This window comes from Phocaeicola coprocola DSM 17136 (assembly GCF_000154845.1).
GTDB classification, from domain to species: Bacteria; Bacteroidota; Bacteroidia; order Bacteroidales; family Bacteroidaceae; genus Phocaeicola; species Phocaeicola coprocola.
The window spans coordinates 57,672-115,342 of sequence record NZ_DS981512.1 but is presented as its reverse complement, the minus strand read 5'-3'; the positions used below and the strand labels follow the sequence as shown (position 1 = coordinate 115,342).

50 protein-coding genes and 2 pseudogenes (2 of these 52 cut by a window edge) are annotated in these 57,671 nt (G+C 41.4%); 29 read left to right on the top strand and 23 right to left on the bottom strand.

Annotation, left to right across the window (positions count from 1 at the left end):
* From BACCOP_RS18805 to BACCOP_RS18775, 7 genes are all read right to left on the bottom strand, one after another.
* A protein-coding gene (locus BACCOP_RS18805; protein ID WP_007571956.1) for an OmpA family protein crosses the window boundary here: on the bottom strand, positions 1-12 show its 5' end (the start). Its footprint begins 1,395 nt before the window's first position; only the first 12 of its 1,407 coding nucleotides appear in the window; it begins with the start codon at positions 10-12; the stop codon falls past the left edge of the window.
* A gap of 52 nt (positions 13-64) precedes the next feature.
* Entirely contained in the window at positions 65-1,522 is a 1,458-nt protein-coding gene (mobV, locus tag BACCOP_RS18800; protein WP_007571955.1) for a MobV family relaxase, read from the bottom strand.
* Between the two features lie 222 nt (positions 1,523-1,744).
* Positions 1,745-2,587 carry a hypothetical protein gene (locus BACCOP_RS18795; protein ID WP_007571952.1) on the bottom strand — a complete coding sequence of 281 codons (843 nt, stop codon included), beginning with the start codon at positions 2,585-2,587 and terminating at the stop codon, positions 1,745-1,747.
* Positions 2,577-3,167, bottom strand: a complete 591-nt coding sequence (locus BACCOP_RS18790) for a hypothetical protein (protein ID WP_007571950.1) — start codon at positions 3,165-3,167, stop codon at positions 2,577-2,579. The genes BACCOP_RS18795 and BACCOP_RS18790 overlap by 11 nt, the downstream gene beginning before the upstream one ends.
* Complete coding sequence (locus tag BACCOP_RS18785; RefSeq protein WP_171059043.1) at positions 3,164-3,562, bottom strand: hypothetical protein; 399 nt, start codon at positions 3,560-3,562, stop codon at positions 3,164-3,166. The genes BACCOP_RS18790 and BACCOP_RS18785 overlap by 4 nt, the downstream gene beginning before the upstream one ends.
* Positions 3,563-3,572: 10 nt before the next feature.
* On the bottom strand, positions 3,573-4,025 hold the full coding sequence (locus tag BACCOP_RS18780; protein WP_007571948.1) for a hypothetical protein: 453 nt from the start codon (positions 4,023-4,025) through the stop codon (positions 3,573-3,575).
* A gap of 26 nt (positions 4,026-4,051) precedes the next feature.
* Positions 4,052-5,101, bottom strand: a complete 1,050-nt coding sequence (locus BACCOP_RS18775; protein ID WP_007571947.1) for a hypothetical protein — start codon at positions 5,099-5,101, stop codon at positions 4,052-4,054.
* 234 nt (positions 5,102-5,335) lie between these two features.
* Here BACCOP_RS18775 and BACCOP_RS18770 point away from each other — a divergent pair, with 234 nt between their 5' ends.
* Complete coding sequence (locus BACCOP_RS18770) at positions 5,336-5,983, top strand: recombinase family protein (RefSeq protein WP_007571946.1); 648 nt, start codon at positions 5,336-5,338, stop codon at positions 5,981-5,983.
* Positions 5,984-6,318: 335 nt separating this feature from the next.
* Positions 6,319-6,651: a DMT family transporter gene (locus BACCOP_RS20150; RefSeq protein WP_008654963.1), complete on the top strand. Its 333-nt coding sequence runs from the start codon at positions 6,319-6,321 to the stop codon at positions 6,649-6,651.
* A 100-nt stretch (positions 6,652-6,751) separates the two neighbouring features.
* On the opposite strand, the gene BACCOP_RS18760 is transcribed toward BACCOP_RS20150, so the two are convergent.
* Positions 6,752-6,988 (bottom strand): winged helix-turn-helix domain-containing protein, encoded by a 237-nt coding sequence (locus BACCOP_RS18760; protein WP_007571944.1) that lies wholly within the window; start codon positions 6,986-6,988, stop codon positions 6,752-6,754.
* A gap of 210 nt (positions 6,989-7,198) precedes the next feature.
* Positions 7,199-8,563 carry an MATE family efflux transporter gene (locus tag BACCOP_RS18755; protein WP_007571943.1) on the bottom strand — a complete coding sequence of 455 codons (1,365 nt, stop codon included), beginning with the start codon at positions 8,561-8,563 and terminating at the stop codon, positions 7,199-7,201.
* 217 nt (positions 8,564-8,780) lie between these two features.
* On the opposite strand from BACCOP_RS18755, the gene BACCOP_RS18750 reads away from it, so the two are divergent.
* The gene (locus BACCOP_RS18750; RefSeq protein ID WP_007571941.1) at positions 8,781-9,062 is read left to right on the top strand and encodes an HU family DNA-binding protein; all 282 of its coding nucleotides are present in this window, start codon (positions 8,781-8,783) and stop codon (positions 9,060-9,062) included.
* 97 nt (positions 9,063-9,159) lie between these two features.
* A complete protein-coding gene (locus BACCOP_RS18745; RefSeq protein WP_007571940.1) occupies positions 9,160-9,552 on the top strand; it encodes a hypothetical protein in 393 nt (130 codons plus the stop codon).
* Between the two features lie 59 nt (positions 9,553-9,611).
* Here BACCOP_RS18745 and BACCOP_RS18740 read toward each other — a convergent pair whose 3' ends face one another.
* The 4 genes from BACCOP_RS18740 to BACCOP_RS18720 form a co-directional block, all read right to left on the bottom strand.
* Positions 9,612-9,926 (bottom strand): hypothetical protein, encoded by a 315-nt coding sequence (locus tag BACCOP_RS18740; protein WP_007571936.1) that lies wholly within the window; start codon positions 9,924-9,926, stop codon positions 9,612-9,614.
* Positions 9,927-10,395: 469 nt separating this feature from the next.
* On the bottom strand, positions 10,396-11,085 hold the full coding sequence (locus BACCOP_RS18730) for a DUF1281 family ferredoxin-like fold protein (protein WP_007571930.1): 690 nt from the start codon (positions 11,083-11,085) through the stop codon (positions 10,396-10,398).
* A 426-nt stretch (positions 11,086-11,511) separates the two neighbouring features.
* Entirely contained in the window at positions 11,512-12,039 is a 528-nt protein-coding gene (locus tag BACCOP_RS18725) for a hypothetical protein (protein ID WP_007571928.1), read from the bottom strand.
* A gap of 380 nt (positions 12,040-12,419) precedes the next feature.
* Positions 12,420-12,803, bottom strand: a complete 384-nt coding sequence (locus tag BACCOP_RS18720; RefSeq protein WP_007571923.1) for a single-stranded DNA-binding protein — start codon at positions 12,801-12,803, stop codon at positions 12,420-12,422.
* 213 nt (positions 12,804-13,016) lie between these two features.
* On the opposite strand from BACCOP_RS18720, the gene BACCOP_RS20140 reads away from it, so the two are divergent.
* On the top strand, positions 13,017-13,211 hold the full coding sequence (locus BACCOP_RS20140; protein ID WP_080715528.1) for a hypothetical protein: 195 nt from the start codon (positions 13,017-13,019) through the stop codon (positions 13,209-13,211).
* 349 nt (positions 13,212-13,560) lie between these two features.
* On the opposite strand, the gene BACCOP_RS18715 is transcribed toward BACCOP_RS20140, so the two are convergent.
* The 7 genes from BACCOP_RS18715 to BACCOP_RS18680 form a co-directional block, all read right to left on the bottom strand.
* Positions 13,561-13,776, bottom strand: coding sequence for a thioredoxin domain-containing protein (locus tag BACCOP_RS18715; RefSeq protein ID WP_007571920.1), 216 nt, complete (start codon positions 13,774-13,776; stop codon positions 13,561-13,563).
* Positions 13,777-13,812: 36 nt separating this feature from the next.
* Positions 13,813-14,100, bottom strand: a complete 288-nt coding sequence (locus BACCOP_RS18710) for an LPD11 domain-containing protein (protein WP_007571918.1) — start codon at positions 14,098-14,100, stop codon at positions 13,813-13,815.
* A 472-nt stretch (positions 14,101-14,572) separates the two neighbouring features.
* The gene (locus tag BACCOP_RS18700; protein WP_007571911.1) at positions 14,573-14,830 is read right to left on the bottom strand and encodes a hypothetical protein; all 258 of its coding nucleotides are present in this window, start codon (positions 14,828-14,830) and stop codon (positions 14,573-14,575) included.
* Positions 14,831-14,834: 4 nt separating this feature from the next.
* A complete protein-coding gene (locus BACCOP_RS18695) occupies positions 14,835-15,131 on the bottom strand; it encodes a hypothetical protein (protein WP_007571910.1) in 297 nt (98 codons plus the stop codon).
* A 12-nt stretch (positions 15,132-15,143) separates the two neighbouring features.
* Positions 15,144-15,476 carry a hypothetical protein gene (locus BACCOP_RS18690; RefSeq protein ID WP_007571909.1) on the bottom strand — a complete coding sequence of 111 codons (333 nt, stop codon included), beginning with the start codon at positions 15,474-15,476 and terminating at the stop codon, positions 15,144-15,146.
* A 14-nt stretch (positions 15,477-15,490) separates the two neighbouring features.
* Positions 15,491-15,667 carry a hypothetical protein gene (locus BACCOP_RS18685; protein WP_007571908.1) on the bottom strand — a complete coding sequence of 59 codons (177 nt, stop codon included), beginning with the start codon at positions 15,665-15,667 and terminating at the stop codon, positions 15,491-15,493.
* A gap of 18 nt (positions 15,668-15,685) precedes the next feature.
* Positions 15,686-15,982: a hypothetical protein gene (locus BACCOP_RS18680; RefSeq protein WP_007571905.1), complete on the bottom strand. Its 297-nt coding sequence runs from the start codon at positions 15,980-15,982 to the stop codon at positions 15,686-15,688.
* Between the two features lie 924 nt (positions 15,983-16,906).
* Between BACCOP_RS18680 and frr the strand changes: the two genes are divergently transcribed.
* From frr to BACCOP_RS18610, 14 genes are all read left to right on the top strand, one after another.
* Positions 16,907-17,467, top strand: a complete 561-nt coding sequence (gene frr, locus BACCOP_RS18675) for a ribosome recycling factor (RefSeq protein ID WP_007571899.1) — start codon at positions 16,907-16,909, stop codon at positions 17,465-17,467.
* Between the two features lie 52 nt (positions 17,468-17,519).
* Positions 17,520-18,500: a ribosome small subunit-dependent GTPase A gene (gene rsgA, locus BACCOP_RS18670; protein WP_007571896.1), complete on the top strand. Its 981-nt coding sequence runs from the start codon at positions 17,520-17,522 to the stop codon at positions 18,498-18,500.
* 55 nt (positions 18,501-18,555) lie between these two features.
* Complete coding sequence (locus BACCOP_RS18665; RefSeq protein WP_227994758.1) at positions 18,556-19,542, top strand: M28 family metallopeptidase; 987 nt, start codon at positions 18,556-18,558, stop codon at positions 19,540-19,542.
* A 210-nt stretch (positions 19,543-19,752) separates the two neighbouring features.
* Complete coding sequence (locus BACCOP_RS18660) at positions 19,753-20,829, top strand: efflux RND transporter periplasmic adaptor subunit (protein ID WP_007571890.1); 1,077 nt, start codon at positions 19,753-19,755, stop codon at positions 20,827-20,829.
* Between the two features lie 14 nt (positions 20,830-20,843).
* On the top strand, positions 20,844-23,879 hold the full coding sequence (locus BACCOP_RS18655; protein ID WP_007571889.1) for an efflux RND transporter permease subunit: 3,036 nt from the start codon (positions 20,844-20,846) through the stop codon (positions 23,877-23,879).
* The gene (locus tag BACCOP_RS18650) at positions 23,876-25,198 is read left to right on the top strand and encodes a TolC family protein (protein WP_007571887.1); all 1,323 of its coding nucleotides are present in this window, start codon (positions 23,876-23,878) and stop codon (positions 25,196-25,198) included. The genes BACCOP_RS18655 and BACCOP_RS18650 overlap by 4 nt, the downstream gene beginning before the upstream one ends.
* A gap of 230 nt (positions 25,199-25,428) precedes the next feature.
* Positions 25,429-27,093, top strand: a complete 1,665-nt coding sequence (locus BACCOP_RS18645) for an amino acid permease (RefSeq protein ID WP_007571885.1) — start codon at positions 25,429-25,431, stop codon at positions 27,091-27,093.
* A 112-nt stretch (positions 27,094-27,205) separates the two neighbouring features.
* Positions 27,206-28,018 carry a 3'(2'),5'-bisphosphate nucleotidase CysQ gene (gene cysQ / locus BACCOP_RS18640; protein ID WP_040312266.1) on the top strand — a complete coding sequence of 271 codons (813 nt, stop codon included), beginning with the start codon at positions 27,206-27,208 and terminating at the stop codon, positions 28,016-28,018.
* Positions 28,019-28,025: 7 nt separating this feature from the next.
* The gene (locus BACCOP_RS18635; RefSeq protein ID WP_007571881.1) at positions 28,026-29,573 is read left to right on the top strand and encodes an SLC13 family permease; all 1,548 of its coding nucleotides are present in this window, start codon (positions 28,026-28,028) and stop codon (positions 29,571-29,573) included.
* A 16-nt stretch (positions 29,574-29,589) separates the two neighbouring features.
* Entirely contained in the window at positions 29,590-30,192 is a 603-nt protein-coding gene (gene cysC, locus BACCOP_RS18630) for an adenylyl-sulfate kinase (protein WP_007571879.1), read from the top strand.
* Between the two features lie 122 nt (positions 30,193-30,314).
* On the top strand, positions 30,315-31,226 hold the full coding sequence (cysD, locus tag BACCOP_RS18625) for a sulfate adenylyltransferase subunit CysD (RefSeq protein ID WP_007571877.1): 912 nt from the start codon (positions 30,315-30,317) through the stop codon (positions 31,224-31,226).
* Positions 31,227-31,240: 14 nt separating this feature from the next.
* Positions 31,241-32,746 (top strand): sulfate adenylyltransferase subunit CysN, encoded by a 1,506-nt coding sequence (gene cysN, locus BACCOP_RS18620; protein WP_007571875.1) that lies wholly within the window; start codon positions 31,241-31,243, stop codon positions 32,744-32,746.
* Between the two features lie 30 nt (positions 32,747-32,776).
* Positions 32,777-33,883 carry a sulfotransferase family protein gene (locus BACCOP_RS18615; RefSeq protein WP_007571873.1) on the top strand — a complete coding sequence of 369 codons (1,107 nt, stop codon included), beginning with the start codon at positions 32,777-32,779 and terminating at the stop codon, positions 33,881-33,883.
* 233 nt (positions 33,884-34,116) lie between these two features.
* Positions 34,117-35,544, top strand: a complete 1,428-nt coding sequence (locus BACCOP_RS18610; protein WP_085960440.1) for a Na+/H+ antiporter NhaC family protein — start codon at positions 34,117-34,119, stop codon at positions 35,542-35,544.
* 425 nt (positions 35,545-35,969) lie between these two features.
* Here the strand turns inward: BACCOP_RS18610 and BACCOP_RS18605 are convergent, their stop codons facing one another.
* On the bottom strand, positions 35,970-37,178 hold the full coding sequence (locus tag BACCOP_RS18605) for an ROK family transcriptional regulator (protein ID WP_007571868.1): 1,209 nt from the start codon (positions 37,176-37,178) through the stop codon (positions 35,970-35,972).
* Positions 37,179-37,426: 248 nt separating this feature from the next.
* On the opposite strand from BACCOP_RS18605, the gene BACCOP_RS18600 reads away from it, so the two are divergent.
* From BACCOP_RS18600 to BACCOP_RS18580, 5 genes and pseudogenes are all read left to right on the top strand, one after another.
* On the top strand, positions 37,427-39,769 hold the full coding sequence (locus BACCOP_RS18600; protein WP_007571867.1) for a glycoside hydrolase family 20 protein: 2,343 nt from the start codon (positions 37,427-37,429) through the stop codon (positions 39,767-39,769).
* Between the two features lie 301 nt (positions 39,770-40,070).
* Positions 40,071-41,237: a n-acyl-d-glucosamine 2-epimerase gene (locus BACCOP_RS18595; RefSeq protein WP_007571866.1), complete on the top strand. Its 1,167-nt coding sequence runs from the start codon at positions 40,071-40,073 to the stop codon at positions 41,235-41,237.
* Positions 41,238-41,279: 42 nt separating this feature from the next.
* On the top strand, positions 41,280-44,423 hold the full coding sequence (locus tag BACCOP_RS18590; protein WP_007571865.1) for a SusC/RagA family TonB-linked outer membrane protein: 3,144 nt from the start codon (positions 41,280-41,282) through the stop codon (positions 44,421-44,423).
* A 10-nt stretch (positions 44,424-44,433) separates the two neighbouring features.
* Positions 44,434-46,074: a SusD/RagB family nutrient-binding outer membrane lipoprotein gene (locus BACCOP_RS18585; protein WP_040312258.1), complete on the top strand. Its 1,641-nt coding sequence runs from the start codon at positions 44,434-44,436 to the stop codon at positions 46,072-46,074.
* Between the two features lie 78 nt (positions 46,075-46,152).
* Positions 46,153-46,377 (top strand): annotated as a pseudogene (locus BACCOP_RS18580) (heparan-alpha-glucosaminide N-acetyltransferase domain-containing protein); the annotation flags it as partial.
* 37 nt (positions 46,378-46,414) lie between these two features.
* On the opposite strand, the pseudogene BACCOP_RS18575 reads toward BACCOP_RS18580, so the two are convergent.
* Positions 46,415-47,631, bottom strand: a pseudogene (locus BACCOP_RS18575) (transposase).
* An 881-nt stretch (positions 47,632-48,512) separates the two neighbouring features.
* A complete protein-coding gene (locus BACCOP_RS18565; protein WP_007564783.1) occupies positions 48,513-49,676 on the bottom strand; it encodes an IS4 family transposase in 1,164 nt (387 codons plus the stop codon).
* Between the two features lie 402 nt (positions 49,677-50,078).
* Between BACCOP_RS18565 and BACCOP_RS18560 the strand changes: the two genes are divergently transcribed.
* The 5 genes from BACCOP_RS18560 to BACCOP_RS18540 form a co-directional block, all read left to right on the top strand.
* Positions 50,079-51,185 carry a DUF4434 domain-containing protein gene (locus BACCOP_RS18560; RefSeq protein WP_007571857.1) on the top strand — a complete coding sequence of 369 codons (1,107 nt, stop codon included), beginning with the start codon at positions 50,079-50,081 and terminating at the stop codon, positions 51,183-51,185.
* Positions 51,186-51,200: 15 nt separating this feature from the next.
* Positions 51,201-52,616: a sugar porter family MFS transporter gene (locus BACCOP_RS18555; protein ID WP_007571854.1), complete on the top strand. Its 1,416-nt coding sequence runs from the start codon at positions 51,201-51,203 to the stop codon at positions 52,614-52,616.
* 14 nt (positions 52,617-52,630) lie between these two features.
* On the top strand, positions 52,631-54,094 hold the full coding sequence (locus tag BACCOP_RS18550) for a calcineurin-like phosphoesterase C-terminal domain-containing protein (RefSeq protein ID WP_227994669.1): 1,464 nt from the start codon (positions 52,631-52,633) through the stop codon (positions 54,092-54,094).
* A gap of 164 nt (positions 54,095-54,258) precedes the next feature.
* Positions 54,259-55,662 (top strand): DUF5009 domain-containing protein, encoded by a 1,404-nt coding sequence (locus BACCOP_RS18545; RefSeq protein ID WP_007571851.1) that lies wholly within the window; start codon positions 54,259-54,261, stop codon positions 55,660-55,662.
* 125 nt (positions 55,663-55,787) lie between these two features.
* Positions 55,788-57,671, top strand: the 5' portion of a protein-coding gene (locus tag BACCOP_RS18540) for a beta-N-acetylglucosaminidase domain-containing protein (protein ID WP_007571849.1). It continues 684 nt past the right edge of the window; only the first 1,884 of its 2,568 coding nucleotides appear in the window; it begins with the start codon at positions 55,788-55,790; its stop codon lies beyond the right edge, outside the window.

Here is a 57,671-nt window from a genome sequence, read left to right as displayed (position 1 = left end):
ATTCTTTGTCATAATTCCAATTTTTTAATTGTAATCTATTCAGTTTTCAGGCAATCTTTGCCATTTATCGTTTGGGCTTTTTGCCGATGGCCGGACGCATCATGCGGCTCGCCATTCTCATGCAGCGGAGCGCCCATGCCCGGTTGTCCTCGTCGTCATCGCGTCCCCATTTGAGGTCACTGCCGCCACCACCTCCGCCACGTGTTTCGGCAAATGTAGTGGCATCATCGACCATGCCGAGGAACAACAGTGTGGCGCAGTGCATGACTTCCGTGCCTTGTTCTGCCACGGAGCGCACGAGGGTGCCATCGAACAGTTGCCGTTCGGAGGGCTTCATACGTGCCGACAGTTCCCGCCACTCATCGACCATGTTTTCCAGCATGGCATCCTTGAGCAGGCTGTCCACTTTGGAATGTACATCACGGGTGTATTCGTAGGCTTCTTCCTTAAGCTGTTCCGTGCGTTCCTGAATGGCATCCATATTCTCTTTGAGGTCGGAAAGCTGTCGGTCGGCAGTCTGTAACTTCTCCTGTTTGTCTGCCAGTTTCCCTTGGATAGCGACCAGTTCTTTTTCGAGTTTCTCTTTCTCGGCGGATATGGCCAAGGCATCGTCTTTTCGGGAGTTCATGTCATTTTCGAGTGCTGCCAGTTGGGCCTCCTTTTCGGATTTCTCTCGTCGCAGGTTTTCCACCATTGAAGTGAGACCCTTTACCCTGCGCTCTGCCAGCCGTATATCCGAATGAAGATCGGAAAGCACTTTTTGGTGGCGGTCAATATTCTCCTCGATAGTTGTACACTCTTCCGAGAGCATACGGCGGTATTCTTCCGTCGTCCTGTGCCGTGCGCCGGTCTCGGCGACGCTCCGGCCTCTCGCCATTCCCCATTTCGTGTTGACCTCGGCGAAAAAGTCCGTATGGAGCTGTTTCATTCTCGCACTATATTCGAACTTGTCCTTTCCGGCGAATATCTCCTTGTACGCAAACTTCCCGTCTTTGATTGGCAGAAGCGTGCAATGCACGTGCGGATTCAACTCGTCGAGGTGTACAATGAAGGCGGCAACATTCTGCTCTCCGTATCTGCCACAAACGAATGAATAGACATCCTTTGCCCAACGTTCGATGTCGCTCTTCCTTTTGATGCTGGTATTGTCCGCACCTTTTTCAAAATCCACCTTCTGCGTACCGAATGCGAGTTCGTGCATCCGCTCCCGCGAACCTCCAAAGATGATGTTTACCACCGTGCGGTATTTCGGTTCGATCAGTCCCTCGTTGGGGTCCTTTATTCCGCGACGGCCCAATATGTCCGCCATCCGTTCCGGGATATTACGGCTCGTGTCAATAGGGCGTATCTTGCCTCCGGACGCAATCTCGAAGTTCAGATGTTTGCGAGTGGGATCGTAGTTGCCCTTACTCATGGCGTACTTCTCTGCCTCTTTGCTGCGATTGCGCAGATGTTCGTTGCCTTGGGCGGCGGTGATTCCTTTCGACACTTGAACGTCAAGAACCTGTTTTGCATTTGCCATACTGCTTCCGTGTTATTTCGGACAATCCCCCGTGTCCCCAGCTTGCTGCTTGTACGGACACCCTTCCCACCGACGAATGTCGGTCGGGGTATTAGGCTCCCCCTTCCCTTTGTTCAGTGGCAGACGGGCAAGCCCGGATGCCTGCTATAACTGGAAGGATATTTGAACCTGAACCGGGGAGAATTGCCCGTGGTTATACAATCTTTGTCTGCGAATCCCTGTTCAACTTTCTTCCTGCGCCTTCGCTAAAAGCGATAGAAAGGGTTTACGAAGCGATTCGAGGCGTTCCGTCTCTTCGTCCGTACCGAAATCCGTTCCATCCGGCTTTCCGTCGATAACAAGCTCTGCAAGCTCTTTCGAGGCTTCGATGAACGCCGCCCATTCCCCACCGAGATCGGACCGGAAGAACTGCACGAGCGGTGAGCCGTCGTCGAATCTCGACTTGCGCAGAACCCGCCATAGGGCGGCATGGGCGATACACTCCAAAACGGTCTCACGCAATTGTTCTTCTGATCGGAGGGTATGCACGGATGTCGTGCCGGAATGGTTGTCCGGATAGGCCCGGCTGTCCTGTCCGGTTATCTCCGCCAAGGTCTGACGCATGATTTGTCCGCATGATTTGCCGACATCGAAAGAAGTTGCTTTGCCAATCACCCAATCGTACAATATTCCTTGTATTCTTGTGGCAAAGTCCGTTTCTTTCTGCCCACTGTCCGGCATGTCAGGCGTGCCGATTCGCAGGTGCATGGTAATGATGACGCTTTTCGCCAGCCGGATACGTTCCAACTGCCCGAATGCTTCGAGCGTGTCCAGAAACGAGCGGACGGTGGCGCGGTGCCAATGCCACTCGGATGCAAGGTCGGAAACGGTCACATGGCACTGGCAGGGACCGAGGTCGTAGTCTTGTTTCCTTAAAAACGGGGAGACGAAACCTGCCAGCGATTTATCCAACAGGTCGCAGTAGGCTTCTGTTCTTGTTTTCCGCTCGCCGACTTTTTCTTTCAGATAGTCGAACACTTCCGTGTTGGCCAGTATGGTGGCGGGTGCTTCATTTCTATTTCTCATTTTCGTTCTGTTTTTGATGATTCATATCGTGCGGATTGTATGGACTGCCATTATCCGCATTATCATGGCAGTCTTGCGTGATGATACTATGATAACTGTCGGCTAATGCTCCGGGATATTCCAGCCATTCGAGGAATTTGCGCATGTCTGTCCTTTCGGACATGACCCTTGCCGACGGGTAGAACAGGGCAGCCAAAAGAATAAAGGCGATGGTTACGGACATCGTGTACAGATGCGGCACGAAGCCGATGACCAATGCCAAGAGCGCAAACCAGACGAAACGTTTCGGCCGGTCGAGCAAACAGCGCATCCATCGGTCCGCCCGCCGGAAAGAGGCCCATGCGGCACACACAATGGTGGATGGCACAACACCGAACTCGCCGGGGTGTCCGCTCGTATAGACATAATGGAAGAGGAGCAATACGATAAGCAGCACATGGGTGTACAACCTGCGGGCCTTTTCGCTCCATATCATTTTATCGTAGAATTTTGCCATGAAGTAACGTCTGCTCCTGTACAACAGTGCCGGAAGGACGACAGGCATTGCAAGAAACACAAACTGTAATATAATCCAAGTCATAACAGGTAATAGGGTTTTGAAGGTATGTGAACGGGCCGTACCACGAGTTCCAAGCGGACAATCCCGTGGGTGGCCAAGCGGATAATGTTCTCGGTGTCTTCAGCTGTCAGGGACGATGCGCCTTTCTTCATCCGGGACTTGAATATGCCGTTCTGCTTGCGGTATGTAGCCAGTGCCGCGTCCAGATCATGCTCCGGAATCGTCCACGTCATGCCCCGGTCGTATGTGCCATGCGGTTTGCAAGCACGCAGTACCAGCGTGCGGGAAACCAGGAAATCGGTCCGGTTGTTCCTCGGAATGACGTGCTCCTTGTAGAGGTTGTCATCGGCCACCTCTATCCATGTGCGGTATGTGTCGATGCAGAAAATCATCTGGCGATATATCGTGTTTCGCATAGGAACTGTTTTACATGAAATCCAACAGCACGTCTTCCAGCTCCTTCTTGTACTTGAAGCTGCCGTTTCCGGTGTGGAGTTTCAAGTCGAGAGACAGGTCGCCGTACATCAGTTCCAACGAATCGTAAACGGTCGCGATGACGCGGTTTACCTTACCGTCCGCGTCTGTCCGGGCGTTCATCTTGAACATTTGTCCGAAAGCGGGATTGGAGTAGGCACAGGTGCTATGACCGGATTTTTCCAATCCGACCGGCACATGGTGGTAGAGCGTGATCAGCTCCATGTCGTCCTCGAATATGTCCATGACCTCCTCCAAATCATAGGGGTCCCGCAACGGGAACGTGAGCAGAACGTAGTCGCCGTAAAACTGCGGCTCCTCCATTGTCGCCACATTGAGAAGCTGCGGCATTTGCAGGGGTACGAACGACATGAAGTCATCCAGAAAGTGTCGTAACATAATCATATATCGTTTATTTTATGAATAGGCTTTTACAAAGAGGCGATGAATATCTCCATGAGCATACCGGGCAGCTCGTCCAACCGGTTGTTCTCTGACGACAGGATTTTACGCAGTGTCTCGAAAGCGCCGGGTGTTTCGGTCGCAATCCGGTCGAGGGCTTTCTTATCCTCTGGGGAAAGAAGCGTCATACAGAGGCCGTCCAAGGAAGCGTAGGGCTGGAGTATCATCCAGATGTAGGCGTGCGCCTGTTCGGGTGTCGCGATTTCGCCCCGATGTATGTCGTCGAGACAGGTACGCACGTTCTGTATCAGTCGGCGGTCGGCACGCAGGGCCATGTATATCAGGGCCTCCTTGTAGGTAATCTCTTTGCGTCCGGCAGCGAGAAACACCTCGGAACAGCACTTCTCCGTGTCGCGGGTAATGTCGGCCATGTTTGCACTGCCGGAATCGTGCAGACCGGACAGAAAAGCGCGAAAAACGGCGTCTTCTTTCTCGATGAATCTCTTGAGGTCACGACTGTCGTGTATGCCGTTGTTCAGGGTTCCGGCAAGCAACTTACGATATGCCGACAGCGTTTGCTCCTTGTTGCCACGGTAGGCAGGCCGTTTATCCAGCGCTGCGAAAAACGGGCGGATCTCCTCGGCGGAACGGTGTAGTTCCACGTCTCCGGCATAGGGAGAGAACCGCTCTTTTAAGCTCAACACTTCCTTGTAGGTGCGCGGTTTCGACAGGGCCAACCGGGAAAGTTCCGAGCAAATGGAGTCGTGTAACAGACGACATTCTTCCCGTGTGCCGGAATGGGCCTGACGGGCCGTGTCCTGCCGAATGGCTGCAGCCACGGAATCTTTCAAGGTTTGCCATTCCCCGATACATACAGTCAGCTCTTCAAAGGAAAGTTCTTGGGACTTGCGTATCTCGGAGAGGTACTCTCTGTACAGACCGGCAGGCGTGTCTTGGGGTTCCGCCAGTGATTTGCCGTTCGGACTGTCGCATGACGGGAATGTGAAAACGGCAATCGAAGCGGCAGAAAGTCCAGCAATGGGAAGTATGATTTTTAAGTATGATTTTCTACTATTCATTGTTCAATTTTGAATTTTACAGCGCAAATCTAAGTATTATTTTCAAGATGGCAAGTGTTGAAATTTGTTTTATAAGCTATTTTTAACATTACACTTAATAGTTTGATTTTCAATGAAAACAAGTGAAAAAAACGGGAGATTTAAGTGCTTTATTCGATTTTCCGTTCAAAGTATGGTTTAGTTTAAAATAAAACTGTTATATTTGTACTTGTTATCATAGAAGTGTACAATGAGATGGCAAAAGTAGGTTACATATTTAAGGCGGATCGTTACGACGGGTTCGAGGCTGACAAAGAATGGATGCAGAAGTACGGCTGTGTACAAGTGATAGAGGAACCGGTCGAAAGCGAGGCGCTACGGCCTAAATGGAAACAGCTTGTGGCGAGCCTCGAAAGGGGTGACGAGGTAGTGGTGGCCAAATTCAGCAATGCCCTCCGAGGGTCGCGCGAACTGTCGGCTTTCATTGAGTTGTGCCGTATCAAGGTGGTACGCATCATATCCATCCATGACCGGATCGACTCACGGGGTAAACTGTTTCCCGAAACGACGGTTGCCGATGTGCTGGAGATGTTCGGGGCGCTTCCCGAAGAGGTGGCGATACTGCGATATTCGTCCGCACGTGTCTTGAACCTGCAACAGAACGCGAAGATTCCGAAGAAAACGATGAAGGCTATGGATAAGGCCGACAAGGAAAATACTATTGTTGACATGTATGTCAACGGCCATTCATTCGAGGACATCATGGCGGTAAGCGGGTACAGCAGTCGGAGTTCGGTATTCAGCGTGCTCCACAGGCATGGGGTAAAACTCAACAGGGGGAAATTCAGCGGCCCCTTGGGAACCCGGAAAAAGAAAAAGGACGACAGTCCGGCGGAAGAATAACCCGTAAAACGAAAAGGGCGGCGGCAACTACCGCTTATAAACGGTTTAACTGTCGGAAAACAAGATTGAAAGGGATTCGCACTCTTGGTAACAAACAGCAGATGTTTAATTTATTAATACAGGTTAAATAAAAACGTAGTATGGAAGTAATATTGATAATCGTTGTGTTCTGGGTAGTGGGTAAACTTCTGAAAGCGGTGTTCGGCGGTTTTAGCAAGAGCGACTACCGGCGTGACCAGTAACACGTATGAGGCAACGGCGGCATTGTCTTGCCGGTTCTTTCGTGTCAGGAGTCGGAATATGATTCGTATAAATCAAAAGATGAATGTAGATAAATGAAAACTTACCTTATCTTGTTTTTGGCTATCGTTTTTGAAACTGTAGCCACTTCTTTCTTGAAACAGAGCGAACAGTTTACCAAACTCGTTCCGTCCGTATTGACCGTTCTGGGGTACGCGGCGGCTTTCTATTGCTTGAGTGTCGTACTGAAGAGCATTCCGGTAGGCATAGCTTACGCCATTTGGTCGGGAGTGGGTATCATTCTTATCGCGCTTATCGGCTTTTTCGTTTTCAAACAGCACCTCGACCTGGCTGCCATCATCGGGCTGGTCCTGATTATTGCCGGAGTGGTCGTCATCAATGTCTTCTCCAACTCGGTCTCTCATTGATGGAAGTGTCCCGTCATTGTGTTCTATACCAAACGAAAAGAAAGAAATCATGTTTTTCATCAGCATGGTTTCTTTCTTTTTTCAGCATTATAGGAAGGAGTCAAATATATACATTCAACATAAGATACAAGTATGCCTTTTCGTCCTTACTGTTATGATGTTCAAGTTCGAATTGTACCTTATCTTCACGGGCCAACCAGCCAATAGCACTACCCAACTCGGCATCATCCATCCCTGTAATTTTCTTTATCTCTGAAAATTCCCATTTACGGAGATGGTCACTATTCAATAAACGCCAAACTTTACCAGCGTTCTCGCCAATGATGTATTTATCCATAAATTATAATATATTTATTGTTATATGTATATAATATGCTATGCAAATGTACAGTTTTGATAACGAATTATTGCTTACGACCCATTAATGTTTATTAATACATCATGCATTTGGCGGAATTTTTATTCCGGATAACTGCTCAGAATGCCGCTACCAATCTTTAAACTTTTTTGATAGCGGCATTTTACATGGAACCTAAATCCGAAAAAATTACCTGCAAATTATGGCACGTTGCCGGGAATATATCCAAAATGTAACGACAATCACTAAAGTCGTCAGAATTTCAGACAACGGTAAGGCGAGCCAAATTCCTTTTACTCCCATTATGGCAGGTAATGCCATGAAGCACGGAACCAGAAAAACAAGTCCGCGCAAGACAGCAAATGTGATGGCCGGCTTTACTTGTTCCATGCTCTGATAATATCCGATAATGGAGAGGTTCAAAATAAAGAAGATGAACCCCGTGCCATAATAAGGGAATCCTTCTATCGCTATGCGTGCGGCAGTATTGTCAATGCGCAAGAATAGTCCGACAAGCAATTCAGGAAACAGGATAAAGGCGGCAGTAGAAATGACTCCGCAAACTAATGCCGCAAACACGGAAACGCGTAAGGCGGAACGAACTCTTTCCGTGCTTCCTGTGCCGAAATTGTAACTGATAATAGGCTGGGCAGATTGGGCAATGGCGTTACCTATCATGAAGACGAACGGGAGATAATAACAGCTTACTCCGAAAGCACCTACTCCGTCATCTCCCAAATGGCGCATGAATACCTGGTTGCCGATGAACAGCAATATCGCCATTGTCAATTCGCCTAACAAGGCGGATGATCCTATCTTACACTGCATTCCTATATCATGGAAGAAGAATAAAATCTTTTTTCTACCCGGACGAAGAGAATGCAAACGAGTGTCACGGGCATAGAACAACAAGTAACCCATCGCCACCGCTGCCCCGGCCAAACAACTCAGGGAGGTAGCAAATGCCGCCCCCATCACTCCCCAGCCCAGCGGGAAGATGAACAGCCAGTCGAGAACGACATTCACCGCTGCGGCTATGATGCTGCACCACATGGCGAGTTTCGGAGCGCCGTCCAGGCGCATGGCAAACAAGGCGACGGCAATCCACAACTCGAACAGCAGAGACGGGGAAAACCAGACCAGATAATCGACAACCAGCGGCAGCAAATGCTCCGACGAGCCAAGCATACGGGCGGTTTCTTCGGGAAACGCCAGAATGAATCCTCCGACGGTTACGGATATGAGCGTCACGAAAAGCATGGCTTGGGTGATGGTCGCACGTGCCAAAACGGTTTTTCCTTTCGACAAGTAAATGGAAGCGATTACGGAACAACCTGCCCCCATCATCAGTCCAACACCCATGAGTGACATCAGTAGAGGGACGCAGATATTTACAGCTGCAATCCCGTCGCTGCCCACGCCGTGTCCCACGAAAATCCCGTCGATAGTCGTTACCGCCGACATACTCAACATTCCCAACAGAGTGGGGAAAAACAGTTTCTTAAACAGAACGGAAACTCTCTCATTCCCAAAATCAATCACTTTTTCTTTCATACGTCTTTGTATTTTATATTATATGGTTTACTTCCGGCAGAAAACGACGGAAGCCGGATAAGACGATGGTTTTACCCAGTCATCTTATCCGGCTTCCATAGCCCTCCGATGAGGATTATAAAATGTCCTTTGCGTTATTTCGCCGCAAAGGTGGGCCAAAGATTTGACTTATCCAAAAAAAGTTGCATTTTTGTACATTGCTATTTAATTCTTATATATGACAAAAGCAGAAATTGTTAGCCGGATTGCACAGCAGACCGGAATAGAGAAAGAGGTCGTAATGACCGTGGTCGAGGCATTCATGGAGAATGTAAAAGATGCGATGATTGCCGGGAACGAAGTGTTCCTGCGGGGTTTCGGTAGCTTCATTATCAAGCAAAGGGCAGAGAAGGTGGCCCGTAACATATCAAAGAACACAACTATTGTGATTCCGGCTCATTCCATCCCCGCCTTCAAACCGGCAAAAGTATTCCTGAATGCCGTAAAAGAGGGAAAATAAAGGACGTGTAAAAGTTTCATTTTATTTTGTAGATTTGTATCTATTAGCGATTTAAGAGGGATTAAGTTTTTAGTCTAAAAGATAATACAGAATTGTTATGATTAAAGAATTGAGAGTTGGCAATTACGTTGCTTATAAAGGTAAACCATCTTTGGTTTGTGCATTGGATTATGATCCTAAGTTGAGAAAAGAGAATATATCCGTTGTTTATAAATGGGGAGAACCTCCGTATAAAACAAATGGAGACATTCAGCCAATATTACTTACTGAAAAATTGGTTTTGCAATGCGGTTTTAATCAGCTTGACGATTATACATTTGACAATGATGAAATGGAGATTACACAAGACTGGGATGATCAAACTGTATATTACATTACCACTCATGCTAATGAATATACGGTAAGCGGACACCGCATAGAATACTTACACCAGCTCCAGAATGCGTATTTTTGTTTATCTGGTGGAAAAGAATTAGAAGTTAACCTATAAAGAAAAGAGGCTTTTAGAACTGCCTCTTTTTCTTTATATCATGCGAGGGTATTATATATTTAATCCGTCACCTCCCAGTAATAGCTTAACTCGTTCCCTTTCAGATTCTCTTTGGCGTATTGGTCGGCTTGTTCCCAAAGAGTATTGTAAAGTACCGCCATATCCGGTCTGTTTTCATAGTATTGCCATATCTTATGGTTAAGTACCAATGTCAGTTCCGTCAAGAACTTATAGTCCCCTTTCCACTCCCTGAAAGCCCGGTTGAAAGTGTCCAAAACAGCCGCCAACCCAAATCTGTCCGCTATTGAGAAGTCTTCCCAAAAGGTTGTTTGTAACTCATAACCGTTCTCTTGCATAAATTCTTTAAATGTCATACGCTCTAAATTTTAAGTTTGAACTATTTTTTGTTTTTCCCTTTGGTACAATCCTGTACCGAAAGGTTGATTATTTTTCTGCCTATAGGATTGACGGTCGGTCCAGGCAAGAAGGCTGCGAAAAATACACTCTCCAACAAAGTCGGGGAGGAAGATTTTTCGACAGCAAGCGTAAGCGGTTCTTGACAGGACAGACAAGCGGCAATCGAACTTTGCAGAAAAAATAAGCGGGCTTTCGGCATGGAGTGTTGGGAAACGGCTGTAAGGAGGATAAAACGGGGGAAGCTAAAATGTTATAAAAGGATTACTTTCCGGCTGGATAGTCACGGTACAAAGGGGAACGGACCGCGTTTCGATAAAAGGGAAAGAGCCATGAAGATATAAAGGGGGAATTCCGGCAAAAGGATTCAGGACACATCCATTGTCAATGTATCCCGAACCTGCACCGGTCATTATCTGTACCGAATGTTTAGGAAACCCATTTGTAACCTTCGTCCGTCAGTTCAAAATATTCGTCCATTCCCGGTTTCACAAAAAACATGATTTCAAAGGCTTCGTTGCTTCTACCTTCGGGTATCGTCATGTTGATTTCTCCATTGCGGGCTGTTCCTCTTCCCGTATTGAAACCTAAGTCTTCGTCCGCATAGGCGTAATGGAATTCCACATCCGGAAATATCTCGGAAAGTTTTTGGATAAGCAGTGGCACTCCATTCCATGCCGTATCGAACCAAAGTATGTTCGGCTCTTCAAAGTCTTGGTGATAGGCATTCCATTTTGTACCCCATGTGGCGGTAGACCACTCGTACCAAGTGGGATAACCGTACTTTTTCCGATTTTCCAAATACGATGCTCCAAGTTGCAGCGCTTCTTTTCTGTCCTTTTCCGCCAATCCTTCTATCCATTGAATGGTTCTCAAAGCATCATCGTCCAATAAAAAATAGAATGGCTTCAACTGCATTGCTTCAAGGTATTTCATACCCAAATCTCCACTGCTGCTTTTTTCTATCAACAGTTCTTCAGGCATAGGAATGATGTTGTTGAAGTCGATGTAACAAGGCGTATTGTCATCATCGGTTTTACCTTTTAAGAAATTCATTACTTTTTGTACTGTTTCCCGGTCTGCGTTTATTTCTAAACGGTTTGTCACATGATTAGGCATAATCTTAGTTTTTTGAAATTGTTAATACTTATTTTCCCTTTTGTCGGTTCTTTCTTCCTGAACCGCTTTGGGGTTTTACGGATGCGGTACACGGCTGTCGGGAAAACTTCATACGGTGGCTTTCCTTGGAAAATTACTCTTACCCCGGTAAGGAAGAATTTTGCAAGAAATGCACTTCAAGCCACCGGATCAAGTGCGACGGCCTACCTTTGCATCTGGTAAAACCAAACCGGTGATGGAAAGAAGAAAAGACGGGAGATATACGAAAGACCGGGGTCGGTATAAAAGGCGGATATTGCTCCGTGAGTAGTGATAAAAAGGAATGGAGCTGATTATAAAAGGAGACGGTTCTGTGTTTCGCCCATTCGATAAAGGATACCGCAACCATCTCTGGCGGATGCGTTGCGGTATTTTGTGGACAGCATTTTATGCGGCCTTGTCCGGCTTGCGCTGCCTTGTTTTCCAGCCGTACACGGCGGCTACATACGGATAGAGGGAACGTGTTCTCCGGCGGAAACCTTCTTCGTCGATTTCACGGTTGTAAATCTTATCGGCGATACGCTCCGCTTCATCACGGTCTTTGGCGATACGATACAAGGTGTAGTTCGTACCGTCATGATGGCCCATCCGTCCGCGAATGTTATAGCCGTCGCCGTACCATTCTGCATCGTCGCACTGGGATTTCAAAATATCGGCAATGGTGCTGCCCAATATTTGATAGCCTTGTCTCCGGCCGTTCCATAATCCCAAGTTGCCGAACACGACAATAATGCCGTCCACTTCTTTATTCAGGTTGCTCCGTTCGTCGTCCAGCCAGCGATATACTTCTTCTGCCCATTCTTCATCGCTGACCTCGTAACAGTCATCGTCCAATATTTCCCGTTGTGAATTTTGATAGTATTCTTTTGCCGTTTCGTCCAACAGGTCATAGCTTGACCAAATCATCTGTTTCATACGTCTTGAATTTTAAGTTTGACTTTTGTTTTTTTATCCCTGCCTTCGGAGGGTTTCCCTCGTCCGGCGGGATTTGATTTTACGTGCGGACCACAAGGCGGACAGAAGGGAAACAAGGCAAGGAGGAAGCGGATAGTCCTATGGACGATTTCATTTGTGTTGAACAAGTATTGACGAGCTTGCGAGTTGATGGTTGTTAACCTCAAATGAAGCCGCGCCTTGCCGGTTCCCGACCGCCTTAACTTTGCACGGGAAAATCAATGGACGACGGCGGACTCTTCGTGTGGAGTATGAAGGAGTATAAAAGTATAGACGTTCCGGAACGGTAACGAGCAAAACAAAAGCGGCCTTCGGGCCGCTTTGTCTCAAAAAGGCAGGAATTACTTCTTGCCCTTCTTCGGTTTCTTTGCCGGTTCCGCAGGAACTTCCTCCTCTTTATCGACAGCCGGATAAAATTTGACTGCAACCGTCACGATGCGGTTGTGCAGCACGCCGTCTTTGTCGGTCCATTCTTCGGGTTTAAAATAGCCCTCCACGGTAAGCAGCGTGCCCTTGGTGAGCTGGTCGAACGACCCGGTATTCTCGTTCTTGCGCCACGCTTCAATGTTCATGAAAGCGGATATACGCTTGGTATCTTCGCCGTTCTTCTCCTGACGGGCCACTGCCAGCGGGAAACGTGCGACACTTGTGGTGGTGAACTGACGGACTTCGGCATCTTTTGCCACGAATCCGGTTACTGCGAAATTGTTCTCGATCTTTTTCATTGCGATTGCTTTTTGAAGTTAATAAATCAGTTTTACGGTGCATAAAAGTAGGTGCAGTAAAGGGCTGCACCAAGGATAGCGCATAAATACTCTTTATTTTGGAGGCGAAGCCCCAAACCGCAAGCCCGATAAAGGAAGATTTGTGCGATACGCCATTGGTCAAGACCATCGGGTCGCGCCCGTCTGCATACTAACTTTGCAACGAAAAACGATATGGCGACTTCAAATAGAAAGCGGTCGCGAAAAAGTCGAGGCGAAACAATCCGCAGCGGACTCGGAAACATGAAAGACCTGTCCGTCCACCGACACAAGACCGCTCCCGTTCCGGCAGGTGGGCGGGAAGAACATCAGGCGAGAAAGTGTATCGGCTGTTTGGGGTTGAAGCGGCAAGAACGATATACCGTTTAACAACCATATACGCTGCATCGTGGAAAATACTATCGGACGAAGATCCGGCAAAAGGCGTGTGCGACGTATCGATATCGCTGTCTCTATCCGGCAAGAGAAATGAGGGAAAGAAGAGGTAAAGGAAAAATGGCCGAAGTCTGCCTTGAAACAAAGCGGAGAAGCCGCCTTTGCATGAGTGGCCGTTCGATATAAAAGGATATGGCGCAGCCGAAATGTATAAAGGGGTATTTCCGAAGGAAACGGTATGAGTGTCTGTTCGGAAATAAAAGAGGGTATCGCACCCGCGTATCTGTTTTAGATTTTAGCCGGTGTAACCGGGCTGAAACTGGTACTCCAGCCCGTACTACATTTACCTTTTTTCTGTTTTGGTCTGTAATTCTACCGGCTCGTCATCCCATGTCAGTTCTTTGCCGAGAAGTTTGTAAACAGTCCCTTTGGGGAGTTCTATCTCGATTGGTACATTGTACACTTCTTCCAAATACTCCCAATGCCCACACCGGCCCCGAACGGGCTTTTCGGGCATAATCCATTCTGTTCCGTCTTTATTTACTGCCAACCATGCCATAATATCACATTTTTAGTCTGTTCCTTAGTAGTAATTTTATTCTTCTTGAGCTATCATTCTCTTACTGTATTCCAAAATTTTATCCATCGTAAGCCACTCCGGTTTTTCTCCCTCCTTGAAGCTATCATGCAGTTTTATCATAAACTCAATTTGCAATTTTTCGTCGCCAGCCCATAAGGTTTTGGGGTGTCTGTTACCGTAATTGAGGTAATACTCGCAGTCTGACCGTAAGCGGTCTAACAGTTGGTATCTGAAAACCGAATCCCTGTGTATTACTTCGTCTACCGTTACTCTTCCATTTGAATTTGTTACATCGTTTGTCATAACCTATAAAATTTTGAGTTTTCTTTTTCCCTCTTGTAGCACCTGCTACTTTCGGGCCTGATTTAATTATGTCGCCTCGAAAGGTGTCATAGCTCTTTATGCAAGGTTTCACGATTAAATACTACCCGTGCGAAGCGGAGGGTGGAGATTTTGTCGTGAACCGTCAGGCTTTGACCTTGCATACAAGAACGGCATGACAAGTACCTTTGCGACACAATTTATATCAGGCAGCCCGAAAGCGATGTGCGAACACAGGGAAGAGAAGGTCTCGTGTAAAAGGTTGATGGGCGATAAAAAGGGTTTGCAGCGAAAAGAGAAATATAAACGGGTATTCCGGGGCAGTATAAAAATTGATCGTGAGGATAAAAGGGGGATTGTGCCAGCATGTCTATTGCGAGAAAGAGGAACGGGCTGAAGCTGGTAGTTCCGGTTCAGCCCGCAAAGCGCATTGGAGGTCTTTTGCCTGTTCCTGTCAGAAATGGGCTACCATAATCCGATGTTTGAAAATCCTGTTTTTATCGCTCGGTCGCCGTTGCTTTATCCAGATATGGTGTGCTCCGTATCCGAATATGAAATAGTCGTCGAGCGTGGTTTCGTTCTTCAAGCGTTCCATACTTGCCCGAAGTTCGGTTTCGTCAGTTGCAAAAAGAATCGTGTTCATGATTCGGAAATAGATTTCTTCCGCTTCATCGCTATAGCGGCAAAAGACGTGTTCGATTGTTACGTTCATGGTTCTATTGGTTTGATTGAGGTGTTTCGGGTACATTAGTCATTATTGATTCTCCGTCTTGATTGAAAATTTCTATTGTCGGGTTGCCGTCGTTTTCTTCGGGGAGCATAGATTCCGATGTATCGGTCAATGCTTGCCACTCTTCATAGCAAAGACGGTTGTCAATGATGTTCGACACGTCCTCACAGTTCCATGAGCGGACGATTGCCTCGGCTTCTTCATAACTGTCCGCTTTCACACTGAAATAATCCCGTTCCCAACTTGTAACCTTACGGTCTTGATAAAATTTGTATTCTCCCATATCCTTGTTGTTTTAACCGCTTACTTCTACAATATCCTCTATTCTGCCGTACAGTATCGAGCGTAACGCTGTTTTGTCAATCGCATAATACTCGTGAATACTTCCGTGCTGTTTGACGAAATACCGTTTGAGGATGTCGGAAAAGTCAAAGTGATAACCGCTCAAGGCAATTCCACGTTTGAAATAGATACTTTCCCATACGTTACGGGTAATCCAGTTCTTTTCTTCCCGGTTTAACTTGCCTCCGTTGTTCAGGTGTACCCGCAATTTGTAAACCTTGCTGTCCTGCAATGTCGCCAGTTCGGGAATGTCCCATTTGACGAATTTTGTTGCTATCTGTGTCATACGTTTGCTATCGTTTAATCATGGATAATCACTTCATCACGGTATTCTGAAATTTCCTTGCCGCTTTCAAGGCGGACAACTATGGTATTGCCATAGTCGCCCACGATTGTGCCTTCCATGTAACCTTTATATGGATTGAGCAACGTGCAGGACAAACCGATAATATCGCTATCTTCTTCGTATTCGTACATAGTGAATTGTGTTTAGGTTTAGGATAACTTAATGTTCCATTTACCTTGCGAGAATATCCGAAAGCTCACGTATTCGTCCTCTAACTCGTATGTCAGTATGCGGATATAGATTTTGTCTTTGGCTGCCAATAAGGCTATTAATTCGTTGATTGCTTTTTCCGGGTATTCCCAGCGGGAATCAAATTCGGCATCTACCGTGTCGCCATACCGGTTGACAAAGCCGTTGAAATTATCGTCCAGAAATGCCTCTATCTTATTGAGGTCTTGTTTGTTTTCCGTACTTGCGTGGAAAATGTTTGTTGCGTAGTTTGCCATAACTTTGAATTTTAAGTTTTCTTTTTTCCCTCTTGTAGCATCCAGCTACTTTCGGGCTTGATTTAATTATGTCGCTTCAAAAGGTGTCATGGCTCTTTATGCAAGGTTTCACGATTAAATACTACCCGTGCGGAACGGAGGGTGGAGATTTTGTCGTGAACCGTTAGGCTTTGACCTTGCATACAAGAAAGACATGACAAGTACCTTTGCGACACAATTCATATCAGGCAGCCCGAAAGCGGATGTGCGAACACAGGGAAGAGAAGATCTCGTGTAAAAGGTTGATGGTTTATAAAAAGGGGGTTGCAGCGAAAAGAAAAATATGACGTGGAATGTTTTTTTCTTTTGGCTGTACAATGGGACCGGAGTGTTTTACGAAGTTCGGGAAAAGGTTTAGTTTAGTCCATTAGCCTATATATATGCTAAATCAAAGTAAACTATATTTAGGCAGCCAAATTTGCCTGCCTATAAGTTTTTCCTTATCTTTGTATGAACTAAAGAATACTTGCTTTTTTCTTTTGGCTGCAGTGGTTCTTGGAAGCTCACATGCAACCATCGGACGAAAAAAATCTGGTGGGAAGCTGTTCAAGAAGTCCCGATTATAAGCAAGTGCAAAGAAAGAAACAGAGTGAAAACAAAAAATTGGGAAATACCTTTAATTAACGATTTTGTTTCTTGTTTGTTCCTTAATTAAAATCGTGAAATTTTCAACAATCTGATTTTCAAATCATTATATAAACTATTTTTGAGAGATTGAATTTATTCGCAATAAAAATCCCGCTCTTTTATCATACTAAATACAGACATTCACTCATAGCCATTAGCATAATTATCAGTAAACTATTGCAGAAAAATAAAAAATCATGTATTTTTGTTCACATTAATTTAGCATAAGTCTAACCCGATAAACTTTAGAATTTTAATATGGCAGACTCAAAGACAATTCTCAGCGGAGCTGAAGAGAAAATGGATATGGCAATTATGTATCTGGAAGATGCACTGGCACACATCCGTGCAGGAAAAGCAGACGTACGCTTGCTGGACGGCATCCGCGTAGATTCTTACGGAAGCATGGTCCCCATCAATAATGTAGCAGCAGTGACTACCCCTGATGCACGCAGTATCGCTATAAAACCTTGGGACAAGAGTATGTTCCGTGTTATTGAAAAAGCAATTATCGACTCTGAATTGGGTATCATGCCCGAAAACAATGGAGAAATTATCCGTATAGGTATTCCTCCTTTGACAGAAGAGCGTCGTAAACAACTGGCAAAACAGTGTAAAGGTGAAGGCGAAACAGCTAAAGTCAGCGTTCGTAACGCACGACGTGATGCTATCGATGCTTTGAAAAAAGCCGTAAAAGACGGTATGCCTGAAGACGAACAAAAGAACTCTGAAGCAAAATTGCAGAAATCTCATGACAAGTATATCAAACAGATCGACGATATGCTTGCTGCTAAAGACAAAGAAATCATGACTGTTTAATTAATTTTATAAAGGATGAAGAACGAAGCTTCAACGACGCTCTGAAAACAGAATGCGTCAGCTTTTCTTCATCCTTTATCTTTCATCCTATAAAAATTTGGAAAAAGGCTTAGTCATTAAAAACACAGGAAGTTGGTATCTCGTCAAAACAGACGACAACCGGCAAATAGAATGTAAAATCAAAGGAAACTTCCGCCTGAAAGGAATCCGTAGTACCAATCCCATTGCCGTAGGCGACCGGGTACAAATCTCAATCAACGCTGAAGGTACAGCTTTCATTACAGAAATAGAAGACCGGAAAAATTATATTATCCGTCGTGCATCAAATCTGTCCAAACAATCGCATATTATTGCAGCAAATCTGAACCAGTGCATGCTGATAGTTACTGTCAACTATCCGGAAACATCAACTACGTTCATCGACCGTTTTCTGGCATCAGCAGAAGCTTATCGTGTACCTGTCTGTCTTGTATTCAACAAAATCGACCGGTATTCGGATGAGGAACTTCATTATCTGGAAGCATTGACCAATCTTTACACACATATCGGTTATCCTTGCTTCAAGATTTCTGCATTAAATCAGACAGATATCGAAGAAATAAAAAAAGAGCTGAAAGGAAAAGTCACCTTATTTTCCGGACATTCCGGAGTTGGAAAATCGACATTAATTAACGCCATCCTTCCAGATCAAAAAATAAAAACAGGAGAAATATCGACAGTACATAATAAAGGTATGCACACTACGACTTTCTCTGAAATGTTTCCTATAGGTGAAGAAGGTTATATCATTGACACTCCGGGAATTAAAGGGTTTGGTACTTTTGACATGGAGGACGAAGAAGTAGGACATTACTTCAAAGAAATCTTTGAGTTCTCAGCTAAATGCAAATACGGTAATTGTACCCATCGACATGAACCGGGATGCGCCGTACGTGAAGCCGTGGAAAACCATTATATCAGTGAATCACGTTATGCTTCTTACTTAAATATACTGGAGGACAAAGAAGAAGGGAAATACCGCTCAGCTTATTAATCTTTTAAATCTAACAGACATGAAAAAATTCACTTTTTGTATACTACTTGCAACCATGTCGTGGTTTGCAACTACAAATGCATATGCAAAGAAAAACTCAAGACCTACTCCAGAGGAAAAAGGACTTGCTCAAATCAACCAGGCAAATGCAGAAGCTTTTGTCCGTTTCCTGGCAGCAGATGAGCTGAAAGGCCGGGAAGCCGGAACAGAAGAGGGAAGAATAGCCGGAAACTACATTGCTTCGCTATTACAGCAATGGGGTGTTTCTCCGGTATTCGACAGCTATTTCCAACCGTTTGAAGCATACCGTGTAGAACGACAGAAAAAAGGCAAGTTGCAAGTTCATCCCGATTCAATCCAACTAATCAAACAGGGAGTACATCAAAAATATCACATGCGCAATGTACTTGCAAAAATAGATGGAAAGAACAAGGACGAGATCGTCATAATAGGTGCACATTATGATCATATCGGTTACGATCCCATGCTGGATGGTGATCAGATTTATAATGGCGCCGATGACAATGCATCGGGAGTTTCAGCCGTTCTACAGATTGTGCGTTCCTTCCTGGCTACAGGCAAGCAACCAGAACGTACTGTTATTTTTGCCTTCTGGGACGGAGAGGAAAAAGGATTGTTAGGTTCAAAATATTTTGCACAGACCTTTCCGCAAATCAAGCAAGTGAAGGGATACTTAAATTTCGACATGATAGGAAGAAATAATGATGAGTCACGTCCCTGGCATGTAGTATACTTCTTTACCAAAGGAACACCTGCCTTCGGTGAATGGCTGAAAGAAGATATCGAGCATTACAATCTGAATCTACAGCCCGACTATCGTGCATGGGACAATCCTGTAGGAGGTAGTGACAACGGAACCTTTGCCAAACTGGGTATTCCAATTATGTGGTATCACACAGACTGGCATCCGGATTATCATCTTCCGGGTGATGAAGCTGATAAAATAAACTGGGACAAGCTGGTAGAAATAACCAAAACATCTTTCCTTGGGCTATGGAAAATGGCAAATATATCTTTCTAAATATCTAAAGGATTTATAAAATATATTTTATCAAAACAGCTGTAATTCCTTTCATTCTTTAAAGTCTTACGTTTACAGGCAAAAGAATGAAAGGATTTTTTATTTGCAAATTTTTGCAAATAAGGTATTCTCTATTTAAACAATTCCTTAAGTTTGTTATCAAAGTTAATAATCATTATTTCCAAATCTTAATTTATACCATAAAAACACATGGACAAACGAGTAAAATGGGGAATTATCATTCTGGTAGGAGCCGGATTAATCGGCTTAGGAATCCATAATTTCACTCCCAAAGAAAATGAAGAACTAAATGAAGCTAGCCCAACAATAAAAACAAATAAAAAGAAAAGTCTGAATGTAAATGCACAGATCATTAAACCACATTTACTGACCGACCAGTTATTTGTCAGTGGTAAGCTTATGCCCGACGAAGAGGTAGATTTGTCTTTCGAGACTTCAGGAAAAATCATCGACATTAATTTCACGGAAGGTAGTTTTGTTACTAAAGGTCAGTTGCTGGCAAAAGTAAATGACAGTCAGTTACAAGCACAATTAGACCGTCTAAAGGCACAAATGCCACTTGCCGAAGACCGAGTATTCCGACAGAATGCACTATTACAACGAGATGCAGTAAGTAAGGAAGCATACGAACAGGTTAAGACAGAACTCGCTACGCTTCATGCAGATATAGAAAACATCAAAGCCAATATTGACATGACCGAGCTACGTGCTCCTTTCGATGGTGTAATCGGTCTGCGCCAAGTCAGTGTAGGAGCATATGCCTCTCCTACTACAGTTATAGCCAAACTCACCAAAATTACCCCACTAAAAGTAGAATTTGCCGTACCGGAACGTTATGCACGACAAATCAAAAAAGGAACCAGATTATCTTTCAAAATAGAAGGAAGACTGGATGCTTTCGATGCTCAAGTATATGCAACGGAATCGAGTATTGATCCGGAAACCCATACCTTGACAGTGCGCGCCTTATACCCAAACACCAATGGTGAACTGCTTCCCGGACGGTATGCCGACATCACATTGAAACAAAACGAAATTAAAGATGCCATAGCTATTCCATCGGAAGCCATCGTTCCGGAAATGGGAAAGAATAAAGTGTTTGTTTATCGTTCGGGTGTTGCCCAACCGGTAGATGTCGAGATTGGAATCCGCACAGAAGCAGAAGTGCAAATAGTACGAGGATTAGCCGCAGGAGATACAATCCTTACCTCCGGAACCTTACAGCTGCGTACCGGCATGCCTGTTGTTCTTGACAATATCAACTAATACCTGTCCGCCGTATGAATATATCCGAACTTAGCATCCGCCGACCGGTATTGGCTACCGTACTCACCATTATCATCTTGCTTTTTGGATTAATTGGTTATACAACGCTGGGAGTACGCGAATATCCCTCGGTAGACAATCCGATCATCTCCGTTACGTGTAGTTATTCAGGAGCCAATGCCGACATTATAGAAAGCCAGATCACCGAACCGCTTGAACAAAATATCAACGGTATTCCCGGTATACGTTCTCTTTCAAGTGTAAGCCGGCAAGGACAATGCCGTATTACTGTTGAATTTGAATTGTCTGTCGACCTGGAGACTGCCGCCAACGATGTACGCGACAAAGTTTCACGTGCACAGCGTTATCTCCCGCGCGACTGCGACCCTCCTACTGTTTCCAAAGCTGACGCCGATGCCAGCCCTATTCTGATGGTGGCCATCCAAAGCAATACACGCTCACTGCTAGAGTTGAGCGAAATAGCCGATCTCACCGTCAAGGAACAATTACAGACAATATCCGATGTAAGTAGTGTTTCCATTTGGGGAGAAAAACGCTATTCAATGCGTCTGTGGCTGGACCCGACCAAAATGGCCGGCTACGGAATTACTCCTGTAGACATCAAAAATGCCATAGATAATGAAAATGTGGAACTTCCCTCCGGCAGTATAGAAGGTAACACAATGGAACTTACCTTACGTACTATGGGACAGATGCACACGGCTACCGAATTTAACAACGTAGTAATAAAGGAAGTAAACGGACAGGTTATACGCTTAAGCGATATCGGCTATGCCGAATTGGGAGCTGCCGATATTAAAAGTTATATGAAAATGAATGGAGTTCCTATGGTAGGAGTAGTAGTCATACCTCAACCGGGAGCAAACCATATCGAAATAGCGGATGCTGTTTACGAACGTATGGAGCAAATGAAAAAAGATTTGCCCGAAGACGTTAGTTTTTCTTATGGATTTGACAACACGAAATTTATCCGTGCCTCTATTGCCGAAGTAGAAAGCACCGTATACGAAGCTTTCATTCTGGTAATCATTATCATCTTCCTTTTCCTGCGCGACTGGCGTGTTACTCTTATACCTTGTATTGTAATTCCAGTTTCGCTAATCGGGGCCTTTTTCGTAATGTACGTAGCAGGTTTTTCTATCAACGTGCTTACGATGCTCGCCGTTGTCTTGTCGGTTGGATTGGTAGTAGATGATGCCATTGTGATGACTGAAAATATTTACATCCGCATAGAGAGAGGTATGAAGCCTTTCGATGCCGGTATAGAAGGGGCCAAAGAAATATTTTTCGCTGTTATTTCTACTACCATAACATTGGTTGCTGTGTTCTTGCCTATCGTATTTATGGAAGGAACCAGTGGCAGACTTTTCCGGGAGTTCAGCTTCGTTGTAGCTGGTTCGGTATTAATCTCTTCTTTTGCAGCATTGACATTTACCCCAATGCTTGCGACCAAAATGCTTGTCCATCGAGAAAAACAAAGTTGGTTTTACCGAAAGACTGAACCGTTTTTTGAAGGAATGAACCGCATCTACAGCCGCTCCCTCAATGCATTCTTAAAGAAACGTTTTATTGCTATTCCTGTTTCTATTATCACCTTAATTCTAATCGGTGTATTATGGAATGTAATACCAGCAGAAATGGCGCCTTTAGAGGACCGTTCGAAAATAACCATTAGTACAAAGGCTGCCGAAGGAGCCAGTTATGAATACATACGCGATTACACTGAAGACATCAATGCTTTGGTAGATTCTATCATTCCGGATGCAGAAGCTGTTACAGCACGTGTGTCAAGTGGTAGTGGAAATGTCCAGATTACATTGAAAGACATCAAAGACCGTGACTACTCCCAGATGGAGGTGGCCGAAAAAATATCGAAAGCAATCAAGAGCAAAACGAAGGCAAGGGCATTCGTCCAGCAGCAATCTTCTTTCGGAGGAAGAAAAAGCAGTATGCCTGTACAATATGTACTGCAGGCGACCAGCATAGAAAAACTGGAAAAAATCCTGCCCGAATTTTTAAATAAAGTGTACGATAATCCTACCTTCCAGATGGCTGACGTTGATTTAAAGTTCAGCAGCCCCGAAGTACGGGTAAACATCAACCGAGATAAAGCAGGAACAATGGGGGTAAACGTGCGTGATGTTGCCGAAACACTTCAATATGGACTGAGCGGACAGCGTATGGGATATTTCTATATGAATGGTAAGCAATATGAAATATTAGGACAGATAAACCGCCAGCAACGTAATCAGCCGGCAAACATCAAATCTATTTACATCCGTAAAGATGCAGGGGAAATGATTCAATTGGACAATCTGGTAGAATTCGTGGAATCCATTGCGCCTCCTAAGCTTTACCACTACAACCGATTTATATCGGCAACAATATCAGCCGGACTGGCAGAAGGAAAAACTATCGGACAGGGATTGGAAGAAATGGATAAAATAGCATCTGAAACACTGGACGAAACATTCCGTACAGCCTTATCGGGCGACTCGAAAGATTATCGTGAAAGCTCATCCAGCCTGATGTTTGCTTTTATTCTTGCACTCGTGCTGATATATCTGATTCTGGCAGCACAGTTTGAAAGCTTTAAAGATCCGTTCATCATCATGCTGACAGTACCACTTGCCATTGCTGGAGCTTTGATATTCATGTATTTCGGTGATATAACGATGAATATATTCAGTCAGATAGGTATTATTATGTTGATTGGACTGGTAGCCAAAAACGGTATTCTGATTGTGGAATTCGCCAATCAGAAACAAGAAGCTGGAGAAGATAAAATGCTGGCTATACGCGACGCGGCCTTACAGCGCCTACGCCCGATCTTGATGACCAGTGCATCAACAATTCTAGGCTTGATACCATTGGCGTTCGCTACAGGAGAAGGCGCTAACCAACGTATTGCAATGGGAACAGCCGTCGTAGGAGGTATGTTAATATCTACTTTCCTTACGATGTATATCGTACCGGCTATCTACACTTACATTTCTACTAACCGAATAAAAAAAGAGAAAAAAGCATGAAACATTTTGCATATATATCACTGATAATCTGGTTTGTCACTACCCTTCCGGCCCACGCACAATATGAATACACATTAAAGCAATGTCTGGAGGAAGGACTGTTGAACAATTACTCTCTCCGCATCTCTCGCAATGAAGAACAGATAAGCAAGAATAATGCAACGCTTGCCAACGCCGGTTATCTGCCTACAATAGACTTGACGGCAGGATATACCGGAAACATTGACAATACCAACTCTACACAACGAAACGACGGAAGTGTTGTCAAAGAACGAAACGTATTCGACCAGACTCTTGATGCCGGTGTGGATCTGAACTGGACCATCTTCGACGGATTCAGCATCAGTACAACATACAAGGAACTCAAGGAGCTGGAACGCCAGGGAGCAACCAATACCCGTATAGCAATAGAAGACTTTATCGCCAGTCTGACAGCAGAGTATTACAATTATATTCAGCAGGAAATACGCCTGAAAAACTTCCGTTATGCTGTTTCGTTATCAAAAGAACGTTTACGTATCGTAGAAGAGCGCTATCACATCGGAAACTTCTCTCGTCTGGATTATCAACAGGCAAAAGTCGATTTTAATGCCGATAGTGCACAGTATATGAAACAGCAAGAGCTGGTACATACCTCGCGTATCAACCTGAATGAAATGATGGCAAATAAAGATGTAGACCGTCCGATAAAAGTAAAGGATTCTATTATCGAGCTGAAGCATTCGCTCGATTTCAATGAATTGTGGAATGCTACGCTAAACACCAATGCCAATTTATTGAAAGCTGACCAAAATTCAACTTTAGCCGAGCTGGACTATAAGAAAGTGTTGTCACGCAATTATCCTTATCTAAGGCTGAATGCCGGATATGGCTATACCCTGAACAAATATGATATCAACTCCATCCAACGACGGAACAACTGGGGATTTAATGGAGGTGTTACCATCGGATTCAACATTTTCGATGGCAATCGTCGACGTGAAAAACGCAATGCAAGCCTTGCTATACGAAATGCCCAACTTGAACGCGAACAACTGGAACAAGGTTTACGTGCCGATCTCAGCAATTTGTGGCAGGCATACCGTAACAATATTCGCTTACTCAATCTGGAACGTCAGAACTTGATTGCAGCAAAAGAAAATCACGAAATAGCCAAAGAACGATATCTGTTAGGAGATTTGTCTGGTATTGAAATGCGTGAAGCACAAAAAAGCCTGTTAGATGCAGAAGAACGAATACTTTCTGCCGAATACGATACAAAGATGTGTGAAATATCTCTGTTGCAAATTAGCGGAAAAGTTTCTTTATACCTGAAATAAAAACATTCGCAGACTCATAAACAATGCAAGTATCCTTTATATAAACAATCTTTCAATCAGCACAAATAATAACAAAAACGTCCTGATAGTTTTGGTTAAAGTACATATAATTTACCCAAAACATCAGGACGTTTTTCTGTATATATCAACAAGATACATATAAAAAAGAGTCACACATCCAGAATAAATACTATCTTTGCAACCTATAACATTCAAGCAAATACTTCAAAATGGGATTATTTATAAGAAAAAGTATTGAAACCCTACAAGCAGAAGCACAGCAGTCGGGTAGTAAAACGTTGAAACGTGTACTCGGACCAGTCAGCCTGGTAGCTTTGGGAGTAGGTGTCATTATTGGAGCCGGACTATTTTCCATTACCGGAACCGTAGCTTCCGAATATACAGGCCCGGCCATTACTTTATCCTTTATCGTTGCAGCCATAGGTTGCTGTTTCGCCGGATTGTGTTATGCAGAATTTGCATCCATGATTCCAGTAGCAGGAAGTGCTTACACCTATTCGTATGCAACAATGGGAGAACTGATAGCCTGGATTATAGGCTGGGACCTCGTATTGGAGTATACCGTAGCAGCAACGACCGTCAGCATCAGCTGGAGCCGTTATCTGGTTGTCTTTCTGCAAGGTATAGGCATTGAGTTGCCACATGCCCTCAGTGCATGTCCGTGGGATGGAGGTATAGTCAATATTCCTGCCATGCTGATAGTAGTACTCATGAGCCTGATTCTGATGCGTGGCATAGCAGGCAGTTCTTTATTCAACGGATTTATTGTTTTCCTGAAAATAGGTGTTATTCTGGTATTTGTTATTCTCGGCTGGAAATTCATTCAAGCAGAAAATTATGTGCCTTATATTCCAGAGAATACAGGTAAACTTGGAGAGTTCGGCATTTCCGGCATATTGCGTGGAGCAGCCATCGTATTCTTCGCTTTTCTAGGCTTCGATGCAGTAAGCACTGCTGCTCAGGAAACCCGAAATCCACAACGAAACATGCCTATCGGAATCCTCGTTTCTCTGCTGGTATGTACCATCCTGTACATTCTGTTTGCACATGTCATGACAGGAGTAGCACACTATACAGAATTCAAAGGACAAGAAGGTATCGCTCCCGTGGCAGTAGCTATCGAACATATGGGAAGTATAAATGCAGCAGGTGTATTCGTGCAAGCCTATCCATGGCTGAATAAAGCCATCATTCTTGCCATTCTCTTCGGATACTGCTCGGTCATCATGGTAACATTACTCGGACAAAGCCGCGTATTTTTAAGCATGAGCCATGACGGACTGTTGCCTCCATTTTTCTCACGCATCAACGAGCGTTTCCGCACTCCTGTACATAGTAATTTCCTCTTTATGATTGTAGTCAGCCTGCTGGCCGGATTTGTGCCAGCCCAAGTGGCAGGAGAAATGACAAGTATAGGAACACTGCTTGCATTCACATTAGTATGTGCAGCTGTATTAATCGTACGAAAAACCATGCCCAATGTGCACCGTACCTTCAAGACACCGTTCGTCCCCTTCGTTCCTATTATGGGTATCCTTACCTGCCTGTGTATGATGTGTTTTCTTCCGGCCGACACATGGATAAGACTTGTTCTCTGGATGTTGATAGGTCTGGATGTATATGCTTCGTATGGTAGAAAATACAGCAAGCTGGAACCGGGACAAGCACATCGTAAAGGAGATATCGTATTAAATATCTTAGGACTTGCTCTGTCTGTACTATGTATCATTACCGGATTATGGCATCAGCAAACCGTAGGATGGGATGCAGACAAAACATTATTGACTATTTCGTTCATATTTGCATTTACTCATTGCGCGTATTATATGCTACGAGTATGGAAGCAGTCGAAAGAGATAAAACCACTCGAATAAAAGCGGTTTCTGCTTAAAAGAAGTTATAAACAATGACGAAGGCCAAAAAAAGCGAAGATTAAACTACTAACAATAGGATAAAATGTTGTTATTTTACAACGATTTAGATAATATGGACAAGAATTTATTACTTACAGCCATCCGCGCATCACTGGAAGCCGGATCAGAAATAATGAGTGTATACACCGATCCTAACGCGGATTTTGAGATAGAGAAAAAAGCAGATAACTCACCACTGACTATCGCCGACCGCAAGTCGCATATGGTCATTGCAGCACGATTAGCTTCAACTCCTTATCCTGTTCTCAGCGAAGAAGGGAAAAAAATTCCGGTTGAAGAACGGCAAAGCTGGAATGAACTTTGGATTGTTGATCCGTTGGACGGAACTAAAGAGTTTATTAAACGTAACGGAGAATTTACCGTCAACATTGCTTATGTAAAAAATGGAAAGCCGGAAGCAGGAGTTATCTATATTCCTGTAAAAGAGGAATTATACTTTGCCGACAGCCAGTACGGAGCTTACAAAATAGAGCATATCACTCAATTGGATTCAGAGGAAACAGTCGACAGCCTTATCAGCAAGGCACATCGTCTGCCCTATCAGGAAGAAGCGCAGCGAAGCAGTTTCATAATAGTTGCATCCCGCTCTCACCTTACGCCGGAAACAGAGGCTTATATCGAAGAGATGAAGCAAAAACATCAAGAAGTGGAAACCGTATCGAAAGGTAGTTCACTGAAGCTCTGTCTGATAGCTGAAGGAAAAGCAGACGTATATCCCCGTTTTGCTCCTACTATGGAATGGGATACCGCTGCCGGTCACGCCATAATTCGTGCCATGGGAAAAGAAGTCTATCAGACCGGCACCCAACATCCTTTGGTATACAATAAAGAAGACTTGTTAAATCCATGGTTCATTGCCGAATAACCTATTTATGACATTAGAAGTTATTATTGTACTTGTCGCGCTTGTTGCCATGCTGACTGCGCTGATAATGGATAAGATGCGTCCGGGAATGATTCTATTCTCGGTCGTTGTCATATTCCTTTGTACCGGAATCCTCAGTCCTAAAGAAATGCTGGAAGGGTTCAGCAACAAAGGTATGATCACCGTTGCCATGCTGTTTCTGGTAAGCGAAGGTATCCGCCAAAGTGGTGCACTGACACAAGTTATAAAAAAGCTATTGCCTCAATCACAGACTACTGTTTTTAAGGCACAGGCACGCATGCTGCCCACGATTGCTTTTATTTCAGCTTTTCTGAATAATACTCCGGTTGTAGTTATCTTTGCTCCTATTATCAAGAGATGGGCAAATTATGTAAAACTACCCGCAACCTATTTTCTGATACCTCTGTCGTATGTAACTATCCTGGGAGGTATCTGTACACTGATAGGTACTTCAACCAACCTGGTAGTACACAGTATGATACAAGAATCCGGAATGAAAGGATTCAGTATGTTCGAGCTAGGGAAAGTCGGTATTTTCATAGCCATTGCAGGCATTATTTACCTGTTCCTTTTCTCTAGTAAACTTCTGCCGGCCGACCGTCCTGAAACTCTGTCAGATGAAGAAGAAGAAAACAATCCCTCCCTCCATTCTGTAGAAGCCGTCATCGGTGCACGTTTCCCCGGTATTAACAAGCGGGTTAACGATTTCGACTTTAAACGCCATTATGGTGCAGAAGTAAAAGAACTCCGCCGAGGAGGTAATACCTATAAGGACCTGAGCGAAATCCGTTTCCGTGAAGGTGACACACTGATATTACTTGCCGACGACAGTTTCGTAAAGACCTGGGGAGAATCTTCTGTATTTATCATGCTTGCCAATGGTAAAGATTATGAACCGGCAGGAAAAAAGAAACGCTGGTTTGCCTTGTTCCTATTGCTTTTTATGATCATAGGAGCAACTATTGGTGAATTACCTGCTATACAGAAACTCCTGCCAGAAGGCATTAAGCTGGATATGTTTTTCTTTGTATCCATCACAACGGTCATTATGGCATGGACCAAGATATTCCCACCTCGCAAATACACTAAATATATTTCATGGGATATCCTGATAACCATCGCATGTGCCTTTGCAATCAGCAAGGCAATGGAAAATTCCGGAGTAGCTGACTTGCTTGCAGGTTACATTATCGATCTCAGCCGAAGCCATGGTCCATATATTCTGTTGGCCGTACTGTTCATTATTACCAATATCTTCACAGAACTGATAACCAACAATGCTGCGGCAGCTTTGTCTTTCCCGTTGGCTCTTTCTCTGTCACAGCAGCTGGGAGTAAATCCGATGCCTTTCTTCGTTGTAATATGTATGGCAGCTTCAGCGAGCTTCTCTACTCCAATCGGTTACCAGACAAATCTTATCGTACAAGGTATTGGAAACTATAAGTTTACTGATTTTGTACGAATCGGATTACCATTGAATATTATCACATTCTTAATTTCTGTATTCGTCATACCTCAAATATGGCCTTTTTAATTAACTAACAAACGATATGGAAGAAACTAAACATATTTACCCGATATTCGACCGCATGCTAAGCCGTTCTGATAAAGAAGAATTATTAAAACAACATAGCGTAATGATTTGGTTTACCGGGCTGAGCGGCTCTGGAAAAAGTACTATCGCCATTGCTTTAGAGCGTGAACTTCAAAAGCGCGGATTACTTTGTCGTATCCTGGACGGTGATAATATCCGCAGCGGAATCAATAATAATCTGGGATTTTCTGCCGAAGACCGTATAGAAAACATCCGCCGTATTGCCGAAATAGGCAAACTGTTTGTCGATACAGGTATCATTACCATTGCTGCCTTCATCAGTCCGAACAATGACATTCGAGAAATGGCAGCAAATATTATAGGTAAGGAAGATTTTATGGAAATTTACGTAAGCACTCCTATCGAAGAATGCGAACGTCGCGACGTAAAAGGTTTGTATGCCAAGGCACGCAAGGGAGAAATCAAGAACTTTACAGGTATATCTGCACCGTTCGAAGCTCCGCAACACCCAGCTCTTTCACTGGATACTTCCAAACTTTCCGTAGAAGAATCAGTCAATAAACTGCTGGAATTAATCCTGCCGAGAGTAACCCGGTAAACATGTCAGGACTACGACTTTTGCACAAGAAACTACTGGTTTATGAAATAATATGAGTACTTTTGTGCGAGTCGGTTTTTCACTTATCCAAAAATTTGAACAAAAACATTCATAATTCAGATATGAAAGAAGAATATAAATTAAGCCACCTGAAAGAACTCGAAGCCGAGTCTATCCATATAATCCGTGAGGTGGCTGCCGAATTTGAAAATCCGGTTATGCTATACAGCATCGGAAAAGATTCATCTGTAATGGTACGACTTGCCGAAAAGGCTTTTGCTCCGGGAAAAGTTCCATTTCCATTGATGCACATTGATTCGAAATGGAAATTCAAAGAAATGATCCAATTCCGCGATGAGTACGCAAAAAAATACGGCTGGAACCTAATTGTAGAAAGCAACATGGAAGCTTTCCGCGCAGGTGTGGGTCCGTTTACTCACGGAAGTAAAGTACATACCGATCTGATGAAGACACAAGCTCTGCTACATGCACTCGACAAATATAAGTTTGACGCAGCTTTCGGAGGTGCCCGTCGCGATGAAGAAAAGTCACGTGCCAAAGAACGTATCTTCTCCTTCCGTAACGAATTTCACCAGTGGGATCCCAAAAACCAGCGTCCGGAACTTTGGGACATATACAATACCCGTATCCGCAAAGGAGAAAGTATTCGTGTATTCCCGTTGAGCAACTGGACCGAACTGGACATCTGGCAGTATATCCGTCTGGAAAATATTCCTATCGTTCCATTGTATTTTGCCAAAGAACGACCGGTTGTCAACATCGACGGACAGCTGATCATGCCAGACGACGACCGTTTGCCGGAAAAATACCGCGATAAAATAGAAATGAAAAAAATCCGCTTCCGTACGCTGGGATGCTGGCCTCTGACCGGTGCTATCGAAAGTGAAGCCGACACGATAGAAAAAATCGTAGAAGAAATGATGACTACTACCAAGAGTGAACGTACAACCCGCGTCATCGACTTCGACCAGGAAGCTAGTATGGAACAGAAAAAACGTGAAGGATACTTCTAACAAAACAGAAAATCATGGAAGAACTAGATAAAAACAAATCGGGAAACCCAATGGAAGGTGAAGCCAGAGGGACTATGTCTATCGAAGAATTTCTTGAAAAGGACGAGCAGAAAGACTTGCTCCGTTTTCTTACAGCCGGATCGGTAGATGATGGAAAGTCTACACTTATCGGACGCCTTCTCTTTGATAGTAAGAAACTGTATGAAGACCAGCTCGACGCATTGGAACGTGACAGTAAGAGAATGGGAAATGCCGGAGAACACATCGACTATGCTCTGCTGCTGGATGGACTGAAAGCTGAACGTGAACAAGGTATTACTATTGATGTAGCATACCGCTATTTTTCAACCAACAACCGTAAGTTTATCATAGCCGACACTCCGGGACACGAACAGTATACCCGTAACATGATTACCGGTGGTTCTACTGCTAACCTTGCCATCATTCTTGTTGACGCCCGCACAGGAGTCATTACACAAACTCGCCGCCATACATATCTGGTATCCCTGCTGGGAATCAAACACGTAGTTCTGGCAGTCAACAAAATGGACCTGGTAGATTTCTCCAAAGAAGTCTTCGACAAGATTGTTGCCGACTATAAGGCATTTATCGACCCGCTGGGAGTACCCGATGTAAATTGTATTCCGCTGTCAGCACTCGACGGTGACAACGTGGTTGAAAAATCCGACCGTACTCCGTGGTACAGCGGTCCGTCACTGCTGGAATTCCTCGAAACCGTACACATCGGCAACGACCACAACCTGACTGATTTCCGCTATCCGGTACAGTATGTACTTCGTCCAAACCTTGACTTCCGCGGATTCAGCGCCAAAGTTGCTTCGGGAGTTGTACGTAAGGGAGATGAAGTAATGGCATTGCCTTCAGGCAAGAAGTCACGAGTAAAGAGCATTGTTACTTACGACGGTGAACTGGATTATGCTTATCCTCCAATGTCGGTAACCCTGACACTGGAAGACGAGATAGACGTATCACGTGGCGAAATGCTGGTTCATCCGGATAATGTCCCTATGATAGGACGTAACTTCGAAGCCATGCTGGTATGGATGGATGAAGAAAAAATGGACATGGAGAAATCATTCTTCCTGAAGCAAACCACCAACACCAGCCGCACCCGTGTAGACAGCATTAAATACAAGGTGGATATCAATACAATGGAACATCTGAGCGTAGAAAACGGACGTCTGACCAAAGAAGACATCCCTATGCAGTTGAACCAGATTGCTCACGTTGTACTGACCTCATCCAAAGAACTGTTCTTCGACCCTTATACCCAAAATAAGGCAACCGGCTCTTTCATACTCATCGACCCGATTACCAACAATACCAGTGCCGTTGGTATGATTCTGAACCGTGTAGAAGACAAGGATATGCACAATACGATGGAATTGCCAGTTCTCGACCTGCCTAAACTGGGCATTGCTCCCGAACACTATGAAGCTATAGACAAAGCTGTAAAAGAATTGTCCAGACAAGGCATTGCCATCGAAGTAAAAAAATAAGTTTTTAAAGTATCAACTTAAATTTATAAAATGGGATTACTTGAATTCAGTAAACTGCCTATCAATACCCTTGTAGGTGCAGACTGGAAAACATTCAACCAGATAACAGCAGGTAGAACGATAGATCAGACATATAAAGGGAAATACCGCCTCACCAAGGCGGTATGCCGTCTGCTTTCTACCTTAAAGCCGCTGCAAGACAAGCGTTACGAAAAATTGCTTGCTAACCAACCGCTGGAACACGATCCGGTATTTATCCTGGGACACTGGAGAAGCGGAACAACTTTCATGCATAACGTCTTTTCATGCGACAAGCACTTCGGTTATAACACTACATACCAGACTGTATTTCCACACCTGATGATGTGGGGACAACCGTTCTTCAAAAAGAATATGAGCTGGCTGATGCCCGACAAACGTCCGACAGACAACATGGAGCTGGCTGTCGATCTGCCTCAGGAAGAAGAATTTGCACTGGCAAATATGATGCCGTACACATACTACAACTTCTGGTTCTTGCCTAAGCACATGCAAGAATATGCCGACAAGTACCTGTTGTTTGACGACATCAGTGATGAAGAGCTGAAAGTATTCGAAGAAACATTTACCAAACTGATTAAAATCTCCTTATGGAATACCCACGGAACACAGTTCTTAAGCAAGAACCCTCCGCACACCGGACGAGTAAAAGAGCTGGTAAAAATGTTCCCGAATGCCAAGTTCATTTACCTGATGCGTAATCCATATACGGTATTCGAATCAACAAGAAGCTTCTTCACCAATACCATCCAGCCGCTGAAATTACAGGATATCAGCAACGAACAGTTACAAGAAAACATCCTCTCTGTTTATGCCAAACTGTATCATAAATACGAAGCTGACAAGAAATTCATTCCGGAAGGTAATCTGGTAGAAGTCAAATTCGAAGACTATGAAAAGAATGCTTTCGACCTGACCCAGGAAATTTATCAGAAACTTTCTATTCCTGGATTCGACGAAGCTCGTCCTGCTATCGAAGCATACGTGAACAAAAAGAAAGGTTACAAGAAAAACCAATATCAGTACAAACCTGAAACGGTAGAACTGGTAGAAAAGAACTGGTCGTTTGCTCTCGACCAATGGGGATATAAACTCTAAATATAAAAGACACAGACTTTGTGCTTAGAAGTAAATTCCGGCCAAACACCCAATCAGAATTTACTTGTTCAGGCATCAGGTCTGTGTCTTTTTTATGCCTTCATTTCACGAGAAACATACATATTCATGCATTTTATCTAAAATTTTCACGCATTTTATCCACTCAAAATGCATATTTAAACAGATTTGTTGTATCTTTGCGCCCGCTAAACAATTAAGATATAATGAATTCAATAAAAAAATTCCCTTCACCACTGATTTCTTTTTTACCGATAATTATACTGATATGCATGTTAGTTGCTACCATCAGTACATTCGGGAGCGACGCACTAAACGGCGGTAGTCAGATTTCCTTGCTGGTAACCACTGCTGTCTGTATATTTATAGGAATGGCTTTCTACCGCATTCCATGGAAAGATTATGAACTTGCCATAACGAACAATATTTCGGGGGTTGCTACAGCCATTATCATTCTGCTCATCATCGGAGCACTGAGTGGAAGCTGGATGATAAGCGGTATTGTTCCCACACTTATCTATTATGGAATGCAAATTATTCATCCAGACTTTTTTCTGACATCTACCTGCATCATCTGCGTACTTATCTCTGTCATGACAGGAAGTTCGTGGACAACAATCGCCACCATCGGAATTGCATTGCTAGGTATAGGCAAGTCACAAGGTTTTCACGAAGGCTGGATAGCTGGAGCAATCATTTCAGGCTCTTACTTCGGTGATAAAATCTCCCCACTGTCTGAAACAACGATTCTAGCCTCATCCATTACGGAAACTCCTTTGTTCCGCCATATCCGCTACATGCTCATCACGACCATCCCTTCACTGGTAATCACACTCATTCTGTTTACCATCATGGGATTCACCCATAATGCCCATACTATGGAGCATATGACAGAAGTAGCAATAAGTCTGGAAAACAAATTCAACATTACCCCCTGGTTACTTATCGTCCCCGTCGTAACCGGAATCCTGATAGCCCGAAAGGTTCCTTCTATCATAACTCTTACGATTTCTACATTTTTAGCCTGCATAGCAGCAATCATTTTCCAACCTAACCTGTTGAATGAAATTGCCGGAGAAGAAAACTTGTTTAAAGGAGTGATGATAACCTGTTACGGAAGTACCAATCTTGAAACCGGTAATGCAGCTCTGACAGAGCTCGTTGCCACACGGGGAATGGCAGGCATGACAAACACGATCTGGCTGATACTATGCTCCATGTGCTTCGGAGGGGCCATGACCGCAAGTGGTATGTTGGGAAGTATCACATCTGTTTTTGTACGTTTTATGAAAAACCGTTTCAGTCTGGTTTCATCAACAGTATGTTCTGGTTTATTCATGAACTTAGCCACTGCCGACCAGTATATAAGTATCATTCTGACAGGAAGCATGTTTGGTAATATATACAGAAAACAAGGATATGAAAGCAGACTGTTAAGCCGTACAACCGAAGACTCAGTAACGGTAACTTCCGTATTGATTCCCTGGAATTCATGTGGTATGACACAGGCTACCATCCTGAATGTTCCTACCCTGACCTATCTGCCTTATTGCTTCTTCAATATTCTCAGCCCGATTATGAGTATCATCGTTGCAGCTATCGGATACAAAATAATCAAACATTCAACACCTGAAAAACAATAGTTTATTTAAACTTAAAGTAACAAAAAAGGCTGTTTCAAAATAAAAAACTGAGATAGGATTACTTATAATCCATTAGTTACAACATAAAAAAACTCCTGCTTTTAGTCTTGCAATTGAAATAAACAACGACTAAAGCAGGAGATTTTTATTTCCCAGTTCTATTTTAAGGAAGATTCCTTTTACATTTATACCTTTAAATCATTGATTTACAGCATCCAATAAAAGCTCTAAATTTTCGTACAAATTTTTCAAAAACATCAAGAAGAATTCTCCAAAATATGCTGATATTTTCCAGAAAACAAGGTATTGTTTTTTGTCCTGCATCTTTCTTCCCTTCACCCGATAGTACAATTATATGGGAAACGTCTTCATTCTCACATGCCATGAAGAAAGTGAAGGGCCAAAAAGAAGAAACAATCTACCATTTATGACTCAAACATACTTCTACGCGATAACATACAAGCTCCTATGACTCCAGCCTTATCGAGCAACTTCGACAACGCTATAACTGAATCCTTATTTACCAAATTCAATGAATACTTACGGACCGCACTCTTTATCGGTTGCAGAATATAATCTCCCGTCTGAGCTAAAACTCCACCAATAATAACAAGTTCGGGATTAAGCAAATTAATCAATCCAGCCAGATAACGTCCCAATTTCTGTCCGATTTCCTCAACCAGTTCGATACAAAGCAAATCTTCTTTGTTGGTTGCAGATATGATTTCATCTAATGTCAAAGAAGTATCGCCATGTAAGATGCGTTTGGAAAGAATAGACTGTTTGCCATCTTGCACACATTGCACCAGCTTCCGATGCAAAGCAGCTCCAGAAACCTCCGTTTCCAGACATCCACGCTTACCACAATGACAAAGAATCTCATTATCGAACACATTAAAATGTCCAAACTCTCCCGAAAAGCCTGACTTTCCGGTAAAAATATCTCCATTTATTACCAATCCGGCTCCAAGTCCCCAACTCAAATTTATAAAGATGATATTTTTTTCTCCTTTCACCAACCCTTTGACCATTTCTCCATACGTCATGGCACGGGTATCATTATCAATTGTAACCTTATAGCCTATCTTTTCAGTCATAATCTCTGCCAGCGGACGTTCCTCGAAATTAAACAGACTGAAACTGTATCCTAACTCAGGATTGACCCGACCGGAAATATTGACTCCTATATTCAAAATCTTCTCTTTATCAATATTTGCATGATTTATGAAATCTGTGATGTATCCACACAGTTTATTCAATCCCTCCGGACTATTTTCTGTTTCGTAAGGGATACCCATCTTCAGGTCTACAAAATCTCCCACAAAATTCATAAGTCCAATGTTTAAACTGAACTTCTTAATGTCAACTCCTATAAAATATCCAGAATCGGAAGTCAATCCATACAAAGTAGGAGGACGCCCTTCGCTGGTTTCCTGCTTTCCGTAACTCATGATGTACCCTTCATCACACATCTCCATAATAAATTTTGTAACGGTAGGTACACTTAAATCAAGTTCTTTCGACAAATCTGGTATAGTAGATGAACGGTTATACATATAATAAGTAATAATCCGTTTCTTGGTCAGTGCATTCTTCGACCCCCTTTCGATTTCTTCCAATAACTTTCGAGTCATATTTCCTTCCTTATTAATTCCTCTTTCAAATATAATAATATTTTTTAGAAAGCATCTCTTTCAAATATAATAAATCAAATTACCCTATAAATAAATTCATATTCAAGGAATTCTGCCTTAAACAGACAAAATTGAATAAGCTTATAAAAAACATTAAACTGTATACCCATCGTTACATTAAGAAAAAATTAATTATATATTTGCGATAATTAATAATTAATTTTATTAACTATCTAATTTGTTATATTATGAAAAGAACCATAAAACTTTCCCTTTGCCTACTATCAGCCCTACTTACACTTTTGTCTTGTCAAGAAGAAAGCATACAAGCTGATTACCAAATCATCCCATTGCCTCAACAAATCCAATTAAAAAGTAATGAAGATCCATTCATTATCAATAAAAAAACAAACATACTATACCCAAAAGGAAATAAAAAATTGAAAAAGTACGCACAACTATTGGCACAATATATAGAAGAAAAAACTCATAAAGAAATAACAATAGACTCCGGCACTAAGGCAAATAACTCTATTATTCTACAAATTGTACCCCAAAGTACTAATTTGGAAGGATATCAGATAGACATCAACTCCCATCAAATTACCATTAGTGGCAACAGTGAGGCTGGTATTTTTTATGGCATACAAAGCTTATGGAAAGCATTGCCTATAGCACAAGAAAATAAAGTTATAGCACTTCCAGCTGTACACATTAACGATTTTCCCTACTTCCAATATAGAGGAGCACATCTTGACGTAAGTAGACATTTTTTCAGCGTTAACGAAATCAAGACATATATCGATATGATGGCCATGCACAACATGAACACCTTACACTGGCATCTTACAGACGACCAAGGATGGCGTATAGAGATAAAAAAATACCCTCGTTTAACACAAATCGGCTCAAAAAGAGAAGAAACATTAATAGGACATCTCAATGATTATCCTGAAAAATATGATGGAAAACCTTACCAAGGATTTTATACCCAAGAACAAATAAAAGACATAGTCAGCTATGCATCTCATAAACAGATTACAATCATACCAGAAATAGATTTACCAGGACACATGCAAGCAGCATTAGCATCATATCCAGAATTAGGCTGTACAGAAGGTCCTTATAAAGTATGGACCAAGTGGGGAATTTCAGAAAATGTACTCTGTGCAGGAAACCCCAAGACACTCCAGTTTTTAGATGATGTCTTTAATGAAATTATCGAAATGTTTCCTTCCACATACATACATATAGGAGGCGACGAATGCCCTAAGACCCAGTGGCAGCATTGTCCTAAATGCCAGGCATTTATTCAAAAACAAAACATAAAATCAGATTCAATATATACAAAAGAACAATATCTGCAAAGCTTTATAATGAAGCACGTATCAGAATACCTTAAGAAAAAAAATAGAAAAACAATTGGATGGGATGAAATTCTAGAAGGCAATGCTGATCCTCAAGCAACAGTTATGTCCTGGCGTGGAGAAGCCGGTGGAGTAAAAGCTGCTCAACAAGGACACGATGTCATTATGACCCCTAATACTGTTATGTATTTTGATTTCTATCAAGCATTAGATACAGACAAGGAACCTTTAGCTATAGGAGGATATATTCCTATTGAAAAAGTATACAATTACACTCCAATCCCCAACCAACTAACCCAAAATCAGCAAAAACATATCATAGGAGTACAATCCAATTTATGGACTGAATATATACCCGACTTTTCACATGTGCAATATATGACACTCCCCCGATGGGCAGCACTAGCAGAAATTCAATGGAATAACCCCAAACAGAAAAATTATAATGAATTTCTTAATAGACTAAGAAATATGCTAAAACTATATGATTTAGAAAAATACAATTACGCTAAACATGTACTAAACGTAGATGCTACCTATGTATCTAACCCTGAAACAGGATACACAGAAGTAACTTTATCTACATTAGGAAACGCACCCATACACTATACACTCGACGGCACTATTCCAACAAACCAATCACCTGTATATCAGAAAAAACTACAAATAAACAAAACAACAACTCTACAAGCTATTGCAATCCGCCCAGAAGGAAACAGTGAAATCTACAAAGAACAATTTCATTTCAACAAAGCAACCAACAAACCTATAATACTAAAATTCCCTGCCGACGAAAAATATAACGGACAAGGGTATGGAACATTGGTAGACGGAATCTCCGGAAATACAACTTACGGAAGTGATAAATGGCTAGGATTCAGTAATGGAAATGACATGATTGCAACAATAGATCTAGAAAAAGAAACACCTATTACATCAGTCTCACTCAACACATGCATAGCGACTGGTGATGGTATATTTGACGCGCAACATATTTGCATAGAGCTATCAAGTGACGGGAAAAACTATAAAAAAACAGCATCACAAATCTATACGATGCCAACAGAGCATAGAAAAGAAGTCAAGCAACATACACTAACTTTCCAAACTCAAACAGCACGATACGTCAGAATATCGGCTACATCAGAAAAGAAACTGCCTTCATGGAGTGGACTTCCAGCCATACCTGCCTTTATTTTTGTAGATGAAATATCAATAGAATAATCCTACCTTATAAACCAACCATGACTCAAACCAAAAACACCATATATCCCTAGCACAACAAACCGTACATATTACAAATATCTCACACTATCAACGCATTTAATAATAATCTAAAACAAAATACACAATATTAATAATATTGTAAAACAAAAACAACACCAAATAGTAACAAATAGCCAAAAGAAATTAAATAAAAAATAAAATAATACACCAATAGTATAATAAATAAAATATTTTATATATTTGCATTATAAGAGTACTCTACATTTATTAATACAATTAAATCGATAAATAAAGTATTATGGACGATTTAAAACAATTAAAAGAACAGTATAAGGAAGAATTACTTAATAATGTACTTCCTTTTTGGATTCAACATTCCCAAGATAAAGAATGCGGTGGTTATTTCACATGCTTGGATCAATTCGGAAAAGTTTTCGATACCGACAAATTCATCTGGCTACAAGGTAGAGAAGTCTGGATGTTTTCTATGTTATATAATAAATTGGAGAAAAAGCAAGAATGGCTGGACTGTGCCATACAAGGTGGCGAATTCTTAAAAAAATATGGACACGACGGTAATTACAACTGGTATTTCTCATTGAACAGAGAAGGAAAACCTCTGGTAGAGCCATATAATATTTTTTCATATACATTCGCAACAATGGCCTTTGGACAGTTAAGTCTGGCTACCGGTTGTGAAGAATACGCTGACATTGCCAAAAAGACATTCGATATTATTCTTTCCAAAACAGATAACCCGAAAGGAAAATGGAATAAACTCCACCCCGGTACACGAGACCTAAAAAACTTTGCTCTTCCTATGATTCTTTGTAATTTAGCCTTAGAAATAGAACATTTACTCGACAAAGATTATCTGCAAAGTACAATAGATACGTGTATACATGAAGTAATGGATATCTTTTACCGACCTGAATTAGGAGGACTCATTGTAGAAAATGTAAATAGTGATGGAACCTTGGCCGACTGTTTTGAAGGAAGACAAATAACTCCCGGGCATGCTATTGAAGCAATGTGGTTTATTATGGATTTAGGAGAACGTCTCAATCGTCCTGACCTGATAGAAAAAGCTAAAGATACAGCATTGAACATGTTCGATTACGGCTGGGATAAAGAATTTGGTGGTATTTTCTATTTCATGGATCGCAAAGGTTTTCCACCTCAACAATTAGAATGGGATCAAAAATTATGGTGGGTTCATATTGAAACATTAATCGCCATGATAAAAGGTTACCAACTGACAAAAGACAACCGATGTCTAGAAGTTTTCAAAAAGGTCCATCAATATACATGGAGTCATTTTAAAGATCCAAAGTATCCGGAATGGTTTGGTTATCTAAATCGAAGAGGTGAAGTTTTACTTCCACTAAAAGGTGGTAAATGGAAAGGATGCTTCCATGTTCCTAGAGGGCTTTATCAATGTTGGAAAACACTGGAAAAGCTATAATACATAACCTATCTTTACCTTAATCTTTAAAACCGCATTCTTATGAAAAAAAATTTCAAACGCGAAAAATGGATTTCAAGGATATCACTTGTAACCATTGCTTTAACCTGCCAAAATGCAGTATATGCCACTGATGTTCTATCAGGATCAACCGTGGTATCATCTATTATACAACAAGAAGGTCGTACGATTTCTGGTACTGTAACAGACGAACAAGGTAATAGTATTCCTGGTGCAAATATTCTTATAAAAGGGACTTCTATCGGTACAATTTCAGATATGAACGGAAATTTCGAAATACTAGTTCCCAGCAATCAAAATATCCTACAAGTTTCCTTTATAGGCTACAAGAATAAAGAAGTTACCATAGGGAATAATAAAAGATTGAATGTCCAGCTAAGTGTTCAGTCAGAACAACTCAATGAAGTAGTTGTCACAGCACTGGGTATCAAGCGAGAGAAAAAAGCGTTAGGATATGCCATGCAGGAGGTTAAGACAGATAATCTGACAGAAAACAAATCTATCAGTCTCAGCAATATGCTACAAGGAAAAGTAGCCGGTGTACAAATTGCACAATCAGGATCCGGAATGGGAGGATCAACGCGTATCATTATGCGTGGTCTAAACTCACTAAGTGGCAAAAATCAACCTCTTTGGGTAATTGACGGCATTCCTATTAATGATGATTCAAATGGTGATGCCGATGAATATGGAGGTACAGACCTTGCCAGTGCAGCTTCACAAATTAATCCGGAAGATATTGAAAGTATTTCTATCTTAAAAGGAGCCAATGCTGCCGCACTTTATGGTTCAAGAGCACAAAGCGGAGCCATCATAATTACCACGAAGAAAGGAAAACAAGGGCAACCTTTACAGCTGGAATATAACGGCAATATCCAATTCAGCAAAGTATACAATCCATACGACTATCAAAATATTTATGGTCAAGGGTCCAGTGGGGTATTCAGTACTTCAGCCAAAGGTAGCTGGGGTCCGAAAATGGAAGGTCAGATGGTTGACAACTGGAAAAATGTCATCTATGGCAATACAGATTATGGTCAATATGCATTGCTTCCACAAGATGACTACATCAAGGAATTCTACGATACCGGCGTACAATATTCAAACACTGTAACAGCATCAGCAGGAAGCGACAAACTTACGGGACGTTTATCATTTACAGACAGCAGAAACAATGGTATTGTTCCTAACCACTCTATCAATCGACAATACTTCGACTTAAACACTGAATTCAAAAGCGATTTTCTGACTATCGGAGCAAAAGCCAATTACATGATAGAAAAGACTAATAACGCTCCGGCACAAGGTAGTTACGGGTTAATGTCGCAGTTCATTACCATGCCACGTGGTATTCGTCTATCTGACCTTAGCACTGATATGTTTAAATCAAACGGACAGGTACAAAACTGGACAGGCCCGGCAGAAAACTATACCAACCCTTATGGAATGATATTGCCCGATAACGGAAATAAAAATACCAGAAACCGTTTCTTAGGACAAATCAAGGCATCGTTAAAACTGACCAGTTACCTGAACTTGACGGGACGAGTAGGTGTAGACTGGTACAACGACCAGTACCGGAAATACGCTATTCATCAGTCTGATGGATCGACAGCTTCACAATATGTTCATAGTGAAACTTCTCATAAGGACTTTACTGCCGATTTAATATTGAACTTCAACAAGACATTCGGAGATTTCGGTGTAACAGCCAATCTCGGTACTTCTGTCGAAAACCAATCGTATGAAGGTCTTGCAGGCGATGCAGGTACTTTCCAGATTACCGACTTCATCTGGATGGGCAACGGCGACAAACGAGAAGCATCTGAGTCTTTCTATAAAAAAGAAATTCAATCTGTATTCGGTAATGCATCTCTGAGCTGGAAAAGTATGTTATACTTGGATGTGACCGGACGTAACGACTGGTCTTCCACTTTACCTAAAGAAAATAGATCGTATTTCTACCCTTCAGTCAGTCTGAGTGGTATTATCTCTGAAATGCTGAAAATGCCAGAATGGACCGATTACCTAAAGGTTAGAGCATCATGGGCAAAAGTCGGAAATGATACTGATCCTTATAAATTGGCTTATGCATACAGTAAATATGGTAGTCTGGTAAATGGAGGAACCATTCTTGAAATGCAATTACCGGATGAACTTCCACTGAGCGACTTGAAACCGGAAAGTACCAATTCATACGAAGCTGGCTTAGAATGGCGTATGTTCAAAAACCGATTAGGTGTTGACTTTACTTATTATCAAAGTACAACTACCGATCAGATTCTTGCCATCAATACTCCGGTTCCATCAGGATATACCAGCAAGTTGATCAACGCAGGTAAGATTCGCAGTAAAGGTTATGAATTGACCGTAACAGGAACACCTATTCTGACCAAAGACTGGAAATGGGATATCACATTAAACTGGGGATCAAACCGAACCGAATGTATAGAACTAGGTGGAGGAATCAAACGTTATACACTAGGTAGTACCAGTATCGCATCAGTTGTTATCAACGAAGGTGGAAAATACGGTGATATTGTTGCAACCAACGCTTATCAGAGAGATGCCAATGGCAATATTTTGATTGGTGATGATGGACTACCTCTTACTGAGACAGATAAGGTTATTGGTAATATGTTACCAAAATGGACAGGTTCAATAGGCACCGGATTACAGTGGAAAAATCTGTCTCTTAATGCTTTGATCGATATACGTTATGGTGGCGACTTTATCTCTATGACTGATGCCAACGCATGTTCTGCAGGAACATCTGCACGAACATTGGAAGGACGTGACAAAATGGTTGTAGATGGCATTTTAGCTTCAACAGGAGAAGTAAATACCATTCCTGTTACAGCACAAGAATTTTATACTAAAATAGGAAGTTCAAGTGGTGTAGCCGAAGAATTTATGTATAAAGGAACCTATGTAAAAATGAGAGAACTATCTATAGGATGGAATCTTCCAACTTCCTGGCTTAAGCCACTCAAGCTACAAGCTGTTAAGGTTTCTGCAGTAGGACGTGACCTCTTCTATTTCTACAAAGATGCACCTGTAGATCCAGAATCAGCTATTTCTAGTGCTGACTATGCTCAGGCATTCGAATATGGTTCAATGCCTCCTACTAGAAGTTTTGGATTTTCTTTAAATGTTAAATTCTAAATTTAGAGCTATGAAACAATCTTTGATTTTATCCAGTATATTTTTGGTTGGTATGGAACTATTCAGCAGCTGTACTGATAAGTTCGAATCCATGAATACCAATCCCGGAGCTGTTACAGAAGCAAGTTTAAAATATATCTTGCCTTATGTACAGGAAGTAGGTGCTCACCTTGATTGTACACCCTACCAAAGAGCAGACAACTTATATGCACAAATGTATTGTCAATATTTTGCAAATGCAGACGCCGGCTTTGCATCCGACCGATACGGTTACAACGATTCATGGTCCAATGAAGGGTTTTGGCAACCATATTACAAAACTCTAAAACACATGAAAGTAGCAAAGCAAACAGCTGAGAATAATCCAGAAGAAACAAATATATGCCAGATGATTCGTATAACACAAGCCTATAACACAGCTGGCATGACAGATACATTTGGAGATATTCCGTACTCAGAAGCTGGATTAGGAGAGACAAAAAACAAATATGACTCTCAGGAATCTATCTATCAAGATATTTTTAAAGAATTAACAGAGGCTGTAAACATATTAAAAGAAAACAGAGAAGGACAAACAACCTGTACTTCAGACAATGATCTAGTCTTTGGAGGCGATATTCAAAAATGGATCCGTTTTGGTAATTCATTAAGATTACGCTATGCACTGAGAATTTCATATATCGATCCGGCACGTGCAAAATCAGAAGGTGAAGCAGCCTTGGCAAGCGGAGTAATGACCAGCAATGATGACAATGCCTATATGACAGCCTCTGCTACCGGAGATTGGGGATGGGGACATCCTTTATACATGATGAGCTTATGGAACGGATTCTGTATGAGTAAAACTATGGAAAATATTTTAAAAAATGAAAGTACAGTCACTGATCCACGTATGCCTCTCTGGTTTGGACAAACACAAGATTACGTTGCAGCTTTAAGAAATGGAGACAATACTTATACTGGAGAACAATTTGCCGGCATGTCAAACGGAATGAATGCAACAGAAATCGGATTGCCGGAAAACGGAGTAAGAAGACATTCTGTTTGCCTTGGATTACAAGCATATCCCGACTGGAATTCTCAAACAACTCCTTCGGAAGATGTATTAAATATAACAGTTACTCTTCCTCTAAAAATCATGACTTACGGTGAAGTTTGTTTGTTAAAGGCTGAAGCAGCTCTACTTGGTTGGAACGGCGCTGGAGATGCTGGAGAAAATTACAAAGAAGGCATTAAAGCTTCTTTAGCAGATGAGCGTTCATTCTTAAGTGACGCTTCACTGTCTCCATCAACCAACGACGAAACTTATATGACAACAGGTAAAGTTGCATGGAACGACAACGATACAAAAGAACAGAAATTAGAAAAAATCGGAACACAAAAATGGCTAGCCCTTTATCCTAATGGCATAGAGGCATGGGCAGAATGCCGTAGAACAGGATATCCGAAACTTTCACCTGTTCTGCATAGTGAAGATGCTAACATTAATCCTGCCAATCATGAATTCATCAGAAAATTAAGATATACCGACGATGAACGACGTGAGAACAGTGAAAATGCAACAAGCTCCTCCCTTAATCAAAATCAAGGAGACGGCTCTACTGTACACGTTTGGTGGGATACAAATCGTCAGCAAGAAGTTCAGCAATAAATAAGTGCCTTATAAAGATACAGATTATCAAAGATGTTGATAATCTGTATCTTCAAACTGATATAAAACCTTATCATTATGGAAAAAGCACAGCGCCTTATCTCCTTGGATGTTTTAAGAGGAATTACAATTGCAGGTATGATTATCGTCAACAATCCTGGCTCATGGAAACATGTCTACACGCCATTGACGCATGCTGTATGGAACGGACTAACACCGACAGATTTGGTGTTTCCTTTTTTCATGTTCATAATGGGTATCTCAACTTATATATCACTCAAAAAATTTAATTTTTCATTTAGTTTACCATTAATAATAGTTCGTTAAAAATTCGCCAAGCCTAAGCGGCTCTGGCAGTAAATAAAATGAGTTCTTTGAAAAGTTTGTCAATAACTTGCATGTCTGGGTTAATCCCGAACACGCAAATAAATCGTTCAAGCATATAAGCATTGTGTATGAATGACTTGCAAGAGGATATGGAATAGGCTATTCCGAGCCTCTTACATGCCGCTTTGGCCAAGTTGACAGCTGCGAGCGATGCATTGAAGTGAAAATCCAACTTCCTGAAGTCGGTTGACTGGCAGTTGGTGATTCCTGCATGCTGCTTGCCATCTCTAAAGCAAAATTCCAACTGGAACCTGGTTCTGTAATAATCCAGCACCTCGCGTCCATCCATGGAATCGTCTGTAGAGAAATAAAGTTGCCACTTGTCTGTTCTTCCGTCCATCGGATACCAGACGGCTAAGGAAACATACCTTTTGAAAGCTTTAGCATAAACCCTCAATCCGTATAGCTTTCCTTTGTTCACCTCGTATTCCTTGCACCGGGTCAAATCCAGATTGGCAAAGTCAATCCTGCCGTCAAACCACTTGGGATGACCACGTTTTCCTGTTTTCTTTTCCAATGTCGGATAGTACAGGACAACATCATTCCTAAAGCGGCTGATAACATGGAAACTGTTCTCACACATAGGCGTTACGAAAGTTTCCTTGGAAAAGAATGCGTCTGCAACCACCGTTTTGGATATGCTTTGCAGCTTGTCTTTTCTGCTGATAAGATAGCAGCTGTACCAGTCAACAAGGTTCTTGTCCATATTATCCAAGGTCTTACAATCCGGCGTCTGAATGGAACCTAAAGTCATGCATTCATGGTTGTCGATGTCAATGACACCGATGCCCATGATTTCCAGTCCACGCTTGTACTCTCCTGCACAACCGGACCAGAAGTAACCTATCCAAGGTGTCTTCTTGCCTGATTTGGGAATATGGAAGGGTCGATGGCAATGGCTTTTCTTTTGCCTGTGAGATGCTTGCTGATGATAGATCCGTTGAACGCAAACCAGTCGAAAGTTTCATGCTCAAAAAGGTTACGATAAGTCTGTTCTGAGAAACAGCCATATCTGCCCAATTGGAGGAAGTTTATACGATCCGGGATGGCCATGAATAATTTCATGGTGTCCATGAACGTTTTTTCAAAAGGTTTTTGTATATTCGCTACTGATTTGAGAGCCGACAGGCACTCGGATTGGTATTGCATAAGGAGTGTTTCTTTAGTCATAATCAGAAGAGTTGAGAGACTTCTAATTTACTAAAAAACCAGCGAATTATGCAATACTTTTTCACCTTTATTATCAGCAGGTTAGCACATTTTTTTCAGCACATTTCTTCATGCTTAACCATTCGTTTTAGACAACATTTCAATGACCTCTTTAGTGTTTCCGAACCGACTTTTGCCGGTTTTATTGTTTAACTTTTAATTTTTCGGTAAAAATTTACCGAAGTATTGCCATTAATAAAGAAAGTAATTAAACGTACCATCTTATTATTTCTCGTCGGATTATTCATCAACTGGTGTGCTAAGGGTATGTGCAGCTTTCAAGAATTAAGAATACCAGGAGTATTGCAGCGCCTAGCTCTTTGTTACTTTTTTACAGTTATCATATGTACAAATATTCACGAAAAATATATTCCTGCTTTAATCACTGTATTACTCCTCATATATCAAATTATATTAGTGACTGGCAATGGATTTGTCTATGGACCACAAAATATAATCGCTGTTATTGACCAATATATTTTAGGAGCTTCACATCTTTACAACGATCATGGTATTGACCCTGAAGGAATATTAAGCACGATACCATCCATATCACATACACTCATCGGATACTGTATTGGCAAAATTTGCATTGAAAAAGAAAATATACACAGTAAATTAGAGAAACTTTTTCTGATAGGTACTGTACTCTTGTTCGCCGGATATCTATTCAGCTATGGCTGTCCGATAAACAAGAAAATTTGGTCGCCCACTTATGTATTTATGACTTGTGGTGCCGGCATTCTACTATTATCTTTACTTATTTGGATAATTGATATCCGAAAATATCAAAAAGGATTCAAACTCATTAGTGTCCCGTTAAAATCGGGACGAATTAAATATTAATCAAACAACCCCGGGAAAAGGGGATTTAATTGCTCTTTGACATCATTGAAATTAGTCTTATTGAACAACTCTTGTAAAGGTGTTTTATCCGTTAATGAAATGCTCAAAATCTGTAGGACCTCATAGGTCGAACGGCTTAAGTGCAAATCATGTTGGATAATAGCTACCAAACAATAAGTGATAATAGCCACACTTATCTGAATACGGACTGCGTTTTCTGTGGTGCCCCAGAACCTTTTGATTTTAAGGTGCTGCTTCAACCATTTGAAGAACAGTTCTACAAGCCATCTCTTTTTATAGAGATTAGCTACATCAAGTGCAGATATATGTTTGGCATTTGTCAGGAAGGTAAATTCACGATCATCTTCTTCATCATAGAACCTGATAATCCTGAATGATTCCGGATACTTCTTTTCAGAGGTATATCCTGATAATTTCACTTCAGCATCAGATAGTATATTCTTTGGTAGTCTGCGTTTCCATTTGCAGAACTTAAATTTAAGATTCGACTTGGCTCTTACGACAAAGAAAGAGCCAGTAAGATGAATCCGATATAGTTCCTTAAACGAATCATACGCTCTATCAAAAATATAGTATGCATTTGGTTCATAATGAATTGCAGACATTGCTGTTGAGTCATGTTTTGAAGCTGTGGTTACTGTAAAAAAAGCCGGAACCTGAGCCTCAATGTCATAAAGGACATGTGCCTTGACTCCACCTTTTTTACTTCGAAATTTAGCCCAAGGAAATGTTGCCAAACATAACGGAATGGTGGTTGAATCAAAAGCGTACTTCTTTCCTTCGATATCCAGAATATGAGTAGCTCGTTTATCACTGGCTTCTTTCATCATGAAGAATGCAAAATCTTCAAAGATTCTGTAATCCCTATTTTGGTTAGCTGATGCAAGTGTGGTTTTGGCCAAGGGTTCACGACCCAATCCCAAATGATAACACTTGGCTTGATGTGCTTCCAATGCAACAATCAGGTCGCGTAGGCTCTCACGATTGCTTAGCTGTCCGAACATCATAGCAAGAAGCTGGTTCCAGCAAGTGAAATGTTTGACGTAACGATTTCCATCGTATTTGTCCACGATTCTTCTGAATTTATTGTTGTTCAAAAACTCTACCAATTGAGCGAAAACATATTTGTCTTGATTCATTTGAAGCCATTTGATTTGGTTTCAAAGGTACAATTTCAAATCGTCGCGCTTTACAAATAGAGTATAATAAGCTATATTTCAGTTATTTCAAAGAACTATTTATCCACTTTTACGGGACAGTAATGATTCAAACTTTTTACTGTATATGGCGTCAATCCATTATTCTGCTATACAGCAGGCGAACTATTATTCATCGCTCTGATACATATTTCAATTGGAGGAAACACACTTCATACATGGTATTATCAGCATGTATTAGCTCATTACTTTGGAGATAATTGTTTTTCATCGCTACTCATGGCATTATCTATAGCTGTTGTTATCGGAATAATAGGATACACATTATACAGAAAGAATATTTATATCAAAATATAAAACAGAAAAAATTAAAATTTAAGCAATATGACGAACCGTAGAGATTTTATAAAAAAGACATTACTGACAGGTGCCGCAGCTTTTGCAGCTCCCTCCTTCCTGCACTCAGAAAATGAAATGCCCGCTATTGCCTCATTGGCCAATGAAAGCAATATGAAAAAAGAAAATGATAACAATCCGTTAATTATTCCCAAAAACAATGGCTTACGCATCACTGGGACTTTTTTGGATGAAATATCACATGACATACCACATCAGAATTGGGGAGTAAAAGAATGGGATCGTGATTTTCAATATATGAAAAACATTGGAATCGATACTGTAATCCTTATCCGTTCTGGTTATCGTAAATTTATTACTTATCCATCAAAATATCTATTAAATAAAGGATGTTACATGCCATCAATGGACCTAGTAGATTTATTTTTGCAATTAGCTGAAAAATATAAAATGAAATTCTACTTCGGGCTATATGATTCGGGAAAATACTGGGATACAGGTGACCTTACATGGGAAATAGAAGATAATAAGTATGTTATCGATGAAGTATGGGAACAATACGGTACCAAATATAAAAGTTTTGGAGGATGGTATATAAGCGGAGAAATCAGTCGAAAAACTAAAGGAGCTATTGGTGCCTTTCAAGCATTGGGGAAACAATGTAAAGATGTATCAGGAGGACTTCCTACGTTTATTTCACCTTGGATTGACGGTAAAAAAGCCGTTATGGGAACAGGTAATCTAACAAAAGAAGATGCTGTATCCGTACAAGAACACGAACGTGAATGGAATGAAATATTCGATGCTATACACAATGTAGTAGATGCTTGTGCTTTCCAAGATGGGCACATCGACTACGATGAACTTGACGCTTTTTTCAGTGTCAACAAAAAGCTAGCAGATAAATACGGCATGAAATGCTGGACAAATGCAGAATCATTTGATCGTGATATGCCTATCCGCTTCCTTCCAATCAAGTTCGATAAACTACGAATGAAGCTAGAAGCAGCTAAAAGAGCCGGATATGATAAAGCTATTACTTTTGAATTTTCGCATTTCATGAGTCCTCAGTCTGCTTATCTGCAAGCAGGACATCTTTACGACAGGTATAAAGAATATTTTGACATTAAATAATAAGGAGAAATTATAATGGAATCAACTAAATTCAATCTGGGATATATGATTTTTCTTTCCTTTGTTGCAGCCATAGGAGGATTACTTTTCGGTTATGATACTGCTGTCATTTCTGGAACTATCAGTCAGGTTACCGATCAATTCCAACTCGATGCATTACAACAAGGTTGGTATGTAGGATGTGCTTTAATTGGTTCTATATGTGGTGTAATGTTTGCAGGAATGTTAAGCGACCGTTTAGGACGAAAATGGGTAATGATTATCGCTGCTCTTTTATTCTCTATATCAGGTATCTGGTGTGCAGCTTCATCTGATTTCAATCACTTAATAGCTGCCCGTATTTTAGGAGGTATTGCTATTGGAGTAGTTTCAATTGTTTCCCCTCTATACATATCCGAAGTTGCAGCAGCACAGTATCGAGGTAGGCTAGTGTCACTTTATCAAGTAGCTGTAACCGTAGGCTTTTTAGGAGCATACATTGCTAATTTTTATTTATTGAGTTTCTCACAAAGCGGATTCGAATCAAATATAGAATGGATTAATAAAATATTTATATCAGAAGTATGGAGAAGTATGCTCGGGATGGAATCAGTACCAGCTATTATCTTTCTGATAACAATATTCTTTATTCCCGAAAGCCCACGTTGGCTTATTGTCGTACAAAGAGAAAATCAAGCCCAGAAAGTACTTCAAAATATTTATCTTACCACTTCTGAAGCACAATTACAAATAGAACAGACCAAAGCTATTCTGGCAAACGAACATCAATCCAGCTGGTCTATGTTGTGGCGACCTGGCATATTAAAAGCAGTTATCATCGGAGTATGTATAGCTATGCTTGGACAATTTATGGGAGTAAATGCCGTACTCTATTATGGACCTTCTATCTTTGAAGATGCAGGATTATCAGGAGGAGATTCCCTATTCTACCAAATTCTAATCGGCACAGTCAATATGGTAACAGGAGTTTTGGCTTTGCTAATCATTGATAAAATAGGACGTAAAAAACTCATTTATTATGGAGTCTCAGGTATGATTATATCTCTTATCGCCATTGGAATCTATTTCTTGGCAGGAGAGAAAGTTGGTTTATCTAACACATATTTATTACTATTCTTCCTAGCATACATATTTTTCTGTGCAGGTTCTATCAGTGCTGTTATATTCGTTTTGCTTTCTGAAATGTATCCAACAAAAATACGAGGACTGGCAATGTCTGTAGCCGGATTATCCTTATGGATCGGAACTTATTTAATAGGACAGCTTACTCCTTGGATGCTAGAAACACTTACTCCTGGCGGAACATTTTTCTTATTTGCATTCATGTGTCTTCCCTATATGCTAATCGTATGGAAACTGATGCCGGAAACTGCTGGAAAGACACTTGAAGAAATAGAACTGTTTTGGACTGGACAAAAATGTAAATCTTAATAAAAAAATATCTGATGAGACATATTTTATGCATATTATTATCGGTTTTTGGATTAACAACCGGAATGACACAGCACCTGCATCAGATAAGAGGTACTGTATTTTGCGAAAATAAAGGCATTTCTGGTGTTGTTGTTTCCGATGGAAAGAATTGCGTACAAACAGATAAACAAGGTAACTATAGCCTCAATATTGATAATGAAAGTCGATTTGTATTTATATCCACACCATCTGGATACCTGACAGAAATCAAAGAAAATACGATTCCATTATTCTATAAGCCAATAGATCGTTCTGTAGATAAGAACTATAATTTTCATCTTAAAAAGAACCCTCATGATGACTTAAATCATGTATTCTTTGCCCAAGCCGATGTTCAAGCTATCAGACCTGAAAATTTAGAAACATATCATACTTTTCTAAATGATTATCAGGAAGAACTTGCATCATATCGTAATACGGATATCTTCGGTATTGACTGTGGAGATATTACGGGCGATAATGCCCAACTATTTCCACCATATATTGAAGCAATCAAGTCATTGAACATCCCTGTATACCGTGCCATAGGAAATCATGATATGGATTATAACGGACGTTCTTTCGAAACCTCACAGCATAGCTTCGAAAGCTTTTTTGGTCCTACATGCTATTCCTTCAACAAGGGTAAAGTACACTATATTATTTTAAATAATAACTTTTACATCGGAAGAGAATTTTATTATATCGGCTACATCGACGAAAAAACTTTTCGATGGATGGAAAAAGATCTCTCTTTTTTAGAAGAAGGAACTCCACTTGTAATTGTCATGCATATACCTACCCGACTTACAGAAAAACAACAACCGTTCCAATTCGACTATAATACACTAGCCGACCAGACTGTCAATGCAGAAGCATTTCACCAGTTAATTAAGGATCATCCCACGCACATTATTTCAGGACATATGCATTACAATCTCAATATATGTTATAATGACAAACTTATGGAACACAATACAGCTGCAATCTGTGGTACTTGGTGGTGCTCCGATATCTGTCTAGATGGTACTCCACGAGGATATGGTATTTATCAAGTCAACGGCAATCAGCTTATCTGGAAATATAAATGCATCGGAAAACCTGATAACTATCAGGCCAGAGTATATCTGCCTGGAGCCTCAAAAGAATTTCCACAAGCAATAATCGCTAATGTATGGAATTGGGATAAGCTATGGAAAGTTGAATGGATGGAAGATGGAAAACTCATGGGAGAAATGACTCAGTATACAGCTTATGATCCACTAGCTGAAAAGATGTGTCAAGAAGCTGTACAGACATATAGCTGGATTGCTCCGGTTAAAACAAATCATCTATTCAAGGCTATACCCCAAAACCCACAAGCTCAAATAAGTGTAAAAATAACCGACCGATTTGGACATGAATATATACAATCGGCACAAGATTTTTCATCTTTCTTTTTACAATACCAGAAATAAATTTCATAAGTTATATTAAGGTTTTTGTTGATTAATGATGGAGGGATAACGCATAAAAAGGTGACCATCATTTATAGAGGCGTCAGTCATTCAATCTCGATGAGATGAGAACTACGCCTCTATTTGCAGAATATTTATAAAACATAAATCTAAACACACAACCAATGAATCAAAGAGCTTTAGCACTAGACGCTTTACGAGGATATGCTATCATCACAATGGTATTATCAGCTACCATTATATCCTCCATTTTACCAGGATGGATGAGTCACGCCCAAACCCCTCCTCCTGAGCATATTTTTAACCCGGAAATACCTGGTATCACATGGGTAGATTTAGTTTTTCCATTTTTCCTTTTTGCTATGGGAGCTGCATTTCCTTTTTCCATCGGCAGACATGCAGAAAAAGGAAGAAGCAAATTAATGCTATGCTATGATGCGATCAAAAGAGGAATACAATTAACCTTCTTTGCTATTTTTATCCAACATTTTTATCCTTACGTAATAAGTTCTCCACAAGACTTACGTTCCTGGTTATTAGCAATAACTTGCTTTATGGTTTTATTTCCTATGTTTATGCGTATTCCATATCAACTACCTGAAAAAATACATAAAATCATAAAACTATCAGCCTATCTAATCGCCATTATTATGTTGGTAACGACACAATATGCCAATGAAAGAAGCTTTTCCCTATATTTTAGTAATATAATCATATTAATATTAGCCAATATGGCTATATTCGGCTCGTTACTTTACATATTTACTATACATAATCGCTTGCTAAGAATCTGTATTTTAATCTTATTAGGAGCTTTGATGATAAGTAAAGATATCGAAAGCTCATGGGTAGAACATTACCTGAATATTTCTCCTATACCTTGGCTGTACCGGTTTGAATATCTGGAATATCTGTTCATTGTTATCCCAGGAAGCTTTGCAGGAGAGATTCTAAAAAAATGGCTCTCAGAGAACCATGAGAATATCTATCCGACAAAAGTCAGAACAGGAGTTGCTTTATTGAGTATTCTGGTATCTGTCATATTAGTAAATCTATATTGTTTATATAATCGATTTCTTGAAGCAAACCTGATTATTACTATTATTTTACTAACAACCGGATATTTATTACTTAAAGGTAAACCTAAAACTGATATTAGAACACTTTGGTACAAACTGTTCGACCTAGGAAGTTTCTTCCTGCTATTAGGGCTTTTTATTGAACCTTTTCAAGAAGGTATCAAAAAAGATTATGCAACATTCAGCTATTTCTTTGTTACATCAGGATTAGCTTTTATGACATTGATTATTTTCAATATTATTTGTGATTACTTCAAATGTGTTCGTTCCACACGTTTCTTAATCATGTCTGGACAAAATCCGATGATAGCCTATGTAGCAACAGATCTTTTGATATATCCAATACTAAATATCTTAGGAATAACTCCTTTATTAAAATATTTTTATTCATCTCCTTGGCTAGGATTTTTACACGGAATTATATTAACAAGCTTAACTGTATTTATAACTATGTTTTTTACTCGTATCAAATGGTATTGGCGAACTTAAAATAAAAGATGAAACAATAGTATCTTTTATTAAGTATATTTTTCAAGTTCAAGCAAACATTTTGCCCTAAAACAACTTTCTTTTACAAGGAAATCAATAGCTTTGTAAAGCAAAACCTATTTTATATGGAAAAAAGATACTATAAAAAATCACTAATGACAGGAGTAATATGCGCAATGGCATGCAGTAATCTCCTTGCACAAGAAACTGAGTTTGATTTATCGTCACAACGACTGGAAATCCAACAAGTATTGCCCGTTCCCGGAAAGAAGATAGACCATCAGGGAATTATCATCAATCCGACTCCCCACAAACTAACAGTAGATCGAAACAATATGTTGGATATTGCTGGTGGATTGGTTCTTAAAGATAAACAAGAAAAATTTGCAGAAGATCTGAAATTTCTTACTCTGACAAAAAAAGGAGTGAAACTAACTATCGATTTTGGAAAAAAGGTAGCACTTAAGCAAGGGGTCAAGGAGATTTCTGGAGCTTACACCATGCGTATTGACAAAAAAGGAGTTACAATCGTTGGATATGATGAACGAGGAGCTTTTTATGGCATCCAAACATTGCGCCAACTTATAGAAAGCCCTATCGCTGCAGAAAAACAATTACCTTATTTGGATATCAACGATTATCCAGACCTACCCAACCGTGGTGTAGTAGAAGGTTTTTACGGCACGCCATGGTCACATCAGGTACGTATGTCATTAATTGATTTCTACGGAAAATTCAAAATGAACACTTACTTATATGGTCCTAAAGATGATCCATTTCATAGTTGTCCGAACTGGAGACTTCCTTATCCCGAAAAAGAAGCTCAGAATATCAAAGAACTGGTTCAGGCGTGTAAACGGAATCGCGTAGATTTTGTATGGGCCATCCATCCGGGGCAAGACATCAAATGGAACGAAGAAGATTATCAGAATCTGGTTAATAAGTTTAACTGGATGTACGACCTGGGAGTAAGAGATTTCGCAATTTTCTTCGATGACATTTCAGGAGAAGGAACCAATCCGTTAAAACAGACAGAATTACTAAACCGTCTGACTGATGACTTTGTAAAAGCCAAAGGTGATGTATCTCCATTGACAGTCTGCCCGACAGATTACTCTAAGCTTTGGGCTAATCCTACTCCGCAAGGGAGCCTGGCTATTTATGGAGATAGTTTGAATCCAGATATAAAAGTATTCTGGACAGGAGATGTGGTATGCAGTGACCTGACTCCGGAAACAATGGAATGGATTAACTCACGTATCAAAAGACCGGCGTATTACTGGTGGAACTATCCGGTAACCGATTATATCCGTAACTTCATTCTACAAGGTCCCGTATACGGTCTGGATACTTCGCTGACTAAAGAAAATGTCTGTGGTGTTGTCAGCAACCCAATGGAACACGGTGAGGCTTCCAAGCTTGCTTTGTACGGAGTTGCAGACTACACATGGAATATCGCAAACTATAATCCTATAGACAGTTGGGAAAGAGGATTGCAGGAGTTGACTCCAAAAGCCAAAGATGCTTACCGTACATTTGCCATTCACTCCAGTGACACTGAAAACGGATATCGCAGAGATGAATCTTGGGAAACTAAGACATTCCGGATTGCAGAATGGAATGATGCCACGGCTCAGGCTCTTAAAACAGAATTCGAAAAAATAGAAAAAGTCCCGGCTGAAATGGAACAGGGATGTGAGAATAAAGCCCTGCTGCAAGAACTCCGTCCGTGGCTGACAGAATTCGGGAAGCTGGGAACAAGAGGGAAACAAGCTATTGAACTGGCTCAAATTTATCGCTCAGGCAACGACGACAGTAGCTTCTGGAACAAATATGTGCAGAACTTGATGAGTAAAGAAGATCGTAAAGCTTATGAAGCTCATAAATCCGGAACACTCAAACTGCAACCGTTCTATGAAAATGCAATGGACGATATGGCTCATGGCTTCTTAAAGAAACTGCTGGGTACAACACCTAAAGATTATAAAGGCATTGGTTCATTTGGTAAC

What these genes read in the sequence shown, in the direction of transcription:
- mobV (WP_007571955.1), bottom strand. Translation starts at nt 1,522, where the DNA reads ATGGCAAATGCAAAACAGGTTCTTGACGTTCAAGTGTCGAAAGGAATC.
- BACCOP_RS18795 (WP_007571952.1), bottom strand. Translation starts at nt 2,587, where the DNA reads ATGAGAAATAGAAATGAAGCACCCGCCACCATACTGGCCAACACGGAA.
- BACCOP_RS18790 (WP_007571950.1), bottom strand. Translation starts at nt 3,167, where the DNA reads ATGACTTGGATTATATTACAGTTTGTGTTTCTTGCAATGCCTGTCGTC.
- BACCOP_RS18785 (WP_171059043.1), bottom strand. Translation starts at nt 3,562, where the DNA reads ATGCGAAACACGATATATCGCCAGATGATTTTCTGCATCGACACATAC.
- BACCOP_RS18780 (WP_007571948.1), bottom strand. Translation starts at nt 4,025, where the DNA reads ATGATTATGTTACGACACTTTCTGGATGACTTCATGTCGTTCGTACCC.
- BACCOP_RS18775 (WP_007571947.1), bottom strand. Translation starts at nt 5,101, where the DNA reads ATGAATAGTAGAAAATCATACTTAAAAATCATACTTCCCATTGCTGGA.
- BACCOP_RS18770 (WP_007571946.1), top strand. Translation starts at nt 5,336, where the DNA reads ATGGCAAAAGTAGGTTACATATTTAAGGCGGATCGTTACGACGGGTTC.
- BACCOP_RS20150 (WP_008654963.1), top strand. Translation starts at nt 6,319, where the DNA reads ATGAAAACTTACCTTATCTTGTTTTTGGCTATCGTTTTTGAAACTGTA.
- BACCOP_RS18760 (WP_007571944.1), bottom strand. Translation starts at nt 6,988, where the DNA reads ATGGATAAATACATCATTGGCGAGAACGCTGGTAAAGTTTGGCGTTTA.
- BACCOP_RS18755 (WP_007571943.1), bottom strand. Translation starts at nt 8,563, where the DNA reads ATGAAAGAAAAAGTGATTGATTTTGGGAATGAGAGAGTTTCCGTTCTG.
- BACCOP_RS18750 (WP_007571941.1), top strand. Translation starts at nt 8,781, where the DNA reads ATGACAAAAGCAGAAATTGTTAGCCGGATTGCACAGCAGACCGGAATA.
- BACCOP_RS18745 (WP_007571940.1), top strand. Translation starts at nt 9,160, where the DNA reads ATGATTAAAGAATTGAGAGTTGGCAATTACGTTGCTTATAAAGGTAAA.
- BACCOP_RS18740 (WP_007571936.1), bottom strand. Translation starts at nt 9,926, where the DNA reads ATGACATTTAAAGAATTTATGCAAGAGAACGGTTATGAGTTACAAACA.
- BACCOP_RS18730 (WP_007571930.1), bottom strand. Translation starts at nt 11,085, where the DNA reads ATGCCTAATCATGTGACAAACCGTTTAGAAATAAACGCAGACCGGGAA.
- BACCOP_RS18725 (WP_007571928.1), bottom strand. Translation starts at nt 12,039, where the DNA reads ATGAAACAGATGATTTGGTCAAGCTATGACCTGTTGGACGAAACGGCA.
- BACCOP_RS18720 (WP_007571923.1), bottom strand. Translation starts at nt 12,803, where the DNA reads ATGAAAAAGATCGAGAACAATTTCGCAGTAACCGGATTCGTGGCAAAA.
- BACCOP_RS20140 (WP_080715528.1), top strand. Translation starts at nt 13,017, where the DNA reads ATGGCGACTTCAAATAGAAAGCGGTCGCGAAAAAGTCGAGGCGAAACA.
- BACCOP_RS18715 (WP_007571920.1), bottom strand. Translation starts at nt 13,776, where the DNA reads ATGGCATGGTTGGCAGTAAATAAAGACGGAACAGAATGGATTATGCCC.
- BACCOP_RS18710 (WP_007571918.1), bottom strand. Translation starts at nt 14,100, where the DNA reads ATGACAAACGATGTAACAAATTCAAATGGAAGAGTAACGGTAGACGAA.
- BACCOP_RS18700 (WP_007571911.1), bottom strand. Translation starts at nt 14,830, where the DNA reads ATGAACGTAACAATCGAACACGTCTTTTGCCGCTATAGCGATGAAGCG.
- BACCOP_RS18695 (WP_007571910.1), bottom strand. Translation starts at nt 15,131, where the DNA reads ATGGGAGAATACAAATTTTATCAAGACCGTAAGGTTACAAGTTGGGAA.
- BACCOP_RS18690 (WP_007571909.1), bottom strand. Translation starts at nt 15,476, where the DNA reads ATGACACAGATAGCAACAAAATTCGTCAAATGGGACATTCCCGAACTG.
- BACCOP_RS18685 (WP_007571908.1), bottom strand. Translation starts at nt 15,667, where the DNA reads ATGTACGAATACGAAGAAGATAGCGATATTATCGGTTTGTCCTGCACG.
- BACCOP_RS18680 (WP_007571905.1), bottom strand. Translation starts at nt 15,982, where the DNA reads ATGGCAAACTACGCAACAAACATTTTCCACGCAAGTACGGAAAACAAA.
- frr (WP_007571899.1), top strand. Translation starts at nt 16,907, where the DNA reads ATGGCAGACTCAAAGACAATTCTCAGCGGAGCTGAAGAGAAAATGGAT.
- rsgA (WP_007571896.1), top strand. Translation starts at nt 17,520, where the DNA reads ATGCGTCAGCTTTTCTTCATCCTTTATCTTTCATCCTATAAAAATTTG.
- BACCOP_RS18665 (WP_227994758.1), top strand. Translation starts at nt 18,556, where the DNA reads ATGTCGTGGTTTGCAACTACAAATGCATATGCAAAGAAAAACTCAAGA.
- BACCOP_RS18660 (WP_007571890.1), top strand. Translation starts at nt 19,753, where the DNA reads ATGGACAAACGAGTAAAATGGGGAATTATCATTCTGGTAGGAGCCGGA.
- BACCOP_RS18655 (WP_007571889.1), top strand. Translation starts at nt 20,844, where the DNA reads ATGAATATATCCGAACTTAGCATCCGCCGACCGGTATTGGCTACCGTA.
- BACCOP_RS18650 (WP_007571887.1), top strand. Translation starts at nt 23,876, where the DNA reads ATGAAACATTTTGCATATATATCACTGATAATCTGGTTTGTCACTACC.
- BACCOP_RS18645 (WP_007571885.1), top strand. Translation starts at nt 25,429, where the DNA reads ATGGGATTATTTATAAGAAAAAGTATTGAAACCCTACAAGCAGAAGCA.
- cysQ (WP_040312266.1), top strand. Translation starts at nt 27,206, where the DNA reads ATGGACAAGAATTTATTACTTACAGCCATCCGCGCATCACTGGAAGCC.
- BACCOP_RS18635 (WP_007571881.1), top strand. Translation starts at nt 28,026, where the DNA reads ATGACATTAGAAGTTATTATTGTACTTGTCGCGCTTGTTGCCATGCTG.
- cysC (WP_007571879.1), top strand. Translation starts at nt 29,590, where the DNA reads ATGGAAGAAACTAAACATATTTACCCGATATTCGACCGCATGCTAAGC.
- cysD (WP_007571877.1), top strand. Translation starts at nt 30,315, where the DNA reads ATGAAAGAAGAATATAAATTAAGCCACCTGAAAGAACTCGAAGCCGAG.
- cysN (WP_007571875.1), top strand. Translation starts at nt 31,241, where the DNA reads ATGGAAGAACTAGATAAAAACAAATCGGGAAACCCAATGGAAGGTGAA.
- BACCOP_RS18615 (WP_007571873.1), top strand. Translation starts at nt 32,777, where the DNA reads ATGGGATTACTTGAATTCAGTAAACTGCCTATCAATACCCTTGTAGGT.
- BACCOP_RS18605 (WP_007571868.1), bottom strand. Translation starts at nt 37,178, where the DNA reads ATGACTCGAAAGTTATTGGAAGAAATCGAAAGGGGGTCGAAGAATGCA.
- BACCOP_RS18600 (WP_007571867.1), top strand. Translation starts at nt 37,427, where the DNA reads ATGAAAAGAACCATAAAACTTTCCCTTTGCCTACTATCAGCCCTACTT.
- BACCOP_RS18595 (WP_007571866.1), top strand. Translation starts at nt 40,071, where the DNA reads ATGGACGATTTAAAACAATTAAAAGAACAGTATAAGGAAGAATTACTT.
- BACCOP_RS18590 (WP_007571865.1), top strand. Translation starts at nt 41,280, where the DNA reads ATGAAAAAAAATTTCAAACGCGAAAAATGGATTTCAAGGATATCACTT.
- BACCOP_RS18585 (WP_040312258.1), top strand. Translation starts at nt 44,434, where the DNA reads ATGAAACAATCTTTGATTTTATCCAGTATATTTTTGGTTGGTATGGAA.
- BACCOP_RS18565 (WP_007564783.1), bottom strand. Translation starts at nt 49,676, where the DNA reads ATGAATCAAGACAAATATGTTTTCGCTCAATTGGTAGAGTTTTTGAAC.
- BACCOP_RS18560 (WP_007571857.1), top strand. Translation starts at nt 50,079, where the DNA reads ATGACGAACCGTAGAGATTTTATAAAAAAGACATTACTGACAGGTGCC.
- BACCOP_RS18555 (WP_007571854.1), top strand. Translation starts at nt 51,201, where the DNA reads ATGGAATCAACTAAATTCAATCTGGGATATATGATTTTTCTTTCCTTT.
- BACCOP_RS18550 (WP_227994669.1), top strand. Translation starts at nt 52,631, where the DNA reads ATGAGACATATTTTATGCATATTATTATCGGTTTTTGGATTAACAACC.
- BACCOP_RS18545 (WP_007571851.1), top strand. Translation starts at nt 54,259, where the DNA reads ATGAATCAAAGAGCTTTAGCACTAGACGCTTTACGAGGATATGCTATC.